This window comes from Pseudomonas sp. HLT2-19-2, from assembly GCF_054898005.1.
Genome location: NZ_CM142712.1, coordinates 5,143,979 through 5,199,644, shown reverse-complemented (window position 1 = coordinate 5,199,644; position 55,666 = coordinate 5,143,979). Strand labels below are relative to the sequence as shown.

Genomic DNA, 55,666 nt, shown 5'->3' with positions numbered 1-55,666 from the left:
GTCCACCGCAACGTGGCCAACGTGGTGCTGCACACCGACCTCAACTGCCTGTCGGTGATTCAGTACGCGGTCGACGTACTCAAGGTCAAACACATCCTCGTTACCGGCCACTATGGCTGCGGCGGCGTGCGCGCCTCGATGCAGAACCGTCAACTGGGCCTGATCGACGGCTGGTTGCGCTCGATTCGCGATCTCTATTATGAAAAACGCGAAGAACTCGCCAAGTTGCCCACCGAAGAAGAGCAGGTCGATCGTCTCTGCGAACTCAACGTGATCCAGCAAGTGGCCAACGTCGGGCACACCAGCATCGTGCAAAACGCTTGGCACCGCGGACAGAACCTGTCGATTCACGGCTGCATCTATGGCATCAAGGACGGTCGCTGGAAAAGCCTGAACGCGACCATCAGTGGCTTCGAGCAACTGCCGCCGCAATACCGTTTGCGTCCGGTCGAGGCGTTGTAACGCCCTTCAACAGAGCGTTCGCCGACGCCAGTGTTGCAAAAACAACTGGCCGTCGGCGTTCGGCGGTTCATCGTAGCCGGTGATCCAGCCTCGGCAGTCGAACGAGCCACACCGGCAAGCGAACTGACGCAGGAGTTTGTCTTCAGTGGCGGCATAGTTCATCGTCAGCTGTTCGCCTTTTTTGATGTCCTTCAGCGCCCATAACCACAGCTCGCTCATGTCGAGAAATACGTTTGGGTCGCAGGAGTGACGAAGCAACCCGCAGAAGCGCGGGTCGTAGACATGGATGCCACTGGCCAGTTGACGGGTATGCCGGCATCGATAAGGCAGCAGGTGCCCCGACGCCCGACAAATTCGGCTGATGCGTGGAAAGTCTCGAAGTGCTGCGACGGCTGCCGCCGATCCGTTGGCGTTGTCGATAATCTCGAAGTCGGCCCTGGAGGGAAATCCAAGGCGAACGGGTAACTCCGCAAATGGATAAATCCCATCGGGTGGTTGTGCAAGAGTCCGGAGCGGGGAGTGGGTTTTCATAACGATCCTTGTCGGCTAGGTGCTGGGACCTCCGTCAGCTGACGACCTTGTCAGCCCTGCAACGCATGGTACGTCTCAAGCCTCTCGCAAATGAAACAGCGGGTCTACTGTCATAACTGACAGTAGACCGGCCGTTCATCGTTTTACAGATGCGGTGCAGGGATCGCAGTCGCGGGTACCGGGGCTTTCAGCTGTTTGAGCTGAGATTTGATCGGTGCCGTCGCGCACTTGGCCACGGCTCGTTCAGGCGCCAGGTTGCGGATGGAGGTGTAGAACAGCTCGCAGGTTTTTTCTGACTGGGCCACTTGCCAGGTTTGGGTGCAACTTTTCAATTCAACGTCGGGATTGCTGTCCGGCTGGCGGCCCATGGCGGCCTGCCAGCACGCGGCACTCAAGTCCTGGCCCATAACTTTCAGGCCCGCCGCGTCGGCCTGGGCCTGGGCATCTTTACCGGTGTAGCTGTCCGGGTTGGCGGCGTACCAGATGTAACTCGGGTGGTTGGAACCCAGCACTGGCACTTTCACCCCGTCGCTCGGACTGATGCTGACAAGGCCCAGTACGTTCACGGTCGGCCCGTATTGCTGCTTGATCCAGTTACGCACTGGCGCGCCGAAGGCGACCATCGGCAATGCCGCACCGCTGGCGTTCTGGCTGAGTTGCTTGACCATCGTGGTCTGGTAGTCCTTGAAGTAGTCGTAGACACCTTCCAGATCTTTGCCGGCGCTGGAGGGGGCGGCAATCGGCGCGATGTCGATGATGGTCTGGTAGCCCGGAGTCTGGTCGGCAGGGATTCCGTTGTCAGTCAGCAGTGTGGCCCAGCGATCGGTGGTGGCCGATTTCAGGTAATCCTGAGCCTGGGTCAACGAGTAATCCGGTGGGAAGTGCAGCAACTCGACGCTTTTGCGGTTTTCCAGGGCCATACCCAGTGGCAGGAACAGATACCAGCTATAAGCCCACTTGCCGTCGGCATTCAACTTGCTGGCGCCGGTGTAGGCCAGATCGCCGGCATCGAGCAACGCCGCCAACGGTTTTTCATAGCCATTGGGTACGCCGATGATTTCGGCGTAGAGCTGATCGTTATCGGTTTTGACCAGCACTTTCGCCGCGCTGTAACCATCGCGCTGCACGCTTTGGGTCAGGTAATGCTCGACGGTCTGCTCCAGCGTCCAGTTGCGAAAGCAGATCACATTGCAATTGTTGGGGTAGGCGAACAGACGGGTGACGCGTTCGGTGTTGCCCAGCTTCAAGTCGACATCGGCATGGGCGGCGGCACTCAGGGTGAGGGCCGCGAAGGTGAGTCCTGCGAATTTGAACATGCTCAGATCCTTATCAGCGTGTGGGCCCTTAGCTTCGGGGTGCATACATACTGAAACAGACTGGACCGAACAAGAAGTAGGGGCTGATAGATATATCAGCCCTTTTTTGCTGTTACAGCGGTGCGAGTTTTGCTTTTATTGAACGGGCCGGGCTTTGAGCTGATCCGCCGCAGCCTTCGCCAGATCCTACAAATCCCCGGGTTCAAGGTGCCGGTGACCCGCTTTAAGCGCAGGTTGTCGAGGGTGTAGCGAGTGTTGTTGTAGTCGCGCACTGAGGTGTAGGGCTGACGCTGCGCATCCAGTACGTCGACGATGTTTCGCGTGCCTTCCTGCTCCAGATCATTTTTACCGCCCCTCTCATTCATTGACGTAAGAGCTTGCAAAGCAGAAACGTCTGGCTGTACTCGAGGACCCTTCCTACATAAATCCCTTTTCCCCGTTGATAACGTGCCCGCCAGTTTCGCGAGCACAGACCATGGACGGTTTGGACGTCGCGCTTTTATATCCTCTCTGCTTAAGGATAAGCGTATGTTCGGGTCGACCAATACGGCGCATTTCGCGCTGCACATCCCCGCTGTTCGTCACGATTTCAAAGTCCTTGCCTTTGACGGTGTAGAGGCCATCAGCGCCTTGTACGCGATCCACGTTGAATTGGTCAGCGAGCATCCGGATTTCGATCTGGAGAGCCTGCTCAGCCAACCCGCATTTCTCCAGTTCGGTCTTAACGGCGAAGGCCTTCATGGCCGTATCGAAGAGGTGTTCGTGGGTGAGGCCGGCAAACGCCTGACTCGCTATCACCTGACCCTGGTGCCGGCGCTGCATTATTTGCAGTTCAGCTACGACCAACGGATTTTCCAGCACCTGACGGTGCCGCAAATCATCGCTCAGGTGTTCAAGGGTCACGGCATTCAGGCCGATGCGTTTACCTTCCATGTCAGCACCAGCCCCGAGCGCGAATACTGCACGCAATATGGGGAAAGCGACTTCGAACTAGTCCAGAGGCTGTGCGCCGAGGACGGCATCGCGTGGCATCATCAGCATTCGCCAGACGGTCATCTGCTGGTGTTCACCGACGACCAGACCTGGTTCCCCAAACTGGGCGAAACGCCTTATCAGCAAAACTCCGGCATGGTGGGGGAGCACCCGGTGGTCAGCCAGTTTTCCATGCGTTTGCGCACCCGCACCAGCACGGTCACGGGCCGGGGCTATGACCTGAAACGGCCGAGTCTGCTGCTGGAGAGTCGCTTCACCGCCGAGTTCAGCCCAGAGCTTGAAGACTATCGTTACCCCGCATTAATCGAGAACGAAAAACGCGGTAAACAACTCGCTCGTCAGGCCTTGGAGCGGCACCGTGCCGATTACCAGTTGGTCGAGGGCGAAAGCGATCAGCCCACGCTGCGCTGCGGTCACTTCTTCGACCTGACCGAACACCCGCGCAAAACCTGCAACGATTTGTGGCTATTGCTCGGCGTGACGCACGCTGGAAAACAGCCTCAGTCACTGGAAGAGGCCATCACCAGCGACGTCAAACCCGAAGACGGCTTTACCCAAGGCTATCGCAACCGCTTCAGCGCCATTCCCTGGGACGTGTTCTACCGTCCGCCAATGCGTTCACGCAAAACCGTGCTGGTCAGCCAGACCGCCCGCGTCACCGGGCCGGTCGGCGAAGAGATTTATTGCGATGAATATGGCCGTGTCCGTGTCGAGCTGCCGTGGGATCGGACCGAACTCAACAGTGAAAAAAGCAGTTGCTGGCTGCGGGTGTCATCCAACTGGGCGGGTGAAAGCTTTGGGGCGGTGACCATTCCGCGCATCGGCATGGAAGTGGTGGTGACCTACCTGGAAGGCGACCCCGACCAACCATTGATCACCGGGTGTGTGGCCAACAAGGTCACGTCCGTGCCGTACGCCTTGCCCGAGCACAAAACCAAAACCGTATTGCGCAGCCACAGCTCCCCGCACACCGGCGGTTACAACGAACTGTCGATTGAAGACCGCGCCGGGCAGGAGCAAATTTACCTGCGGGCGCAGCGCGATATCGAGCAACTGATCCTCAACGACAGCGATACCAAGATCGGTAACGACCGCCGCGAACAGATCACTCGGGACAGCCACAGCCTGATCGGTAACGACCGTTTCGAACAGGTGGACAACCACAGCGCCAGCCTGATCAAGGGCGACGAGTTGCACACCACCCAAGGTGTGCGCAACACGTTGATCGGCGGCAACGAGCTGATCTCTATCAGCGGAAACAGCAGCACCACGGCAGAGGGCACGCTGGTGATTCAGGCTGGCCCTCACGCCCATGTCACCGCTGCCAACGTGGTGATTGATGCGGGCATGAGCCTGACACTCACGGCCGGCGGTCACCACATCGTGATCAACTCGGGCGGGGTTTTCAGCAGCGTGGCCATTGTCGAGGGTGGCGCGCCAGTGGCCGGCGTGCTTGTGCAAGCGGCGCTTTCATTGGTTCCTGTGACTGCGCAGGCCCTGATTGCGCCATCCCTGGCTGCGCAAAAACTGGCATTGACTCAGGCAGCACAACAGGCCTCAGCGATCTGTGCCGTGTGTCAAAAACTGGCGGAGACATCGGCATGAGTCAGGCTTACCTGCTGTTGGATCGCGCCCAGATTGAACGTCTGCCTGAGTGTCTGTTTGAGCTGGGGAGCACAACGTTTCAATCGCTTTACCTCAACACCGCTTATGGGCCATTGGAGGAAGTCGGGCCGGTCTTGGTGCCTGTTGCTACCAATAGCCCGCTGGCCCAGACCTTTTTTCGGGACTGGAGCGCGATGTGTGGCATCTGGCTGGAGTCAGAGGCGCAAGAAGCTGTGGTGCTTGAGCATTTACGTAGCCTGATTCACGTTCGTGTCGAAGGGGATATCACGGTCTTGTTCCGTTACCACGACCCGCGTATCGCGGCATTGTGGCTAGCGCAGTTGCCCGCCTGCGAGCGTGATCGCCTGATGGGGCCGGTGCGACTGATCCGGCTCCCGGAACTGGATATCCACCAAGAACATCCGGATCAACCCGCTGCACCGTATGCGCATGAGCCTTGGTTGTTCCTGTCTGCGGAGCAACTGGAGTACTTGGGCACCGCCCAACGGCAGCGCTTCGCCCAACGGTTGATCGAACACTGCCAGCAGTACTTTTCCGAATACCTGCAAGGACTGGACGCCTTTGCACTGCAACAGTGGGCATCTCACTGCCAGCACACTGCCGAACGTCACGGTTACAGCGCCATCGATGAAGTCCTGCTCTGGGCTCGCTTCCACGCTGCGCTGGGCGCTGACTTTCCCGATGCACCTGATCACGCCGCTTACCGAAGGATGTTGGCCGAGCCCGGTGTCTCGCCCGAGCAACGGCTGGATAACCTGAATGCCGAACTGACGCGTCAGCAGCTCACCGACAAGGAGTCCGGCGTATGAGCGCAGAAAAACTGGCGATGATCGACCGAGCCGCTCAGGCCGAACGCGCCGCCAAGGCTCAGCCTCATGTCGACATCAACAGCCCGATAGCGCCGTGCCCAGCCAGCCAATCCGAGCTGTTCGTGGTCCCCGTGCGCTATGCCTTGGCTGAAGAAAAAGCCGACAGTCCTTGCTGCATTCCCGGCGTCACCACGCAAAGCCGCCCCATGGCGGCGCGTCGCTTGCGCACGGGGTTTGTTTATCTGTGGCAGGACAAAGGCCCCCTTAAACGGTATGCCGTCTCGCCGAATGGTCTGCTCAAAGAGCAAGCGCTCGACGCCGATGCGACCCCGGTGCTCGACGGCACACTGACGGGCCTGGCCCTGGAAAAAATCCACGACGCGTGGATGCTCTACAGCGAGTTCCCATTGAACCCCGAGCACTGCCAATCGCTGAGCGACAGCGCCAAACGCCGTGCGCACATGCGCCATGTGGCCTTGCGCGCCGTGGCCAATGAACTGCAAGCCGAGCATTGCCCGCCGCTGGAAAAAGCCGTTGAGGTCATGGCTGAACTCATCCCGCGCACCTTCGCCCAATCCCTGAAAGCTGACCCGCAACGGGACGCTGAGGATACCGACGCGCTGGGCGAAACCGTGATGAAAGACCCGACCCCGGCCAACATCAAGGCCTACACCGACGCCATGCACCGCGTGCGTGAGCGCGAGAAAGCCATCGCCCAACATCCCGGCGCCAGCGACCAGCCGCCAGGCGAGTGGAGCGCCGAACCATGGGACGGTCAGGGCACTCAGGATTGGCTGGACAGCGCCAAGGTACAGGCCAAGGAGTTATTTCCCGTGTTCGCCTGCCTGGACGACGACCTGGGCGTGCTGCGTGATATCAACCATGAACAGGAATGGGTCGAGGCTGATCACGAAAAATGGTTGGGCGAGAATAATCTGCGGCTGAGCATCGGCGGGTTTGTGCGCAGCCTGATCAGCGAAGACGGGGCCGAACTGGCCGGGTCCATCAGCTACCGCTACAAGGCTCGCGAAATCACCCTCACACCCGAACAGGGCCAAGTCATGCTCGACACCCAGCATCGGCTGGATGAAGAACTCAAGGCTGAAACCCGGGCCCGTCAATACGGTGGCCAGCCCACTCAGGCCGAAGCCAGCGCCCGCGATGCGCGAACCGCAGCCATCGTCGCCCCGGTGCGAGCCTTTATTCCGGCGGACTTGTACACCGAAGTGGAATTCGTCGTCCGCGAATACCGCGCCGAAAAACACGCCAACCTCAATAACCATTTCTTCAGTGCCAAGGTCGGCGAATACATCGACCTCGAGGCGATGAACACCTGGTTCGCGCAGACCGCAGCGGCGCACTACCACCAGATCGAGCAGCGTCACACCGCCTTGTTTGCCGACCGGGGCGTGTACCTCAACCGCTCCCTCAGCGGCACCTGGTTTGTTGATTACGACGATCTGGCGACGCGCCACTGGCTGACCGAATTGGCCACCGGCTGCCTGACCGCCCAATGCCTGCGCGCCGAGGGCGCCGAACAATACGCCGACTACGTGCGAGCCGCCGACGGCGGTGCCTTGAAACAACTGTTCAACGCCTGGGCGCCCTCGATCGATGCGGCCGTTAACAACACCTCTCGACTGGGCGAGTTGATGGCGGCACTGGCCTCCGACAACATCAGCGCCACTCATCAGGTATTGGCGCCTTTGAGCGCAGCGGTTCTGGAAGACATCGCGGCCATGGCCCGAGACGTCAGCAGCCAATGGAGTGTGTTGGTCAACCGACTGGCGGCTTCGCTGTTGTTGCTCAAGGGGGGCAACAACTTTAGCGGCTCATGGATGGGCGTCTTTGTCGCCGCGCGCCTGGGCAGCGACACGCGTTTGCAGTCCGTCACCGAGGCCGGCCGGCAGGTGTGGAAGTTGTTGGGGCAACAGGCCGAAGCACTAGGCGACTGGGCGAAGGCGACCGGGAAAGCCATTGGTGCGGGGCGTGTGGAGCGGATTGTTAAATCCAGCCTGGTGATCAACAGCGGTGGGGTGGTGCCGTTGGCGGCGTTGTTGTTGAACGTGCTGAATGCGCACAGCTATTTGAGTCAGGCGGCGGTGTTGGAGGGGATGGACAGTCGGCGGGTGAATGACGCGGTTTCGGCTACGTTGTATGCGGCGGCGGCTTTGGTGGCGGTGGTTGATAATCAGGTGCGGAAGGGGTTGGGGAAGGATCGGTTCTTTATTCGCTCATCTGCGGCTCCGACGCTGACGCTGTTTGGTGGGGTGATAGGTGGATTGTCATTTGTCGCAGCAGGAGCAGAATTCAAGTCCCTGCAAATACAACTCGAGATCGCCCAAAACCGAGTCGACCCGTGGCTGAGGATGCGTCAGGTCGTGGTCGGTGGACAAATAGCGGCCTTCGGCGCCCAAGCGCTGTTAGGGTTTGGCTACACTGCCCGCGCCTTGGCAGGTTCAATAACCGCCGAAGCCGCCATCTCGCGTTACACGCTGTACATGGGGCCGTTGAACTGGCTCATTCTCGTGCTGGGTGTTCTGCACCTGATCACCACGGTCTTGAAGCAAACCCCGCTGCAAAACTTCCTGAGCTTCTGCTGCTGGTCAAAAGCGCGTGCTATTGATCTGGAACCTATCGCGCCCAAAGCCCAACAGGACGAACTCGACCGGCTGTACTTCATCCTTTATGCACCTCGGGTCAGCATGCAAAGCAGCTCGGTGGTGGGCAGTGGCAATGGCCCATCCGGGCTGACTTCGGTCAGTTCCATTAATGCTTTGACCATCGATTTGCCGGGGGCGGAGCCGGGTAGTGCCTATCTGGAACTGAGCATGGTCGGTGACCCGTTGGATACCCAGGCCTCCCGCGACCTGATAAAAAACAGCCCGTTCAACCACTACAAAGCACCGCGTCCCTGGCGAGACATGACGCCTCATTGGTTGTCCAGCAGCGTCTGTCAGTGGATACCGCAGGAGGAAGGCCAAGGCCTACGCATTAGAGGTCCTTTCAACACGCTAAAGAGCGTATTGGGCACGACACCCAGCACTGTTTCCCTGCGTTTGCGGTATCGCACGCCATTGACCGCGATGCTCGGCGCCCGAACCTTTATCGGCGGCGAACGAGGGTTTGCCTTTACCCTCAATCACGACACCGACGTGATAGCGCTATGGGCGGACCCGACGCCCCAACTGGATCATGTACCGAGTTACCCGCTCGGCGAGGACCACCTAGGCGCCATTTACTTGCAACCCAAGGACAAACGATGAGCACGCCACCGGCTGGCACCACGAAAAAACGGATGCTTTCGCGCAATGACTATTTGGCGCCGTTGCCCATCCCTACGGGTAGAAAACCCTCAGATGTGCTCAACACCATTTGGCGCAAGAACGAGGTATTTCTTGATATAGGCAACTACAGCATCGGTTCGGCGGTGATGGTGCTGTGGCCGGGAGTGATGTTGTTTTTATCTCTGGCTTACGGATTGAGAAATATTTCACCTGAACTTAGCGCTTTTACTCTTATTGGGGGTGGGGTTATTACTGGCATCCCAGCGCTGTTTATAATCCAAGGCCTCTTCCGCGAAGTGCCCCTACCCGTGCGCTTCAATCGCCAGCGCCGAGAAGTCTGCGTCCCCCGCGACGATGGCAACTACTGGATCGTCCCTTGGGAAACCGTGACAGCCGCCGCCACCCAGCACTCGTCGGTCAGCCAAGCCGGTAAAGCCACGATGGGTTTACTGATCATCGGTTTCGAAAACCCAGACCCACTGGCCAAGGAAGACAACAAGCATTTCTCCCTAGGCTTCAACTGTGGTGGCGGCACCACGGCCATGGCGCTGTGGGAGTGCATGCGCAGCTACATGGAGATTGGTTCGGAGGCTGTTGAGGATCAGACGGCACGTTTCGACAGGTCTAAAGGGATATGGGCGACCTATCTGGACGATCTTATAAAAGCCGCAAAAATGAGAGGCTGGCCTTTAACCATCTTGTGGGAAGGTTTCTGCGGGATCTTCATTTTCAACACGCTGCTGATCGACGTCCTTGAACGGTGGAAACTGAATCCGCCGCCAGACCTGCCCTATCCCGACATCATCGAATGGTCAAGACCATTACCCCCCGAGCAGTGGGCCAAACGCTCTCCAGAATTGGAAGAAGCCATAGCCAAACGCGAGGCTGAACTGGCCGCGCAGGCGGAACAAGCGTTGCTTATGGAACAGTCTTAGAAACTGTAATGCCCCAACTTCCCTCACTACCAATCCCCGGACACGGTGATCTACCTGTTTACGACGTGTGCCTCCCGGCGAACCTGCGTCCCGACGCCGATCGTTTGATCCGCTATCTGCACGAATTGCCACATCGGCGAGTGAAGTACTGCCCCTGGTGTGGCAACACCAACTTGAACCTGCAAAATCATTTGGCCCGACAACGGCTCCCGCGTTACTACTGCGGTTCCTGTCGCAAGTGCTGCAACAGTTTGAGCGATTCGCCCTTTGCACACATGCGCCGGATGGACCTGTGGTCGACGTTTGCCGTGTACCTGCTGGCCGGTTGGTCCAGCGTCCAGATCGCGCCTCGCTTGGGGGTGAACCACAAGGTCTACTTCAGCTGGGGGCAGGCGGTTCGGGAGGTGATGGCGGAGGAGTGTCCTGAGTTGCACCAGTGGTGGACGACACGCCATTACCGGGAAAACCTGCAACCACCCGAGCACATTGCAGCGCAGCAGCAAGCGGTCATCACTTGGATCGAGACGATGCTGAACGCACAGCACGCAACGTGCCCAAGGTGTGGGGGAACGCGGACCTATCGAATTAAAGGTATTCGCCCGAAGTTCAAGTGCGATCCCTGCGTGACCTGCTTTTCCATTCTGTCCGGGACGCCGCTGGTCGGGATGATTCGACCTGAACTCTGGGTCGATTTCGTGAAAGGGGTGATGGATGGCCAAAGTATCCCGGACCTTAAACGGCGCTCAGGGCTGGGCATGGGCGGCAGTACACGCTGGCGTGAGCAATTTTTGTTGTTGATTGAAACGTTGGGGCACCCTGAACTGTTGCAATGGATCACCTGGATGCGCAGTCGTCGTAATAACGAAGCGGTCAGCTTTGTGCGTCAGGGTGGTCACCTGGACAAGGCAACGCGCTCTATTTATCCGCAAGGAACGCGTAAAGGCAGGTTTGTTTCCCAAAAGTAGGCGCCGCGAAGGCTGCGATCTTTTGATTTTTTGCATGTCTGCAATACGTGTAGGACTGCTCCCATTGTGGCGAGGGCGCTTGCTCCCGCTGGGTGGCGAAGCTGCGCCAGATCCTGCCGCCTCATTCCTACAGGCACACCGCAGTGTCCGGTTTTACGACGACTGCGCCGCCGAACGGGGCGATGCGGCGTTCCGACAAGCCCCCTTGCCAACAGTGCTTGGTCCTACACCTCGGTTGCAGCCATCAAAGTCGACGCTTATAGTTCGCTCCGTCTGCTGGCTTCGGTCAGCGACAGGGTTTCGCAGCCCTTACGATATGAGTAGCTCTCCTTTTAGATACGAGGACGATTTACTTATGACAATGAACAACCCGCCCCACCGCTTCACCCCCATGTCCCAATTCGCCACCGACTACCCCGTCCTGCTCATCGACAGCGACGCCCCGCTACGCGAACTCCACAACTGCGTCAGCGAACGCCTCAATGCTGTCCTCAAATACTTGCATCTGATGGCCTGCACCAGCCTGCCGGACTACGCCGAGAACGATATCAACACCGTCACCAACATCGCTCGGATTATGGTCCAGGATGTAAGCGATGTATTTTGGGTGATTGAGCAGCGCGGTTTTGAAACGCCCAAAAATCAGTAGCTAATTTTCAGCCATAAAAAAACCCGCATTTCTGCGGGTTTCTTGATGCGTTACGGCATCACCGGCGCCGTGTACGTCAACGTCGTCCCCAACGCCCATAGCAGAAACAGCACCAGCGGCGTGTGCACCAGCAGTTGCACGAACGAAAACCCGATCAAGTCCCGCGCCTTCAACCCGAGCACTCCCAGCAGCGGCAGCATGTAGAACGGGTTGATCAGGTTCGGCAGGGCTTCGGCGGCGTTGTAGATCTGCACGGCCCAGCCCAGATGGTAGTTCAGGTCGGTGGCCACTTGCATGACGTACGGCGCTTCGATGATCCACTTGCCCCCGCCGGATGGGATGAAGAAACCGAGGATCGCCGAGTACACGCCCATCAGCAGCGCGTAGGTGTCGTGGGACGCGATTTGTACGAAAAACGTCGAGATGTGGTGAGCCAGCGTCTGAGCGTCAGTGCCTTTGACGGTGGTCATCAGCGCGGCGATTGAGCCGTACAATGGGAACTGAATCAGTACGCCAGTGGTGGTCGGTACCGCGCGGGACACTGCGTCAAGGAAGCTGCGCGGGCGCCAGTGCAGCAGGGCGCCGAGCATGATGAACAGGAAGTTGTAGGTGTTCAGCCCGGAAATCGCGCTGATCGCAGGTTTAGTCGAGAACTCATGGAACAGCCACCCGGCCGCCAGCAGCACTAGCAAAATCGTCAGCAGCGGGCTGTACTCCAGCCATTCGCCGGGGCGGGTGCGCGGTTGCAATGGCGGCAAACTAAAACTCGGATCGATCCCGCAGGCCTTGGCATCACGGGCCGAGTTCGGGCCGGGTGCAGTGGCGTAGGCAATGATCAGCGAGATCACGATCAGTGCCAGCAACATCACGCCGGACTGCCAGAGAAAGATCGTTTGCGTGAAAGGAATAACGCCGGTGATCGACAGAATCGACGGCGGCAGGCTGGCCGGGTTGGCCTGCAATTGCGCGGCGGACGAGGACAGGCCCAAGGCCCACACCGCTCCGAGGCCCAGATAGGCGGCGGCACCGGCGGCACGGTAATCCATTTTCAGATCGGTACGGCGGGCGAGGGCGCGCACCAGCAAACCGCCAAACACCAGCGACAACCCCCAGTTCAGCAGCGACGCGACCATGGAGATCAACGCAACCCAGGCCACGGCCGAGCGGCCATTTTTCGGGAGCCGCGCCAGCCGGTCGATCAGTTTCACCGCCGGTGGCGAACTGGCGACCACGTAACCACCGATCACCACGAAGGCCATCTGCATGGTGAACGGGATCAGGCTCCAGAAACCGTCACCGAAGGCCATGGCGGCGTCGGTGGGCTTGGCACCCATAAACAGGGTGGCCACGGCGACGATAATCACCGCCAGTGCGGCAAACACCCAGGAATCGGGGAACCAGCGTTCGGCAAAGCTTGAACAGCGCAGGGCAAATCGGGCAGAGCGGGTATCTTCGATATCAGCGGCCACGGGTATACCTCGAATTTTTATGTTTGTTGTGGTCTTCAGGGCCGCAAAGGCCCGTCCAGAAAGGTGCCAACAGTAAATCAATCGGTCCTTTTTTGTGACCAGGTTTTGCGAGGCTGAGACTTTGGTCTAACGGGTTGTCCGTTTGCGCGTTTGCGTAGACCATGGGCGCCTTGGTTTTTTGCCTATGCCAGAGTTCTTTTCATGACTGCCAATACCGATTCGCGCCCGGCGTCGTTCAACCGTTCGGACTACAAGACCCTGGGCCTTGCGGCGTTAGGTGGCGCGCTGGAAATCTACGACTTCATCATTTTCGTATTTTTCGCCCTGACCCTCAGCCAGCTGTTCTTCCCGCCGGAAATGCCGGAGTGGCTGCGCCTGCTGCAAAGCTTCGGGATCTTCGCCACCGGTTATTTGGCGCGGCCGTTGGGCGGGATTCTGATGGCGCATTTCGCCGACAGACTGGGCCGCAAGAAGGTCTTCAGCCTGAGCATCCTGATGATGGCGCTGCCGTGCCTGTTGATCGGCATCATGCCGACCTACGCCCAGATCGGCTATTTCGCACCGCTGCTGCTGTTGGCCCTGCGAATCCTTCAGGGTGCGGCGGTGGGTGGTGAAGTGCCGAGCGCCTGGGTGTTCGTCGCCGAGCATGCACCGGCCGGGCATCGCGGTTATGCCCTCGGTTTCCTGCAGGCCGGGTTGACCTTTGGTTACCTGATCGGCGCCCTGACGGCGACGTTTCTGGCACAGGCCTTCACCCCGGCAGAAATCCTTGATTACGCTTGGCGTTACCCGTTCCTGCTGGGCGGCGTGTTCGGCGTAATCGGCGTCTGGCTGCGCCGCTGGCTCAGCGAAACCCCGGTGTTTATGGCCATGCAGGCGCAACGTGATGCAGCCGTCGAGCTGCCGCTGCGCACGGTCTTGCGTGAGCATCGTCTGGCTATGCTGCCGGCGATGCTCCTCACCTGCGTACTGACCTCGGCGGTGGTGGTGTTCGTGGTGATCACCCCGACCATGATGCAGAAAACCTTCGGCATGACCGCCAGCCACACTTTTGCCTTGAGTGCCTTGGGCATTGTTTTTCTGAATGTCGGCTGCGTCCTCGCTGGACTGCTGGTCGACCGCATTGGGGCCTGGCGTACGGTGATGCTCTATAGCTTGCTGCTGCCACTGGGCATCGGCGTGCTCTATACCTGCCTGATCATCGGTGGCAACTGGATCGGCCTGGCGTACGCGGTGGCCGGTCTCAGTTGTGGGGTGGTCGGCGCGGTGCCGTCGGTGATGGTCAGCCTGTTCCCGGCGCGGATTCGTGTCTCGGGCATTTCCTTCACTTACAACATCGCCTACGCCGCCTGGGCGAGTATCACACCGTTGTTGCTGATCGGTCTGATGCCGTGGAGCCCGTGGGTCTGCGTGATCTTTTGCGCGGTGATGGGGGCTGTGGGTGTGAGCAGTGCCGCGTATTTCGGGACGCGGATGCCAAAAGTTGGAAGCTGTTCGCCTGCTGGCGCGATGTAATCGAAGGTAGGACCGTTCATGTAGCAACTATTTTTGTAGGGCAACTCTGAAACACGCTTCAGAAAATAACCCCTAGGCCGATGGCTAGGAGCGTACCGCTTTCTATCCCTATCCATCGGTGTATCCCCATGTTCAACAAACGCTTGAAGCAGGAGCTGTCGGCTCTTCGCGAAGAACTCTCCAGCCTCCAGCAAGTGAAGGAAAGTCTGGAAAGCGAGATGTTGGTCCTGACCCTCGATACCGATGGGCGGATTCAATCGGTCAACCACAATTTCCTCGGTGAGTTGCTCTACAAAAGCAACGACCTGATCGGCCGGCACATCGAAGACATCGTCCCGGCCCATGTGAAATCGGACGAATTCCACCACCGTTTCAAAGCCGCCCTGACCCGTGGCGAGCACTTTGCCGGCACGGTGCGATTGTTGCGCGGCAATGGCCAGGAAGCCTGGCTGCGCTCGATCGTGCAGCCGGTTCGGTCGGCGGACGGTCGGATCAAACTCTTCTCGATTTACTCCAGTGACCTGACCCGCACCATCGAGGCGTCCCGTGATCATGAGAACCTGATCGGTGCGCTCGTGCGCTCCACGGCGGTGATCGAGTTCGACCTCAATGGCAACGTACTGGCAGCCAACGACCGGTTTCTCAGCGGCATGGGCTACAGCCTGGCGCAGATCAAGGGCAAACATCACCGCACCTTCTGCCAACCGGAGGATTACAACAGCGCCGCGTACCAGGACTTCTGGCGCCGCTTGAATGCAGGCGAGTTCGTCGCCGACCGTTTCAAGCGCGTTGACAGCCACGGTCGCGCGGTCTGGCTGGAGGCTTCCTACAACCCGGTGGTCGATGCCAACAATAAGCTCTACAAAGTGGTGAAGTTCGCCACGGTGATTACCGATCAAGTCAATCAGGAGCAAGCCGTCGCCGAAGCGGCGAACATTGCTTACAGCACCTCGCAGCAAACCGACAGCAGCGCGCAGCGCGGTAACGCCGTAGTGACTCAGGCGGTGAACGTGATGCGTGACCTTGCTAGGCACATGCAGACCGCCGGCGAAGGCATCGAAGCGCTGAACGAGCAATCGCTGGTGATTGGCACCATTGTCAAAACCATCAGCGGGATTGCCGAACAGACCAACCTGCTGGCGCTCAACGCCGCCATCGAAGCCGCTCGGGCCGGCGAGCAGGGTCGTGGTTTCGCGGTGGTGGCAGATGAGGTCCGGCAATTGGCTTCGCGCACCAGCCAGGCAACCGATGAAATTGTCAGCGTGGTGCGTCTGAACCAGGACATGGCGCGCAACGCCGTGGCGCTGATGACTGAAGGCAAACTCCAGGCGGAGCAGGGGCTTGCGCTGGCGGCAGAAGCGGGCACGGTGATTGTCGAGATTCAGGACGGTGCACAGAAAGTGGTGAACGCGGTCGGGCAGTTTGCCAATCAGCTGGCGACTTGATACCTGCCATCCCGGTGGAAATCGCTACAATCAGCGTTTTCCCCAGGAGCAGCCATCATGAGCGTTTCTCACCGCCGTCCGGTTCCCTTGGCCAAGGCTCTGCAGCCGTAAGCAGCCGGCCTTTCACACCCAAACGTCATTCTGCGCAGTGAGCTCGCCACCTTCGTTGCCAGTGTTCAGCACACCCTTGGGTTCGATCAGCAGGAGTTTTACTTCCTGCTCGGCGAACGGTTTGTGCTCGACACCTTTTGACACCACATACATTTCGCCAGCGTTCACCAACACGTGGCCATCGCGAAAGTCGATGCGTAATTGCCCTTCGAGCACGATGAAGGTTTCGTCGGTATCAAGGTGATCGTGCCAGATGAAATCTCCCAGCAGTTTCACCACCTTGAACTGGTAGTCGTTCATTTCGGCGATGACCCGAGGCGTCCAGTAGGGGCCGATCCTGGAGATTTTTTCAGCGAAACTCAGGCTTTCGTAAGCTTTCATGAAGCTGCTCTCGTGGTTGATCGTAAAGCCACGATAACCCGCGCTTCGAGCATGCTTCTTGAACGATTGTGCGTGGCTCAGCGTCGGTGCATTTTCATCCAGCGGGCCGGCGACAGGCCGTAGGTTTTGCTGAACTGCCGGGTCATGTGGCTTTGATCGGTGAAGCCGGCGATCAGCGCGGCGCTGACCAGTGACTGGCCCTGGATCAGCAGCGAGCGGACCAGGTCGAGGCGGCGCATAGTCAGGTATCGATAAGGGCTGGTGCCGAACAACAGGCGAAAATCCCGCGACAGGCTCCAGCGATCGCGCCCGCTGTGTTGCGCCAGTTCTTCCAACGTCACGGTGCGATCCAGGGCGCAGTGAATGAATTCCCGCGCACGTTCGGCGGCCACGTAGTCGAAGCTCTGGCGGGTGGCAGGCACGCCGGAAACGCTGTTCAAGGCTTGGGCCAGATCGAACAGCGCATCCTGCTCTTCCATAGGCTCGAGGGGACAATCGATGCTTCGCAGCAGCACGGCGGTGGCGGCGAATAAACGTGGATCGGTCGACAGTCCGGTCTTGATAAACGGCAACGGCTGGCCGCCGAGTATCTGCTGGATCTGCGCCGGTTCGATGTACATCATTCGGTATTGGAACCCGGTCTCGGTGCCGGCTTCGCCATCGTGAACTTCGTCCGGGTGCAGCACCATGGTCCCGCCCGGCAGACTGTGGCGCCAGCCACCGCGGTACTGAAAACTCTGCACACCGGCCAGTGTGTGGCCGATCGCATAGGTGTCGTGGCGGTGAAGGTCGTAGCCGTGGCCTGCAAAAAACGCCTCGAAACGCTGAAGCCCGCCGACGTCGGGCGCGCGGTGGAACCAGTCGATGGTAGGCGTGTTCTTGGCCATGGTGTTAGTGCCTTGAGCTCGATGCGCAATACGTTACTCCACTGACCAGCCGCCTGTCTGCTGCCGATCGAATCTCCCGGCGGGTAGAAAATCCCGGACTAATGTTGCAAGGTGTTGCATATTTCTTAAGCCACGAAGGCGCCCCACATCATGGAATTATCCCACCTGAGCTACGCCGGTCCGTTGTTGTCGTTGGCGCTGTTATGGACGGTCGCGGTGGTGACGCCGGGGCCGAACTTCTTCAGCACCGCACAACTGGCCGCCAGTTGCTCCAGACGCCATGGCGTTGTCGCCGCACTGGGCGTGGCCACGGGGACCGTGCTTTGGGGGTTGGCGGGTGGTTTGGGTATCAAGTCGCTGTTCAGCGCCGCGCCGACGCTCTATCTGAGTTTCAAGATTGCCGGCGGTTGTTACCTGATCTATCTGGGTTTGAAGCAGTTCAAGCAAAAAACGCCGAGTGTGCCGGGCGATAGCAGCTCGTTGAATGGGGCAGGTCGCACGCTGCTATCAGCTTATAGCCGGGGCTTTGTAGGCAACATGACCAATCCGAAGGCCGCGCTGTTCGTCGCAACAATTTTCGCCACTGCCATGCCGGCTTCACCGCCACCGATGTTGCTGGCGCTAGCCGTGTTGACCATGGCGACCTTGTCATTCAGTTGGTATTGCAGCGTGGCACTGCTGTTTGCCAGCCGTCGGTTCGCGGGTGCTTATGATCGTTCGCGTAAGTGGCTGGATCGCTTCGCTGGAAGTTGCTACCTACTGTTCGGCGCGCATCTGGTGGCCAATCGTTGAGATGTTTTTAATGAGCAAACTGCGGGTAGGAAGTCGTGGTGCCGGCTGACATCAGCATCGAGTCCAGCGAGCGCATTCGTGCCCTGGCCGTCAAGGCGTTTCAGGCGTTGGGCTGTTCGGGGCTGGCTCGGGTCGACGTGTTCCTGACCAACAGCGGCGAAGTACTGATCAATGAGATCAACTCGTTGCCCGGCTTCACCCGCATCAGCATGTACCCCAAGCTATGGCAGGCCACCGGTATGACATACACGTATTCAAAGGCACCATCAGTCAATTGCAGCCCGGCGCGGTGATGCCGAAGTCTCACTGAAACTGTCAGGCAGCAATGAACGGGTGGCCATGGTGACGATGGAAAGCGTGAAGAACCTCGGCCTGGCGGTCGGCAAGGAAGTGATCGCGCTGGTGAAGGCGCCGTGAACTCCGAAGTCGTCATCCAGCTCGACGGCGGCACCGAGGTCTATTCGATCGTGACACGCCAGGCTGTGGCAGAACTGGGCCTGGCGCCCGGCCTGAGTGCGACGGCGGTGATCAAGGCGTCGCATAATTTTGGGTGTGCCGGCCTGATTTCAAGAGTCGGCTGGCACCTGGTCAAGCCTGCGTTACCGGCTTGATCAGGCTCTGCGCGGGTATCCCGAATAAATCGTGAAGTTTCCAGATCATCGGAAGCGTCAATGCACGTTCGCCATTGAGCACTTCATACACTCGGTTTGTGCGACCTATAGCGGGTGCGAGGTCTGCAGCAGACAGACTGGCCTGCTCCATACGAAACTTAATCGCATCGATCGGATTGGATAAGTCCACGGGAAACCGCTTCGATTCATAGGCTTCGATCAGCGTGATCATAATGTCAAAGTAATCACCCTCAGGGGTGCCAGGCTCTGGTTCGTTGCCGAACAACGCTGACACGTTTTTGAGGGCTGCACGGTAGTCCTCGTCGGTGTGAATGGGGCGAATGTTCATGGGTTACTCCATCTCGACGGTATCAGCGTCGATCGCGTCGTACTGTTTGTGAGTGCCGACAATATCCACACTCTATCCAAGAAGCAGTCACTTGCGGGTAGGAAAAGGCTGCGTGAAGTGGCCGATCAGGCTTTATCAGGTGTAAAAAAGGGCCCACCTCCCGGTAAGCCCTTGCTCTTTCCTGCGTACGACTCAATCCCCCAGCGCTGCTCCCTCACGTCGCGGGTCGGCCCCTCCCGCCAACGACGTTCTCCCCTGCGCATCCTTCACCCGAACAATCGCCTGGATCCCGCTGGTCATGTCGATCTCGTTGACGCTGTGCCCTTTGTCCTTCAGCGCCTGAATCAGCGCCGGGCTGAACTGCCCCTGTTCCAGTTCTGTCGGACCGTTGCGGCTGCCAAAGTTGGGCAGGCTGATGGCGGTTTGCGGATCAAGGTTCCAGTCGAGCATGCCGATGGTGGATTTGGCGACGTATTCGATGATCTGCGAGCCGCCGGGGGATCCGACGCTGGCGAGGAATTCGCCGCTCTGGCGGTCGAAGATCAGGGTTGGGGCCATGGACGAGCGCGGGCGTTTACCAGGTTCGACGCGGTTGGCGACCTTCTGGCCGTTCTCTTCGGGGATGAATGAGAAGTCGGTCATCTGGTTGTTGAGCAGGAAGCCCTGGACCATCAGGTGTGAGCCGAAAGCCGATTCCACGGTGGTGGTCATGGACACGGCGCCGCCTTCGTCATCGACCGCCACCACTTGCGAGGTGGAGATGCGCAGCGGTGAGCGGTCCGGCGCGTAGGCAACCTGAATGCCCGGAGGGGTGCCGGGTTTGGCTGTGCCCATGCTGCGATCCCCGATCAGCGCGGCGCGGCTGGCCAGGTAAGTCGGGTCCACCAGACCTTTGACGGGGACGGGCACGAAGTCGGCGTCGGCCACGTACAGCGCGCGGTCGGCGTAGGCCAAGCGCTCGGCCTCAGAGATCAGGTGCACGGCTTCAGGCGCCGGTTCGATGCCCGCAGCTTTGTTTGTCTTGACCGGCTTTAGTGGCGCTAGGGCAAAACGCGGGTCACGGGTTTCCAGGGCCTGCAAGGTGCCGAGGATCTGCGCCACGGCGATCCCGCCCGAAGACGGTGGCGGCATGCCGCAGACCTGCCAGCGTTTGTAGTCGGTGCACAGCGGTGCGCGCTCCTTGGCGCTGTAGCCGTTGAGGTCCTTCAGCGACAGGCTGCCGGGGTTGGCGTGGCCCTGAACCTTGGCGACGATCTCTTGTGCGATGGGGCCTTTGTACAACGCATCCGGTCCTTCCTTGGCGATGCGTTTGAACACAGCGGCCAGTGCCGGGTTTTTCAGCGCGGTGCCGACGGCTTTCGGACTGCCATCGGCATTCAGGAAGTAGGCCGCCATGTCCGGCGAGCTTCGCACGGACGAGTCCGAGGCGATCAGCTGGTGAAGGCGTGGCGAGATGGCGAAGCCTTGCTCCCCGAGTTTGATGGCCGGTTCGAACAGCTGCGCCCACGGCAGGCGACCGTGTTTCTGATGGGCCAACTCAAGTGCCCGCAACACACCCGGTGTCCCCACCGAACGACCGCCAATCTGCGCCTGGGTGAAGGGCATCGGTTTGCCATCGGCTTGCAGGAAAAGTTTCTCGGTGGCGCCGGCCGGGGCGGTTTCGCGACCGTCAAAAGTGCGCACGGCCTTGCCATCCCACAGCACGATCAACGCGCCACCGCCAATGCCCGAGGATTGCGGCTCGACCAGCGTCAGCACGGCCTGCATCGCAATCGCGGCATCGATTGCCGAACCGCCCTGGCGCAACATCTCCCGTCCGGCCTCGGCGGCCAGCGGATTGGCCGCGGCCGCCATGTGTTTTGCGGCGTGTTGGGTCTGCAGGTCGGCGCGATAACCCGAAGCGATTTCCGGCGCAACAGGCAACGTCGAAGAGGTCGGGGCACTACAGGCTGCGAGGGTTAAAGCCGTGGCAATCAGCGAAAAGCCTGACAGGCGATAGAGGCTCAAGTGGAAGGCTGAGAACACGTGGGGGCACTCCGTCCGTGGGAAAGATCAGGGGACTTTATCGGCCGACAGGGAGTGACGCAAACCAAGGCCTACCGCAAAGACACTTTTGTCCTTCATGAAGTAGTGGATTCTCTGTAGGGTCGAGGGCAACAGACCGGCCAGAAGATCAACAAGAGGCAAACATGCAGACCGAGTTCCCCCGCCCAGCCAAGTTACCGTACCCAGTTTTACGGCGGACGGGCACCGAGCTGGTCGACCGCACGTTGCATCAGATCATTCAAAAGCATGTTTCCCATGCCGAAGTGGCTATGTGTTTCGACTTGCACACCGGCGCCGGGGAGTACGGTCATCCGATGTTGCTGACCATTACCGAGGCTGCCTATCCAGCGCTTGCGGATGCGCAGGCCATTTACGGCCCGTGGCTCTACACGCTGCTGACCGGCGTCGACACGCTGAGCGAAACCGGCGTTGCGGCCACCGCCACCGGTTACACCTCGCAGGCGTTGATCAATGCGCTGCCGCACGTGCGGTTGATGCCGTTTGATTGTGTGCGGGACGTATCTGGGAGCGGACGTTCATCGTCATCTGCGCGACGATCACTGGCTGCACCTCTTGGGTGGCTCGGCGCGGTTATTCGGCGCACTTTTCTCGAGGCATAAAAAAACGGCCTACCTTTCGGTAAGCCGTTTTTAGTACTTGGTGGCTACACAGGGACTTGAACCCCGGACCCCAGCATTATGAATGCTATGCTCTAACCAACTGAGCTATGTAGCCAAGTGGCGCGCATTATTGGCTCGTAATGATGATGTGTCAAGCGTAAATCTAAAATATTTCTCTACGCTTTCAACCGCTTATCCACCTGATCCGAAAAACCGCGTAGGGGAGGGCGTCAACTGAGCTGAAATCTCCCGGTATTGGCACTCAAGGCCTTGCTGCCTTGGCTCAAGGTGTCCGCCGCCAAGTTCACCGCCCGCGCGCCTTCGAGCAAGCGTACCGCCGCCTGATCGACTTGCTGGATGTTGCCGCTGACTTCGTCGGCGGTGGTCGCTTGCTCGTCGACCGCTGTGGCGATCTGCGCCAGCGTGTCGGTAACGCTTTGCACGGCATCGGCAATTTCCCCCAACCGTTCGCCCAGGCCAGTGACGGCTTGGGCGTCAGACTGAGCCTGGCCGCAGGCGGCTTCCATCAAACTTACCGCTTCGTTCACCGTGTTGCGCAAGCTGTCGACTGTGCCGGCAATCTGCGCGGTGGAGGACTGGGTGCGTTGCGACAGGCTGCGCACTTCATCGGCCACCACCGCAAAACCGCGACCTTGCTCACCCGCTCGAGCGGCCTCGATGGCGGCGTTAAGTGCCAACAGGTTCGTCTGCTCGGCAACCCCGCGAATGGTGTCCACCACCAATTGAATCTGCTGCCCCTGCTCACTGACCCGGCCCAGTGCTGCAGCGGTGTCGTTCAAACGCTGATTGAGTTGCTGAATGCTTGCCGTCGTGCGCTGGCTGTCACGGCTGCTGTCGGCGGCGATGCGCTGGGTGTGCTGAGCGCTGCCGGAGGCCTGCTCGCAACTCTGGGCAACCCCTTGCGAGGTGGCGGCCAATTGTGTGGCGGCCGCGGCGATCTGGCTGATCTGCAACTGCTGAGCTTCGACTTCCCCCAGGGCACCGCTGGAGTGATGGTTGAGGGTGCGCACCGCGTTGCTCAGCTGCAAGGTTTCATGATCGACCCCCAGCAGACTATTGCGCAGTTGCACTACCGCAACATTGAGGGCGGTGCTGATGGCGGCCAGTTCGTCGCGGCCCTGCACCGGTACTTGAAGGCTTAGATTGCCGTCACGCAAGGCTTCGGCCAGCAGGGTGATGCCGCTGGCGCTGCGACGGATCGAGGCCTGCAAGCAGATGAACAGGTACAACGCGGCCAGCAGCAGGCAGCCAAAAATTGTCGCTACGAGGATGAACTGGCGAATGGCCGAACCGTGGTAGTAATCCAGACGCTGATCCAGCGACACCAGCGACTGCTGACGCAACGAAGCGAAATCGGAGAGCAGGGCGTCGAGATTGCGTTCGAACTCTTCCGGCTTGAGCTTGATGCTGCCGCCGAACACGCCGTCATCGAGGGCTTTCAACGCTGCGTCCAGGTGCTTGAGGCTGTCATGGTATTGCCCGGCCCAGGCTTGCAACGCGCTGGGCAGCCGCGCTTCCAGCAGGCTTGCGGTTTTGACCAGCTGCTCCCGGGCATCGCCGATGCGGCTGCGCAAGTCCCGCAATTGCAGACGGCTTTGCAGAGTGAACTGTCCAGACACCACTGATGCCTGACCGACGCTGGCGAGGCGGCCGATTCGTTCGATCAGGTCCGGCGCGTGCTGTGTAGAGATCTGGGTCAGCAGATAAGTTTCCAGCCACGGTGCGAGGGTCAGGCGATTATCCATGGCGATCTGCTCGCGCAAGGCTTGCAGGGCACTCAAGGCATTGGTGAACCGATCGTAACCGTCCGGCCACCAACCGACGCTGCTCAGGCTTTTCGAGTCCAGGCCGCTGAGGGCGGTTTGCAGGGTTTGATAACGGGCCAGTGTTTCGCCCTCGGCGCCTTCGGTTTGCAGCGCGTTGCCGAGGTCCGAGGTGGCTTGGGCGAGGGCTGGCTGAACCGCATCGAACGCGGCCATCGCCGCGATAGTCGCTGGCGTCGGCTGGCGATTGGTTTCCGTGGCGCGCCAGCGAGCTGCGCGGTCACGCTGAGCGGCGAGCAGGTTATCGAGAGCATCCAGGGCAAGCAGTTGCCGAACCCCGGCACGTTCGCCGGAGATCAGGTTCAGTTTGTCGCGATAGTCCTGACCGATCATCCACAGACTGCCCGTCAGCGGCAGGATAAACAGCAGGAACAACAGCTGAAATTTGCGTGCGAAACCAAAACGCCCCAGCAACCCTATCCCCGGTGATAAAAAAGCCTGCATGCCCCAAAACTCCTCTGGACACCACGCACCATCGGCGTGCGTCGAGACCGTTGCGGCCGCGACGTGTGCCCTTTTAAAAGGCCTCGAAAGTTCACCCTCGCCAGCTCTGTAGGCCGACTCTGTGGCGAAACTTCCCATTCTCGGTCCCCTTTGTAAGGGGCCGCGTTGAAGCGGATTACAGAGGCAAGATTCAGACCATGGCGTTGCGCTATCACCTATTCAACGATGAAAGTCGAGGTCGTTAGCAGGCTAAGGGGATGGCGCTGATGCACTGAAAAATGGCACATTGACGCACCTGCCCGTGTGCACCCATCTGTTGTACGGAAACTCTTATGGCTATCAGCAATGCCCAGACCGGCACAGCGCCGGCATCCGCGACTTCACAAAGCAGCCCATTGGTCATGCGCATCATCGGCGCCGTGGCGCTGGCGCATTTGATCAACGACCTGATCCAGTCGGTGCTGCCGTCGATCTATCCGATGCTCAAGGCCAACTATGGCCTGACCTTCACCCAGGTTGGCTTGATCACTTTGACGTTCCAGCTGACGGCTTCGCTGTTGCAGCCATGGGTCGGTTACCACACTGATCGGCATCCCAAGCCCTGGCTGCTACCAGCCGGGACAGTCTGCACGTTGATTGGCATTCTGATGATGTCCGTGGTGGGCAGCTTCCCGATGATTCTGTTGGCGGCCGGGTTGATCGGTATCGGCTCCTCGACCTTTCACCCGGAAGCTTCTCGCGTGGCGCGGCTGGCCTCGGGTGGGCGATTCGGTTTGGCACAATCGACCTTTCAGGTGGGTGGTAATGCGGGCTCGGCCTTTGGGCCGTTGCTCGCTGCAGCGATCATTATTCCTTACGGTCAGGGCCAGGTGGCTTGGTTTGGATTGTTCGCGGTGTTTGCGCTGTTCGTGCTCTATCGGATTAGCCGCTGGTACGCCAACCACTTGAGCCTGTTCAAACTCAAGCAAGGCCAGGCGGCGACGCATGGTTTGTCGAAGAACCGTGTGATCAGTGCACTGGTGGTACTCGGGCTGCTGGTGTTCTCCAAGTATTTCTACATGGCCAGTTTTACCAGTTACTTCACTTTCTACCTGATCGAGAAATTCGACCTGTCGGTGGCCAGTTCGCAGCTGCACCTGTTCCTGTTTCTCGGAGCGGTAGCGGCGGGAACTTTCTTCGGCGGGCCGATCGGCGACAAGATCGGGCGCAAGGCGGTGATCTGGTTCTCGATCCTCGGCGTTGCACCGTTCACCCTGATCCTGCCTCATGTTGACCTGTTCTGGACCAGCATTCTGAGCGTCGTGATCGGCTTCATCCTGGCTTCGGCCTTTTCAGCCATCGTGGTGTATGCGCAGGAACTGGTGCCGGGCAATGTCGGAATGATTGCCGGGGTGTTTTTCGGATTGATGTTCGGCTTTGGCGGGATTGGTGCGGCGTTGCTCGGGTATTTGGCGGACATACACGGCATCGAATACGTGTACTTCCTGTGCTCGTTCCTGCCGTTGTTTGGTGTGCTGGCGATCTTCCTGCCAAGAACCAAAAAAGTATAAAAATCACAGGCACAAAAAAGCCGCGTATGAACGCGGCTTTTTCGTGGGTGGGTGTTTTACACGTTGAAACGGAAGTGCATCACGTCGCCGTCTTTAACGATGTAGTCCTTGCCTTCCAGGCGCCATTTACCAGCTTCTTTGGTGCCCGCTTCGCCCTTGTACTGGATGAAGTCGTCGTAGGCGATGACTTCGGCGCGGATGAAGCCTTTTTCGAAGTCGGTGTGGATCACTCCAGCGGCTTGTGGTGCGGTGGCACCGACGCGGACGGTCCAGGCGCGGACTTCTTCGACACCGGCGGTGAAGTAGGTCTGCAGGTGCAGCATTTCGTAGCCGGCGCGGATCACGCGGTTCAGGCCAGGTTCTTCTAGTCCTAAGGCTTCGAGGAACATGTCTTTCTCTTCGCCGTCATCCAGTTCGGCGATTTCGGCTTCGATCTTGTTGCAGACCGGAACCACCATGGCGCCTTCTTCTTCGGCAATGGCTTTGACGATATCCAGCAGCGGGTTGTTCTCGAAACCGTCTTCAGCGACGTTGGCGATGTACATGACCGGCTTGGTGGTCAACAGGTGGAAGCCAAGAATCACCGCTTTCTCGTCGGCATTCATGGTTTTCATCAGGGTGCGCGCAGGCTTGCCGAGGGTGAAGTGAGCGATCAATTGCTCCAGCAGGCCTTTCTGGATTACTGCGTCCTTGTCACCGCCCTTGGCGTTGCGAGCGACTTTCTGCAGTTGCTTCTCGCAGCTGTCGAGGTCGGCGAAGATCAGTTCCAGGTCGATGATTTCGATGTCGCGTTTCGGGTCGACGCTGTTGGAAACGTGAATCACGTTCTCGTCTTCGAAGCAGCGGACCACGTGCGCGATGGCATCGGTTTCGCGGATATTGGCGAGGAACTTGTTGCCTAGGCCCTCACCTTTCGAGGCGCCAGCCACCAGGCCTGCGATGTCGACGAATTCCATGGTGGTCGGCAGGATGCGCTTGGGATTGACGATGGCCGCCAGGGCTTCCAGACGGCTGTCCGGCATCGGCACGATACCGGTATTCGGTTCGATGGTGCAGAAGGGGAAGTTCTCGGCCGCGATCCCGGATTTGGTCAGGGCGTTGAACAGGGTGGACTTGCCGACGTTAGGCAGGCCGACGATGCCGCAATTGAATCCCATGATGTTTCCCCTCGTGTAAGAGTCAGGCCTTCTGGCTGTGCAGGTTTTTCATCGCGCGGTTCCATTCACCGGCGAGGATATCCGGCAGCACGCCGAGGGCAAAGTCGATGCTGGCATCGAGTTTTTCCTGTTCGGCGCGTGGCGCACGACCCAGGACGAAATTTGAAACCATACTGGCAACGCCCGGGTGGCCAATGCCAAGCCGCAAGCGGTGAAAGGTATTCTGATTGCCCAGTTGCGCAATAATGTCGCGCAACCCGTTGTGACCGCCATGGCCGCCGCCCTGTTTGAGCTTGGCAACGCCGGGTGGCAGGTCGAGTTCGTCGTGCGCCACGAGGATTTCTTCAGGCGTGATGCGGAAGAAACCAGCGAGTGCCGCTACGGCCTGGCCGCTGCGGTTCATGTACGTGGTGGGAATTAATAAACGAACATCCTGACCCTGATGCGAATAGCGCCCGGTCAGGCCGAAATATTTACGATCCGCCACAAGGTTTACGCCTTGCGCGTTCGCGATGCGCTCAACAAAAAAGGCCCCTGCGTTATGCCGGGTCTGTTCGTATTCAGCGCCTGGATTTCCCAGGCCAACGATCAGTTTGATGGCAGTCACGATAGGGGCCCTTCCTTGGAGTGGTGGATAACATCGCCGCATTCAGCGAGTGCGGCGAAAGTGGACGACAAGTGCTCATTTACCATTATGTAAACTCCGCGTTCTCGCCCGCTTTCTCGCTACGCTCTAGTCCGCGATGTTTCCGCTCACTCCGGCGAACAGAGTGAAATTACTCTGCTGCGCCTTCTTCAGTAGCTTCTGGAGCAACACGTGGAGCGTGAACGTTGGCAACAGCCTTGTCATCACCGTGTGCCAGAGCAACAAACTCAACGCCTTTAGGGGCTTTGAGGTCAGACAGGTGAATGATCGAGCCGATTTCGGCGTTAGCCAAGTCAACTTCGATGAATTCAGGCAGGTCTTTCGGCAGGCAGGTCACTTCGATGTCCGAAACAACGTGCGAAATTTCGCCGCCTTTCTTGATCGGAGCTTCTTCACCAACAAAGTGTACAGGCACGATAGCGGTCAGTTTCTGGCCAGCTATAACGCGTACGAAGTCAGCGTGCATCACGTGGCCTTTGGCCGGGTGACGCTGCAGAGCTTTGATGATTACGTTTTGCTTGGTGCCGCCAACGTTCAGCTCGATGATGTGGCTGTAAGCCGCTTCGTTTTCGAGCAGTTTGGCAACTTCTTTAGCCTGCATGCTGATGGATTCAGGGGCTTTTTCGCCACCGTAAACTACAGCAGGTACCAGGCTTGCGAGACGACGCAGGCGGCGGCTCGCACCTTTCCCCAGGTCGGAACGCACTTCAGCATTCAGAGTAAAATCGTTCATGTTGTATCTCCAAAATAACCACATTCGCCCCAGCGTTTGCGACCAGCGCTAAAGGCGATATGGGCAAAAAAGCCCCGCCCCGACAGGAATGCCGGGGCGGGGCGCTTTTCGTCAACGAAATGTTCGAGAAGGGCAGGGCCCTTAACGGAACATCGCGCTGATCGATTCTTCATTGCTGATGCGGCGGACCGCTTCGGCAACTACCGGCGCGATATCCAGTTGACGGATACGCGAGCAGGCTTGAGCAGCAGCGGACAACGGGATGGTGTTAGTCACCACGAGTTCGTCCAGCATGGAATTTTCGATGTTTTCGATCGCCCGACCGGACAGCACAGGGTGTGTGCAGTAGGCGAAAACCTTGGCAGCGCCATGCTCTTTCAGGGCCTTGGCCGCGTGGCACAGAGTGCCGGCGGTATCGACCATGTCATCGACCAGAATACAGGTACGCCCTTCGACATCACCGATGATATGCATCACTTCAGAGTGATTGGCTTTCTCACGGCGTTTGTCGATGATCCCGAGATCCACGCCCAGGGATTTGGCAACAGCACGTGCACGCACGACGCCGCCAATGTCCGGGGACACGATCATCAGGTTTTCGAAGCGCTGATCTTCAATGTCATCCACCAATACCGGGGAGCCGTAGATGTTATCTACCGGAATATCGAAGAAGCCCTGGATTTGGTCAGCATGCAGATCAACCGTGAGAACACGGTCGATGCCGACTACGGTAAGCATGTCAGCCACGACTTTCGCGCTGATAGCCACACGTGCGGAACGCGGACGGCGATCCTGACGGGCATAACCAAAGTAAGGAATTACAGCAGTGATACGAGTAGCCGAGGAGCGGCGGAAGGCATCAGCCATCACTACCAGTTCCATCAGGTTATCGTTGGTCGGAGCGCAAGTCGGCTGAATAATGAAGACATCTTTACCGCGGACGTTTTCATTGATCTCGGCAGTAATTTCGCCGTCGGAGAACTTACCGACAGAGATGTCACCGAGAGGGATATGCAGCTGACGTACAACACGCCGAGCCAGATCGGGGTTAGCGTTCCCCGTAAAGACCATCATCTTGGACACGCGCAGTACCTGAAGGCTGAGGGTAACCTGGATGAGTATTGGAAAATGGCAGGGGCGGCTGGATTCGAACCAACGCATGGCAGGATCAAAACCTGCTGCCTTACCGCTTGGCGACGCCCCTGTATCTGTTGCAACGATTACCCAGTAATCGGTTCCTTTAGAGCAGACTTTGCAGCTTGCGATGCAACATCGAAACGTTGCTTCCCTTTGCTACAAACCCTGTAAGGGTCTCTGTAAGAAGGGCCGAGACTTTATCAGCTTCAGCTTTGCTTGGGAAGCCCCCAAACACACAACTTCCAGTTCCGGTGAGTTTTGCTTCGGTAAATTTACCTAACAAATTCAATGCGTTACGTACATCTGGATAACGCCTTGCTACCACCGGTAAGCAGTCATTTCGACTGTTTCCCTTGGGAACGGGGCGCACTTTAATGGGAGAAGAGTTACGTGTCAACAACGGATCTGAAAAAATTTCTGCTGTACTTACAGAGACTTGCGGCACAAGCACGAGATACCACGGCTCGGCGGGGTAAACAGGGGTCAATTTCTCCCCCACGCCCTCGGCGAAAGCCGCGTGCCCACGCACGAAAACCGGGACGTCCGCGCCAAGCGTCAAGCCTAAAGTGGCCAGCCGATCCTCATCCCAACCCAGTTGCCAGAGATGATTGAGGCCGAGCAAAGTGGTGGCGGCATTTGAGCTGCCACCACCGATGCCACCACCCATGGGCAGAATCTTTTTGATCCAGATATCAATCCCGAGCGAACAACCGGATTGCTCCTGAAGTTTTTTTGCGGCCTTGACGATTAAATTACTGTCGTGAGGAACGCCATCGAATTCTGTGTGCAACCGAATCACACCGTCATCACGAACGGCGAAGGTGATTTCATCGCCGTAATCGAGAAACTGAAAAATAGTCTGCAGCTCGTGGTAACCGTCTTCGCGGCGACCGAGGATGTGCAGCATCAGATTGAGTTTGGCCGGGGAGGGCAGCGTCAAGCGTGGAGCCGTCATGTTCACTGCCCCAGTTTGCGAGGTTGCCATTCCTTGATCACCAGCGTGACGTCAAGGTCGGTGCCGTGCAGTTTGATCCGCTCGGGCAGCCAAAAGCCGTTTTGCTCGGCATAGCTGAGGTATTCGACTTGCCAGCCATCCTGCTCCAGATTGGCCAGACGGCTGTCGGCATCGAGCGTCAGACGGCTTTTGCTGTTCGGAGCCGGGAGCCCGCGAACCCACCAGGCCAGATTGGACACCGGCAACTTCCAGCCCAGCTGTTCTTCGACCAGCACTTCAGGCGTCGGCGCTTCATAGCGGCCCTGGTTGGCGACTTCCAGCGAGACTTTGCCGGGGCGACCGGTCAAGCGTGCTGCACCGCGACCCAGGGGGCCGGAGAGGCGAATGTCGTAGTAATCCTGTCGTTGCAACCAGAACAACGTGCCGCTGCCCGAGTCTTTCGGGGCACGAATGCCGATTTTGCCGTTGATCTGCCAGCCGTCGAGGCTGGTCAATTGCTGTTTGTACTGGCGCCATTGGGCCGGGTTGCCTTGACCCTGGACCGATTCGCGGGCGCCGAAGCCGGCGCAACCGGTAAGCAGGGCGATGAAACTGAAAACGATGATGTGGCGCAAAAACATAGTCTTAAAGAGTCTCTGATCCGGTCAGGCGCTTGATGGTGCTGCGCAGGATAGGGCTGTCGGGCTGTTCCTTGAGGAACTTGCTCCAGATTTGCTTGGCTTCGCGTTGCTTACCGTTGGCCCACAGGACCTCACCCAGATGAGCGGCGACTTCCTGATCTGGAAAGCGTTCCAGGGCCTGGCGCAAGTAACGTTCGGCCTCATCGAGATTGCCCAGGCGGAAATTCACCCAGCCGAGGCTGTCGAGCACCGCCGGATCTTCCGGATTGATCTGGTGTGCCTGTTCGATCAAGGTCTTGGCTTCGGCGTAGCGCGTCGTACGATCGGACAGGGTGTAACCGAGGGCGTTCAAGGCCATCGCGTTATCCGGATCGCGTTTGATGATCAGCCGCAGGTCTTTTTCCATCTGCGCCAGGTCGTTGCGTTTTTCCGCTTGCATGGCGCGGGTGTACAGCAGATTCAGATCGTCCGGGTACTTCTGCAAGGCTTGCTGTAATACATTCCAGGCCTTGTCAGGCTGTTTATTGGCGGACAAGGTTTCGGTTTCGATCAAATACAACTGAATGGCGTAATCGGGCTGCTCGTCGCGCTCTGCCGCCAGACGGTTTTGGGCCTCGGCGGTCTTGCCGTTGTTCATCAGGATATCGGACTGACGCAATTGCGCCGGCAGGTAATCGTTGCCCGCGCCGACTTGGGCGTACTCGATCAGTGCGCCTTGGGGGTCATTACGTTCTTCAGCGATACGACCGAGGTTCAGGTGCGCCGAATCGACGTGGCTTTCACGGGCGATCAGGTCTTCCAGATAGCCCTTGGCCTCATCCCACGCCTTGGCTTCCAGGCACACCAGCGCCAGGGAGTAACGCAGTTCGTCGTCTTCCGGGTATTGCTGAACCAGGCTTGAAAACTCGACTTTGGCATCGTCCATGCGGTCCTGTTCAACCAGCATGCGCGCGTAAGTCAGGCGCAGGCGTTTGTCGTCCGGGTACTTCTTGATGCTTTTTTGCAGCAGCGGCAAGGCTTCATCGCCACGATTGAGCGTTTGCAGCAGGCGCGCGCGCAGCAGGATCGGTGCGATTTCGCCGTCATCCGGTGGATTGTCTTCCAGCAGGCCCAGCGCACCCTTGGCGTCACCGTCCTGTTGCAGTAGCAAGGCTTTGCCGAAAATCAGCTGGCTGTTGTTCGGATGGCGCTGCAATAAGCGGTCAAAACTTTTCATCAGGCCGTTGCGCGTGTCCTGGTCGGTATCGGCCGCAGACAAAGCGAGGAAGTCGAAATGCGTGTCGCCCTTGCCTTGCAGAACTTTCTCCATATAGACCATGGAGTCGTCATAACGCCCGGCGCGAGCCAGTTGCACGGCAGCAGCTCGTTGCGCCTCAAGGTCGTCCGGGGCGTTTTTCGCCCAGATCAGCGCGGTATCCAGTGCGGCCTGATCGGCGCCCAGGTATTCGGCGATGCGGAATGCCCGTTCGGAGATGCCCGGATCCTGGGTGTTAATAGCCTGGGTGACGTAGTTGTCCAGGGCAATGTCGAAACGATTGCGCTGGCCAGCCAGTTCGGCGCTCAGCAGGCTGAAGACGGTTTCTTCACTGAATGAGCTGTAAACCTTGGGCTTTTCAGGGGCCGGAGTGCTGTCTTCGACCGGCGGAATACCGTCCGACGAAACGGGTGCCAAAGCCTGGCAGCCGCTGAGGAAGACAAAAGCGAGGAGCAACGCGGAAGATCTATTCATATAGGAAGAGGACGACTAACCTGCGGTCGGATCATCATGACACAAGCCTTCGGCCAAACATAACCGAGTCTCAGTGATGCCTTTATAGGGGCAGGTCATGGGGACAATAGTCAGCGGTAGTTGTTCTGGCTCTGTCGAAGTAGGACAATTGCCGGCTTCACGTCACCATCAGCGACCATGAATGGCCTTCCTTGCACTCGGTATTAACCACAAGACTGCTTCAGTAGACGTCCGCGAGCGCGTGGCCTTTACCCCTGAGCAGCTGGTGGAGGCCTTGCAGCAGCTCTGCCGACTCACCGACAGCCGCGAAGCTGCGATCCTTTCCACCTGCAATCGCAGTGAACTGTATATAGAACAGGATCACCTTTCGGCTGACGTCGTGCTGCGCTGGCTGGCCGATTATCATCATTTGAGCCTCGAAGAGCTGCGCGCGAGCGCTTATGTGCACGAAGATGATGCGGCAGTTCGTCACATGATGCGGGTGGCCTCCGGGCTCGATTCGCTGGTGTTGGGCGAACCGCAGATTCTCGGTCAGATGAAATCGGCTTACGCCGTGGCCCGCGAAGCCGGCACCATCGGTCCGTTGCTCGGGCGGTTGTTCCAGGCGACGTTCAACGCGGCCAAACAGGTGCGCACCGACACCGCCATCGGTGAGAACCCGGTCTCCGTGGCGTTTGCCGCGGTCAGCCTGGCGAAACAGATTTTCAGTGATCTGCAACGCAGTCAGGCCTTGCTGATCGGCGCCGGTGAGACCATTACCCTGGTCGCCCGCCATCTGCACGAATTGGGTGTGAAGCGCATCGTGGTCGCCAACCGCACCCTGGAGCGCGCGAGCATTCTGGCCGAGCAGTTCGGCGCCCATGCGGTGTTGCTCTCGGAGATCCCGGCCGAACTGGTGCGCAGCGACATCGTTATCAGCTCCACCGCCAGCCAGTTGCCGATCCTTGGCAAGGGCGCGGTGGAAAGCGCCTTGAAACTGCGCAAGCACAAGCCGATCTTCATGGTAGACATCGCCGTCCCCCGGGATATCGAACCGGAAGTTGGCGAACTGGACGACGTTTACCTGTATAGCGTCGACGATCTCCACGAAGTGGTCGCCGAGAACCTCAAGAGCCGGCAAGGTGCAGCCCAAGCGGCAGAAGAGATGGTCTCGATCGGTGCCGAAGATTTCATGGTCCGCCTGCGTGAACTGGCGGCGGTGGATGTGCTCAAGGCCTATCGCCAACAAAGCGAGCGCATGCGCGACGAAGAATTGCAGAAGGCCCAGCGCATGCTGGCCAACGGCAGCAGCGCCGAAGACGTGCTGGTGCAACTGGCGCGGGGCCTGACTAATAAACTCTTGCACGCACCAAGCGTGCAGTTGAAAAAGCTCTCTGCCGAAGGTCGCCTTGATGCGCTGGCCATGGCCCAGGAACTCTTTGCCCTGAATGAGGGCTCATCGGATAGCTTTTCGGATAAGAAACCGCAATGAAAGCGTCACTGCTCAATAAGCTGGACATCCTCCAGGACCGTTTCGAGGAATTGACTGCCTTGCTTGGCGACGGCGAAGTCATTTCCGATCAGAACAAATTCCGCACCTATTCCAAGGAATACGCGGAAGTCGAGCCGATTGTCGATGCCTATAAACAGTTGCTCAAAGTGCAAAGTGACCTTGAAGGCGCCCAGGCGCTGCTCAAGGACAGCGACCCGGACATGCGCGAAATGGCCGTGGAAGAAGTCCGCGAAGCCAAAGAGCAACTGATCGACATCGAAGCCAGCCTGCAACGCATGCTGCTGCCCAAGGATCCGAATGACGGGCGTAACGTGTTCCTCGAAATCCGCGCCGGCACCGGCGGTGATGAGGCGGCGATTTTCTCCGGCGACCTGTTCCGCATGTATTCGCGGTACGCCGAGCGGCGCGGCTGGCGGGTGGAGATCCTCTCGGAGAACATCGGCGAGCACGGCGGCTATAAAGAAGTCATCGCTCGAGTCGAAGGCGACAGTGTCTACGGCAAGTTGAAATTTGAATCCGGTGCCCATCGCGTGCAACGGGTTCCGGCCACTGAGTCCCAGGGTCGTATTCACACCTCGGCCTGCACTGTGGCGGTGTTGCCCGAGCCCGACGAGCAGGAAGCGATCGAGATCAACCCTTCGGATTTGCGGATCGATACCTATAAATCCTCCGGTGCCGGCGGTCAGCACGTCAACAAGACCGACTCGGCGATCCGCATCACGCACTTGCCGTCCGGTATTGTCGTCGAGTGTCAGGAAGAACGTTCCCAGCACAAGAACCGCGCGCGGGCGATGTCCTGGCTGTCGGCCAAGCTCAACGACCAGCAGACCAGCGCCGCCGCCAATGCCATCGCCAGCGAGCGTAAGTTGCTGGTGGGTTCGGGCGATCGCTCCGAGCGGATCCGCACTTACAACTTCGCCCAGGGCCGGGTCACCGACCACCGGGTCAACCTGACGCTGTATTCCCTCGACGAAATCCTCGCGGGTGGTGTCGACGCGGTGATCGAGCCGTTGCTGGCCGAATACCAGGCGGACCAATTGGCAGCGATAGGTGAGTAAATGACGATCATTGCCAGTTTGTTACGCGCCGCCGACTTACCGGATTCGCCCTCCGCGCGCCTGGATGCCGAATTGTTGCTGGCCGCTGCGCTGGGCAAGTCCCGCAGTTTTCTGCACACCTGGCCCGAGCGCATCGTTCCGAGCGAAGCGGCGCTGAAATTTGCCGAGTACCTGCAACGCCGCCGTGGCGGTGAGCCGGTGGCCTACATCCTTGGCCAGCAAGGTTTCTGGAAGCTTGATCTGGAAGTTGCGCCACACACGCTAATCCCGCGCCCGGACACCGAGCTGTTGGTGGAAGCGGCGCTTGAACTCTTGCCAGCCACACCTGCCAAGGTCCTCGACCTCGGCACCGGCAGCGGCGCCATTGCCCTGGCCCTGGCCAGCGAGCGTCCAGCCTGGAAGGTTACCGCTGTGGATCGCGTGCTCGAAGCCGTGGCCCTGGCCGAGCGCAATCGCCAGCGCTTGCACCTGAACAACGCCACCGTGCTGAGCAGTCATTGGTTCAGTGCCCTGGCAGGTCAGCGTTTTCAACTGATCATCAGCAACCCGCCTTACATCGCGTCCGCCGACCCGCATCTGGTGGAAGGTGATGTGCGCTTCGAACCAGCCAGCGCATTGGTGGCCGGCGTCGACGGGCTCGACGATCTGCGTCTGATCGTCGCCCAGGCGCCGGATTACCTTGAAGCGGGCGGTTGGTTGATGCTCGAACACGGTTACGATCAAGCCCATGCAGTACGCGATTTGCTACTGACCCGCGGCTTTGAAGAAGTCCACAGCCGCACCGATCTGGGCGGTCACGAACGTATCAGCCTGGGGCGCCTGCCGTGCTGAATGATCAGGAATTGTTGCGCTACAGTCGGCAGATTCTATTGCAGCACGTCGACATCGACGGCCAGTTGCGACTGAAAGAAAGCCGCGTGTTGATCGTCGGTCTCGGCGGTCTCGGCTCACCGGTTGCGCTGTACCTGGCAGCTGCTGGCGTCGGCGAGTTGCATTTGGCGGACTTCGACACCGTCGACCTGACCAATCTGCAACGCCAGATTGTTCACGACACCGACAGCGTCGGCCTGAGCAAGGTCGATTCGGCCATTCGCCGACTGAGCGCAATCAATCCCGAGATTCAGTTGATCGCCCATCGTACCGCGCTGGACGAAGATTCCCTGGCTGCCGCCGTGGCCGCGGTGGATCTGGTGCTGGACTGTTCCGACAATTTCTCCACCCGCGAAGCGGTCAACGCTGCGTGTGTCGCCGGCTGCAAACCTCTGGTCAGTGGCGCGGCGATTCGGCTGGAAGGGCAGCTGTCGGTGTTCGACCCGCGCCGTCCGGAGAGTCCGTGCTACCACTGTTTGTATGGTCACGGCAGCGAAGCCGAACTGACGTGCAGCGAAGCCGGCGTCGTGGGCCCTTTGGTTGGGCTGGTTGGCAGCCTCCAGGCGCTGGAGGCCATGAAATTGCTGGTGGGTTTCGGCGAGCCCCTGGTGGGGCGCCTGTTGTTGATCGATGCCTTGGGCTCGCGCTTTCGCGAATTACGGGTCAAGCGTGATCCGGGCTGCAGCGTCTGTGGTTCGAAGCATGCGTGAAGCGCCGATTGGCGTGTTCGACTCCGGCGTTGGTGGGCTTTCGGTGCTGGCCGAGATCCAGCGTTTGCTGCCCAACGAGTCACTGCTGTACGTCGCCGATTGCGGGAATATTCCCTACGGCGAGAAAACCCCGGAATTCATCCGTCATCGTTGCAGCGTGATGGCCGGTTTTTTTCAGCAGCAGGGCGCCAAGGCGTTGGTGCTGGCCTGTAATACGGCGACTGTCGCTGGCGTTGCAGACTTGCGGCGCGATTATCCCGAGTGGCCCATCGTCGGCATGGAGCCGGCGGTCAAACCGGCCGCTGCCGCCACCCGCAGCGGAGTGGTCGGCGTACTCGCCACCACCGGCACCTTGCAAAGTGCCAAGTTTGCCGCGTTGCTCGACCGTTTCGCCACTGATGTGCGCGTCCTCACTCAGCCGTGCCCCGGCCTGGTGGAGCTGATTGAAAACGGCGATTTGCACAGTCCTGCCCTGCGCCAGTTACTTGCCAGGTATGTCGAACCGCTGCTCGGCGCCGGCTGCGACACAATAATTCTCGGCTGCACGCATTACCCCTTCCTAAAGCCGTTGCTTAAGCAGATGATCCCTGAAGATATCAGCCTGATCGACACCGGCTCCGCTGTAGCGCGGCAACTTCAGCGTCTGTTGGCCGAGCGTGAATTGCTCGCCGAAGGGCCTGCTCGTGCCGCACAGTTCTGGACGAGCTCCGATCCGGAACATTTCAGAAATATCTTGCCGATACTGTGGAATACCGCTGGCGTTGTGCAAAGCTTCAAAGGGTAAGTTATAGCCTGGGGCAAACGATCATTGGGGTGAACTTCTGATTAATTGTTGACGCTCCATAGCGTTAAGCAACTAAAAAACCATACGAAATCGTTCGGAAAAGGATGTTTCTAATGAAGCGACTATTCTGCTTGGCCGCGATTGCGGCCGCACTGATGGGGCACAGTTTTACCGCACAGGCGGCAGGTGTGGAGTTCGCGGTCGGTCAGACCAGCGAGTCGACCATGACCTATCGACTGGGCATGCAATTCGATTGGGACAAGAGCTGGCTGCAGAGTGATGTTGGTCGTTTGACCGGTTACTGGAGCGGTGCCTACACCTATTGGGAAGGTGACAAGACCTCCAGCAACCACAGCCTGTCGTTCTCGCCGGTGTTGGTTTACGAATTTTCCGGGCAGACCGTCAAACCCTATGTGGAGTTGGGGGTTGGCGTGGCGGTGTTCGCCAATACCGAAGTCGAAAACAACCAGCTCGGCAGCGCCTTTCAGTTTGAAGACCGGTTCGGGTTTGGTCTGCGCTTTGCGGGCGGGCATGAAGTCGGGATTCGTGCGACGCACTATTCCAATGCCGGGCTCAGCAGCCCGAACAATGGTGTAGAAAGCTACGCGCTGCATTACACGATGCCGCTCTAAGCACACTGCACAATCAATGGGGGTGGGTTTGAGTTCAGCGATACGCCGTGGTAATCCCCTGGCGTTCGTCGATGCATTCAGGCGCTCCCATCTCGAACTCCCTGCAGATCAGCGGGCGTTTCTCGTAGATGGTGCACATCATAGTGTTGCGATCCAGCGCAGCACACCAACCGTCATCCAGACGCAACATGACTTCCCCACCCCAGTCATCAGTATCGATAAAACGTTCGGGCACGCCTGTGTCGGTGATCAGCATGACTTCGAGCTGGCAGCAGCAAGCTGCGCAGGTCGAGCAAGTGACCACCGGTTCAGCGATTTGCGTGTGGGGAATGGTTTTCATGACACGCAGTGTAAGGCAGTGGGCCGGGGCTGTGTGAAAGGCCTGACGGACGCTCAGCTGTGAGTGTCGGACGCCAGCCGCTGAGCCATGAAATGCAGTGTGGGAAACAGCAGCGCCCACAGTAATCCGATGCCGATCAGTGTCGGCCATTGTCCGTAGGGAAATTGCACCCCGGCCAATTGTCCTCCCGCGTAATACGACAACGGCCCACCGACGGCGCCCAGTAGGCTGCCGAGCCACCAGGGATTGGCGGTCCATTGCAGGCAATGGCGCAAAGTGGTTGCCAGCAACGCCCACATCAGCATCAGCCACATCGGAATCAGCGGCGCGACATCGTTGAAGTCGAACACCCCCAGCCAGTGCAACGAACTGTCGACCGTCGTTCCCAGCAGCACCACGCTGAGGATCAGTAGGCCTTCATCGGCCCAGCGACTTATCCACAACAGATGAATCACCAGCACCGCCAACGCCACCAGCAACCACAGACCACTGCCTCCGATCACGCAGGCAAACCAGCCGACCTGAAACAGCGCTGCATTTGCCAATCGTTCAAGCATCGAATCGGCCGAGCAGCGGCGCCGGCATCGCGGCGGGTTTGGCAAGCAGCAATTGCGCCGTGCCGATGGTGCGTTCCAGGAAACCACCTTCGCAGTAGCACAGATAAAATTCCCACAGCCGCAGGAAATAGTCGTCGTAGCCCATTTCGCTCAAGCGACCGTGGGCGCGGCGAAAATTCTCATGCCACAGGCGCAAGGTTCGGGCGTAGTGCAGGCCGAAATCCTCCATGTGCAGCAGGTTCATGTCGGTGTCACGGCTGACAATCTCCAGCATTTTCTGCACGCAGGGCAGGGCGCCGCCGGGGAAGATGTAACGCTGAATGAAATCGACATTGCTCTTGGCTTGTTCGTAGCGCTGCTCGCGGATGGTGATCGCTTGCAATAGCATCAAGCCGTTGCTCTTGAGCAGCTGCGCGCATTGCTTGAAGTAGGTCGGCAGGAAGCGATGACCAACCGCTTCGATCATCTCGATCGACACCAGTTTGTCGTACTGCCCGGTCAGGTCGCGATAATCGGACAGCAGCAGTGTGACCTGGTCTTGCAAACCCAGGGCTTCGATCCGTTGCGCGGTAAAGGCGTACTGCTCTTTCGACAGCGTGGTGGTGGTGACTTTGCAGCCGTAATTCTGGGCGGCGTAAAGCGCCATGCTGCCCCAGCCGGTGCCGATTTCCAGCAGGTGATCGCTGGGTTGCAGCGCGAGTTTGCGGCAGATACGTTCGAGCTTGTTCAGTTGCGCCTGTTCCAGGGTGTCTTCAGGGGTGAGGAACTGCGCGGCGGAATACATCATGGTCGGGTCGAGAAACTGCTCGAACAAGTCATTGCCGAGGTCGTAATGTGCAGCGATGTTTTTCTGCGAGCCCTTGCGCGTGTTGCGATTGAGCCAGTGCAGGCTCTGCACGAACGGTCGGCTCAGTTTTGCCATGCCTCCTTCCAGCGCATCCAGTACGACAAGGTTGCTGACGAAGACACGCACCACGGCCGTCAAATCCGGCGAACTCCAGTAGCCGTGGATAAACGCTTCACCCGCGCCAATCGAGCCGTTACTCGCCACCAGTCCCCAGGCCGCGGCGTCGAGGATATGGATTTCGCCCACGGGATGGTTGCCGGCGGTACCGAAGACGTGCCGTTCGCCGTCTTCGAAGACCACCAGTTGCCCGTGTTTGAGCTGCGCCATCTGCCGCAACACACTTCGGCGCAGCAACGATCCGGTCAGGCTGTTGGTCCTTAACAGGCTGGTTTTGGCCGAGACACTAGAGGATTTCATGGCGGCGATCCTTGGGGGGAACAATGGCGGTCTGAATTCTGCCATCGGCAGCTTGATGAGCAAATATCGGTGCGCGTTTCAGTAGCAAGCGCACGGCCTGCCAATAAATCGCCAGACAGGTTTTCGCGGTCATCCACGGAAAGCGCCGCAAGTAACGGTGCAGGCTGCCGCGGTTTAGGGCTTCGCGGTGCAGGTTGAGCGTGGCGTCGAACAGTTTCAGTTCGCCTTGCCAGTCCGCCATGTGCACGCCGAGTTTTTGCGCTGCGGGGCTGAAGCTCATGCGGTATTCAATATCGTGCGGCAGAAACGGCGACACATGAAACGCCTTGGCCACGGCGAAATGCTGGTGGAAGTCCTGCACCGACGTCGGTGCCTTGGCGGGCAACACGTAGTGGTAACGCTCGCGCCACGGCGTATTGGTGACTTCGCAGAGAATCGCCGCCAGTTGGCCGTCGACCTCATGGCAATAGAAAAAACTCACCGGGTTGAACGACAGGCCCCAACTGCGGGCCTGGGTCAGCAGGCAGATCGAGCCGTGTGGCACATGGCCGATCGCCTCGGCGACTTGCTGGCGTACCGCGTCGATCAAGCGCATGCCACTGCCAGTGAAGGCTTTCAAGTAATCGGTTTCGCGAAACGAGAACGGCGCGAAACGGCTGGTGCCCGACAGCGGCGACAAGCCAAGCACCGCGTCCTGTTCGTCGAGGTCCAGGTACAGCAGACCGATCCGGTAACGGAATTCATGGCGCCGCGGGGCAAACCGCCGATGGGCGATCCAGCCGCTATAAAGGGCGCTGTTCACAACCCTTCTCCCAGCGAGCGAGCAACCCGCAGCGCACTGACCACACCGTCTTCATGGAAACCATTGGCCCAATAAGCGCCGCAAAACCAAGTGTGCTGCGCGCCGTCCAGTTCATCCCAGCGTGCCTGCGCGGCGACGGCAGCCAAGCTGTATTGCGGATGGGCGTAGATGAATTTGGCGAGCACTTTGTTCGGGCTGATGCCTGCACTCTGATTGAGGCTGACGCAAAACGTGGTGTCGCTCTGGATGCCTTGCAGAATGTTCATGTCGTAAGTGACGGCGGCCAGCGTGTGACCGGGACCATCGAGGCGATAATTCCAACTGGCCCAGGCAAGCTTTCGCACCGGCAGCAAGCGCGTGTCGGTGTGCAACACCACTTCGTTGTCGGCGTAGGGCAGGGCGCCAAGGATCGACTGTTCGGCGGCGCTCGGTTTGGCCAACAGTTTCAGTGCCTGATCGCTGTGACAGGCGAACACCACTTTGTCGAAACGCTCGCTGCCGGCGGCGCTGTGGATAACCACGCCATCTTCATCGCGATCGACCCGGGTCACCGGGCAATTGAGGCGGATCTTGTCTTTGAAGGTCTCGGTCAATGGCGCGATGTAAGCGCTTGAACCGCCCTCGATCACGCACCATTGCGGGCGATTGCTGACCGACAGCAGTCCATGATTTTTGAAAAAACGGACGAAGAATTGCAACGGGAAACCGAGCATGTCTGCCATTGACATCGACCAGATCGCTGCGCCCATCGGCACGATGTAATGCAGGATGAACCGCTCACCGTAACCGCCGGCCTTCAGGTAATCGTCGAGCGTGGTGTCAGCGGCGATTCGTCCTTCGGCCAGGTCACGCGGGGCTTTTTTATTGAACCGCAGGATGTCGCGCAACATGCCCCAGAACCCTGGCGACAACAGGTTGCGACGTTGGGCGAACAGGCTGTTGAGATTATTGCCGTTGTATTCCAGCCCCGAGACCGAATCGGTCACCGAAAAACTCATTTCAGTCGGTTTGAAACCCACGCCGATCTGGCCGAGCAGGCGAATGAAATTCGGGTAGGTCCAGTCGTTGAACACAATAAAACCGGTGTCCACCGCATAGCGCTGGTCATCGACAGTCACGTCCACCGTGTGGGTGTGACCGCCGACCCAGTCGCTGGCCTCGAACAGAGTGATCTCGTGCCTGCGATTGAGGAGGTAGGCGCTGGTCAGCCCCGAGATCCCGCTGCCGATGATGGCGATGTTCAAGGGATATCCTTGATCGGCGGACTGCTGCGCAGCATGCGCTTGCCGATGGCCAGTTTCACGACGTTGGGCATTTTTGACAGCGGCCAGAGCGCGGCCATGAACAGTCCGGGGAACGCAATCTCCAGTGGGCGGTTTTTGAGTTTGGCGAAAATGTGCCGCGCAGCTTTATCCACAGGCCAGCTTAGCGGCATCGGGAAATCGTTTTTTGCCGTCAACGGTGTCTCGACAAACCCCGGGCTGACCACGGTGACTTCAATGCCTTCCGGTGCCAGATCAATGCGTAGCGATTCGAACAAGTAGCGCAGCCCGGCCTTTGACGCGCCATAGGCTTCGGCGCGGGGTAGCGGCAAGTACGTCACCGAACTGGCGACGCCCACCAAGTGCGGCGCGGTGCCCTTGCGCAGTAGCGGTAAGGCGGCCTCGATGCAGTACGCGCTGGCGAGCAAATTGGTGCGCACCACATGCTCGACAACCGACGAATCGAATTGCTGAACGTCGACGTATTCGCAGGTGCCTGCGTTGAGAATCACCGTGTCCAGGGATCCCCAGTCTTCGGCAATTTGCTCGCCGATTTCGCGGACTGTCTGGCTGTTGGTCAAGTCACCGGGCACCACCAGCACTTGCCCCGGATAACGCAGGGACAAGACTTTCAGCACCGCCGCCGAGCGTGAACTGACGGCGACGTGGGCGCCGGTTTTCAGTATTTCTTCGGCCAGCGAGGCGCCAATGCCGCTGCTGGCACCGGTTAACCAGTATCGCCGTGGAGGTGTAAAACTCATCCCATTCTCCTTTTTAGCCAGGCAATCGCCCGACCCAATACGGGTACATGTTCGTAAAGCAGCGCCCCGGCATCGAAGTAATCCCGGTGGCGATAAACCTTGCCGCGCCAGAGCAGGTGCGAGCAGCCATCGACCCGAATCAACTGACCGCCGGCCAGGCGCGGATGGCGATAACTCATGACCCAGCGCAAATAGCCCTCGCCTTCACTGATCTGGTCGAAACCATGGAAGTCGAAGTGCAGATCGCTGACGTTGGCGTAGAGCTCTGTGAAGTAGCTGCGCATTTGCACCAGTCCCTGAACTTCGTGCAGAGGATCGGTGAAGTGCACGTCGTGGGTGTAGAGCTGATTGAGGCGTTGCAGGCTGTCCTTGTCCAAGGCTGCAAACTGTTGGGCAAAACGCCGCAGGAAATCACTCATCGTGTCCTCCTGCCTGTTGTCTTGATGGCAAGTTCTTGAACGCGGCCAGCGCCCGTTGGCGCGAGGTGTTTAGGTTGACGATCGGCGACGGATAATCCACCGCGCCGAACAACCCGCCGACGTTCGCCGGGTTGTGCACTTCCTTCTTGTTCAGCCCGGCCAGTTCCGGCAGCCAGTGCTTGATGAATACGCCTTCGCTGTCGAATTTTTCCGACTGGCTCAACGGATTGAAAATCCGGAAGTAGGGCGCCGAGTCGGTGCCAGTAGACGAGCTCCACTGCCAGCCACCGTTGTTCGCCGCGAGGTCGCCGTCGATCAGGTGCCGCATGAAAAAGCGCTCGCCTTCACGCCAGTCGATCAGCAGGTTTTTGGTCAGGAACATCGCCACGACCATGCGCAGCCGGTTGTGCATCCAACCGGTTTCGAGCAACTGGCGCATGGCCGCGTCGATGATCGGCAGGCCGGTGCGGGCTTCTTGCCACGCCAGCAGTTCTTCCGGGGCGTCGCGCCAGGCCAGGGCTTCGGTTTCCGGGCGGAAAGCACGGTGACGCGAGACCCGTGGATACCCCACCAGAATGTGTTTGTAGAACTCGCGCCACAGCAGTTCGTTGATCCAGGTCACCGCGCCGACCTTGCCGCTTTCGAACTCCCCTTGATTGCTTTGCAGGGCGGCGTGCAGGCATTGGCGAGGGGAAATCACCCCGGCGGCAAGATAAGCCGAGAGCTGACTGGTACCCGGTTTGGCCGGGAAGTCCCGCTCGTTTTTGTAATAGTCAATCTGGGCGTCGGCGAAGGTGTCGAGACGGCGCCGGGCTTCGGCTTCACCGGCAGGCCACAGTGTGCGCAGGCTGAGGGTCGGCGTTTTGAAACCCTCAACGCTTGTTGGGATTTTGTCGCTGCCGATAGCAAGTGGCATCTGAACCGCGGGTGCGACGACCAGCCTTGGTAACGACGCGCGCAGACGGTCGTAGCAGGCTTTGCGGAACTGGCTGAAGACTTGAAAGTAAGTGCCGGTCTTGGTTAGCACGCTGCCCGGTTTGAACAGCAGTTGATCGAGGTAGCTATAGAAGTCGATGCCATGGGCTTTGAGCGATTCGCCCACGGCGTCATCACGACGGCTTTCATGAATGCCGTATTCCTCGTTGACGTGCACCGCGTCGATCTTCAATTGCTGACACAGTTCAAGCAGCACCTTCGGCGCTTCATCCCAGCGTGATGACGTGCGGATCAGCAAAGGAATATTCAGTTCGCCCAGCGTACGGCGCAACTCGCCAAGATTGCGCAACCAGAAATCCACTTTGCACGGCGCATCGTCGTGCTCCAGCCATTGGTCCGGGCTCAGCAGGTACACCGCGACCGTCGGACCGCGAGCAGCGGCCGCCGAAAGGGCGGTGTTGTCATGTAGGCGCAAGTCGCTGCGCAACCAGATCAATTGCATGGTGGTGTCCGTACGTTTCATTAAATTAGTCCACGCTGAACCAGGTCCTGATGGACGGTTAACGGGTCTTCGGCCAAGAACAAATCAGCGATCTCAGTAGTTTTTACGGACAACTCGGCGTGGTGGATGCATACCGTTGGTCCGGCAATTATTTTTGGGCAACTGACACCATTCAAAAGTTTCGGCAGCTGCGAAAGATTCATGGCTTTGCTGGAATACAGCAATACGCCGCGAGCTTGCAGGTGATCGACCGCTAGCGCGAGTTCGCCAGCGGGGAGTGGCCAGTCGAACACCTCCACCGGGCAATCGGCGCTGCTGATCAGCCAAGCGGTCAGCCACAGGTGAGGTTCCAGTGGCAGGTCTGAGTGATTGATCAACAACAGTGGCGCGGTACGTAACTGACGGTTGTTATGGTAGATGCGCGCGCCAAATTTGCTGCGTAACCAGGAGTAAAAAAACACCCGCTCCATCTGCGCGCCGAACTGGCCTTGCCAGCGCTGCTCCAGTTCAGCCAGCAACGGCATCAGCAGTTGTCGGCACAAGGTACGCGGTGGATACAGCGCCATGGCCTGATTGACGGTGTCATCGAGGGTGCGTTCGTTCAGTTGAGTGACTGCTTGCAGCAGCATATTGCACATCACTTGCCAATCGTTTTCGACGGATTCGGTGAAGGCCTGCGGGGTGTCGAGCAGTTGCTTGACCTGGCTGACGGCCACGCCACGGTTGAGCCAGGTAAGGATCGTCAGAATGCGTTGAACGTGATCGGCCGAGAACAGCCGATGACCTTTGGGCGTGCGTTGCGGCACGATCAGGCCATAACGCCGTTCCCAGGCGCGCAGGGTGACGGCGTTGACGCCGGTCTGCCGCGCGACCTCACGGATCGGTAGCCAGCCTTCGTCGAGGGCTTTTTTGAAGTCGGCGCCGAGGTCTTCGCTGGCGCTGGTGTCGAGTGGGCTTTTCATTAGATTGTCATTAGATCGCGTTTCGTAGACTGAGATTTTCCGGATGCGGTTGCAGGTAAACCTGTTGCGCAATGTACGGATCCGGGTGTTGACGGAAGTAGTGTTTGAGTAGCGTCAACGGCACCACCAGCGGCACGATGCCATGGCGGTACTGGCCGATGACGTGCTGCACCTCCTGTTTGTCTTCAGGGCTGATCGTCTGTTTGAGATAGCCGCTGATGTGTTGCAAGACATTGGTGTGGGTGCGGCGCGTGGCGCATTTTTTCAAGGCCGCCATCAGCTCGCTGAAATAGTGTGGACCGAGTTCGTTCGGGTCGGTCTGGCCCATGTTGCCCAGCAGGTTACCCAAGGTTTTGTATTGCACCGGGTTGTGGGCCATCAGCAGGTATTTGTAGCGCGAGTGAAAGTCCGTAAGGCCACGGCGGGTCAGGCCTTCATTCACCAACTGCTGCCAGGCGCTGTAGGCGAACACGCGGGTGAGGAAGTTTTCTCGCAGCACCGGGTCGTTGAGCCGGCCGTCTTCTTCCGCCGGTAAATCCGGATGCAGCGCGCAGAACGCCTGGGCGTAGATGCCACGGCCACCACCGTCAACCGGCGCGCCGTTGGCGTGGTAGACCTTGACCCGATCCAGGCCGCATGACGGGGATTTCTGCATGAAGATGTACCCGCAGATATCGGTTAGCTCCGCGGCCATTTTCTGACCGTACTCGGCCAACGGTACGGTGACGTTGAGCTCAGGAGTGACGGTGCCGACAGCCTGGGGATGTTCAGGATTGCCAACCAGCCGGATCGGCTCCCGAGGAATGCCGAGGCCGATGGCGACTTCGGGGCATACCGGGACGAAATCGAAATAGTCAGTAAGGGTGCGACTACACAGCCGCGACACCTTGTGCCCGCCGTTGTAACGCACTTCTGCGCCCATCAGGCAGGCGCTGATGGCGATTTTCGGTTTCACGGGGACGTGGGGCATCGGAGCACCTCGAGTCTAAACCTGTACAGAGTGTTGATTCTGTACAACATGGTTTCATCATAGATTCAAAGGTGTACAAGTCAAATTATTTGTATAGATTTTACCGTCGCCCTCGTAGGAGCTGCGGTTTACTGCAGATGCGCATGCAAGCGGCGGGCGGCTTCCTGGCCGCTGAGCCACGCGCCTTCGACGCGGCCGGACAAGCACCAGTCGCCACACACATACAAGCCCAGATCGGCATCGGCCAGGGCTCCCCATTCATGGCTGCTGGCAGGTCGGGCGTAGAGCCAGCGGTGAGCAAGGCTGAAGGTCGGGGCAGGCATGGCGCTGTGCAGCAGCTCGGCAAATGCACCGTGCAATTGCTCGATCACTGCCTCTTTGGGCAGGTCGATATGTTGCCTGCTCCAAGCGCTGGTGGCGTGCAGGACCCAGGTGTCCAGCGTGTTGTCACGTCCTGGTTTGCTGCGGTTGCGAGCCAGCCAGTCGAGCGGGCTGTCCTGCACGAAGCAGCCTTCCATGGGCGTATCCAACGGTGTCTCGAACGCCAGCGCGACAGCCCAGGTAGGGTCCATTTTTACCCCGGCGGCGGCACCGGCGAGTTTCGGTGCCGAGGCCAGCAGTGCAGTCGCCTGTGGCGCCGGCGTGGCGATCACTACATGACTGAACGGGCCGTGGGTGAAACCTTCGGCGTCCTGCAAATGCCAGTGCTCTTCGCCACGATAGACTTCGGTGATCCGGCAGGCGAAATGCACTTCCAGATCGCCGAGCAGGCCGCGGGTGATCGCGCTCATACGTGGCGTACCGACCCAGCGAGTCTGTTCGTCCGGCGACAGGTTGAGCTGGCCCCCGTGGTAGGTGTAGAGCTGCGGAGTCCACTCAGCGACCCATCCGTTAGTTTGCCAGCGCTGGACCTCGGTGACGAAGCGACGGTCGCGGGCAGTGAAATACTGGGCGCCCATGTCCAGGGCACCCGCATCGCTGCGATTGCTCGACATGCGTCCACCGCTGCCACGGCTTTTATCGAAAAGTTGAACGATGTGCCCGACTTCTGTCAGGGCCTGGGCGGCTGAGAGCCCGGCGATGCCGGTGCCGATGATTGCGATAGGTACAGTCATAGGGGCCTCGTTTACCTTTCTGTACAGACTACGCCGTGGATGAAACCTGTACAATATTGTTTTTTGGTATAACTTTTAGCGTTCTCGTTCTGACAGCTTGGCCTATTGTTAAACACAGAACCTGCCCGATACTAAAGATCCCTGTTTATAAAAATAGACTAGTGATCAGGGTAAAACGCCACGCGAGGAAGAAGTCATGCACATATTGCTGACCGGCGGTACTGGTTTGATAGGACGTCAGCTCTGCCGACACTGGTTGAGTCAGGGGCATCGTCTGACGGTCTGGAGTCGAAGTCCTGAAAAAGTCGCGAAAATAGGCGGTACCCAAGTGCGTGGTGTTGCCCGGCTTGAAGACCTCGGCCCGGAACCGATCGATGCGATTGTAAATCTGGCGGGCGCACCGATTGCCGATCGGCCTTGGACAACCAAACGCAAAGCGCTGTTGTGGAGTAGCCGAATCGCCCTGACCGAAACCTTGCTGGCCTGGCTCGAAACCCGCGAGCAAAAACCGCAGGTATTGATCTCCGGATCTGCCGTTGGTTGGTACGGCGATGGGGGCGAGCGGGAATTGACCGAGAAATCTCCACCGGTCATCGATGATTTCGCCAGCCAGTTGTGCATCGCGTGGGAGGAAACCGCCCAGCGTGCCGAAGCCTTGGGCATCCGCGTGATCCTCATCCGCACCGGGCTGGTGTTGTCAGCCGAGGGCGGCTTTTTGTCGCGGCTGTTGCTGCCGTTCAAACTGGGGCTGGGCGGGCCTATCGGCAATGGCCGGCAGTGGATGCCGTGGATCCATATCAACGATCAAATCGCCTTGATTGATTTTCTTCTGCATCAGAAAGACGCCAGCGGTCCTTATAATGCCTGCGCGCCCAAGCCTGTGCGCAATCGCGAGTTCGCCAAGACGTTGGGGAGCGTGCTGAACCGCCCGACGTTCATGCCCATGCCGGCCCTGGCTTTAAAGGTGTGTCTGGGCGAATTGTCATTGCTGTTGCTGGGCGGCCAGAAGGCCTTACCGGCTCGCTTGCTGGAAGCGGGTTTCACTTTCCAGTTCACTGATTTGCGCGCGGCTCTGGATGACCTTTCCAACCGCCTTTGAAATAGGACGTTGCATGACCGATCACGCATTGCTTCTGGTCAACTTGGGCTCACCGGCCTCCACCTCGGTGGCGGATGTGCGCAGTTACCTCAATCAATTTCTGATGGACCCGTATGTGATCGACCTGCCATGGCCGGTGCGACGTTTGTTGGTGTCGCTGATCCTGTTCAAGCGCCCGGAGCAGTCAGCCCACGCCTACGCCTCGATCTGGTGGGAGGAGGGCTCGCCGTTGGTGGTGCTCAGCCGTCGCCTGCAACAGGTCATGACTGCCCAGTGGACCCACGGTCCGGTGGAGTTGGCGATGCGTTACGGTGAACCGTCGATTGAGTCGAAATTGGTGCAGTTGGCCGCCCAAGGCCACAAAAAAATCACGCTCGCGCCGCTTTATCCACAGTTCGCTGACAGCACCGTGACGACGGTGATCGAAGAAGCCAAACGAGTAGTGCGCGAGAAGAAGCTCGACGTGCAGTTCTCGATTCTCCAGCCGTTCTACGATCAGCCGGAATACCTTGATGCGTTGGTGGCCAGCGCCAAGCCGCATCTGGAGCAGGATCACGATCATCTGTTGCTAAGCTTTCACGGCTTGCCGGAGCGGCACCTGACCAAGATCGACCCTACCGGGCACCATTGCTTTAAAAGCGATAATTGCTGTCTGAACGCTTCGCCAGAAGTATTGGCGACCTGCTACCGCGCCCAATGCCTGCGCACGGCGTCCGAGTTTGCAAAACGTTTGGGCCTGCCGGACGGCAAGTGGTCGGTGTCATTCCAGTCGCGATTGGGTCGAGCCAAATGGATCGAACCCTACACCGAAGCGCGCCTCGATGAGTTGGCTGGAATGGGCGTGAAGAAAGTGCTGGTGATGTGCCCGGCGTTTGTCGCCGATTGTATTGAGACGTTGGAAGAAATCGGTGATCGCGGCAAAGAACAATTCCGCGAGGCGGGAGGGGAGGAGTTGGTGCTGGTGCCGTGTCTCAACGATGACCCGCAGTGGGCAAAGGCGTTGAGTACCTTGTGCGAGCGAGCGCCTCTGGCGCTTTAAAAGCTTCGCGGGCAAGTCGGGTCGCCGCATCGCTCGTTCCTACAGGGGTTTGTGTCGATCAATGGAACGATGCAACTCCTGTAGGAACGAGCGATGCGGCGACCCGGCTTGCCCGCGAAGGCATTCTTGAATGCCTGCTTAGATCAGTGGATCATTCGCCTTCTTGTGCTTCCAGCTGTCATTACCCGGCAGCAACAAGTTCAGCGCAATCGCCGTCACCGCGCACAGTGCGATGCCTTTGAGGCCGAAGTCGTCAGGCCCTGTGCCGGTGCCGACCAGTACGCCGCCAATCCCGAACACCAGGGTCACCGAGACAATCACCAGATTGCGCGCCTCGCCCAGGTCGATCTTGTGGCGAATCAGCGTGTTCATGCCCACCGCCGCAATCGAACCGAACAACAGGCACAGAATCCCGCCCATCACCGGCACTGGAATGCTTTGCAGCAGCGCGCCGAACTTGCCGACGAACGCCAGGCTGATGGCGAAAATCGCCGCCCAGGTCATGATCTTCGGGTTGTAGTTCTTGGTCAGCATCACCGCGCCCGTCACTTCGGCGTAGGTGGTGTTGGGTGGACCGCCAAACAGTCCCGCCGCGGTGGTGGCAATGCCATCGCCGAGCAGGGTGCGATGCAGGCCGGGTTTCTTCAGGTAATCGCGACCGGTCACGCTACCGACTGCAATCACACCGCCGATGTGCTCGATAGCCGGCGCCAGGGCGACCGGAACGATGAACAGAATCGCTTGCCAGTTGAATTCCGGCGCGGTGAAGTGCGGGATGGCGAACCACGGAGCGGCGGCAATCTTTGCGGTGTCGACGACGCCAAAATAGAACGCCATCGCAAAACCCACCAGCACGCCCGAGATGATCGGCACCAGGCGGAAAATGCCTTTACCGAACACCGCGACGATCAGGGTGGTCAGCAGCGCTGGCATCGAGATCAACATTGCCGTTTGGTAATGAATCAGCTCAGTGCCGTCGCCCGCCTTGCCCATCGCCATGTTAGCGGCGATCGGCGCCATGGCCAGGCCGATGGAGATGATCACCGGGCCAATCACCACCGGTGGCAGCAGACGGTCGATGAAACCGGTGCCTTTGATCTTCACCGCAAGGCCGAGGAAGGTGTAGACGAAACCCGCCGCCATCACGCCGCCCATGGTCGCCGCGAGGCCGAACTGGCCCTTGGCGAGGATGATCGGGGTGATGAAGGCAAAACTCGATGCCAGGAATACCGGCACCTGACGCCCGGTGACAATCTGGAACAGAATCGTCCCCAGGCCGGCGGTGAACAGCGCCACGTTCGGGTCGAGACCGGTAATCAGCGGCATCAACACCAAGGCGCCGAAGGCCACGAACAGCATCTGCGCACCCGACAGCACCGTGCGCCAGAGCGGATCGTTGAACTCATCCTGCATGCTCAAGCGTCCTTCTGCTTGGTGCCGAAGATCTTGTCACCGGCATCGCCCAGGCCTGGGATGATGTATCCGTGCTCGTTGAGTTTCTCGTCAATGGAGGCGGTGTAGATCATCACGTCCGGGTGAGCTTTCCCTACAGCAGCGATGCCTTCAGGCGCGGCAACCAGCACCATCGCGCGAATGTCCCGGCAACCGGCCTTTTTCAGCAGGTCAATTGTCGCGACCATGGAGCTGCCAGTGGCGAGCATCGGGTCGATGATCATCGCCAGGCGTTCGTTGATTTCCGGAACGAGTTTTTCCAGGTAGGTGTGGGCCTGCAAGGTTTGCTCGTTGCGGGCCACACCGACGGCGCTGACTTTGGCGCCCGGGATCAGGCTCAGCACGCCTTCGAGCATGCCGATGCCGGCGCGCAGGATCGGTACTACAGTAATTTTCTTGCCGGCGATTTTCTCGACCGACACAGTGCCGCACCAGCCTTCGATATCGTAGGATTCCAGCGGCAGGTCTTTGGTGGCTTCATAGGTCAGCAGGGCGCCGACTTCCTGAGCGAGCTCACGGAAATTCTTTGTGCTGATGTCGGCGCGGCGCATGAGGCCAAGTTTATGACGGATCAGCGGATGGCGGATCTCGAGGATGGGCATGGGAAAGGCTCCGGCGGCGGGCAAAAAAACCGGCCTAGATTAATCTATCCGAGGGTGTTGTCCTATAGACATACAGAACGTTAGTCCATAAACGCTTGATCTGGCCGTGAGGGATGCGTACCTTTGCCCGCTTTTCCTCAGTCCGTCACCCCCCTGGAGAGCGCCATGCCTGCTGATCTCGAGCATATCCGTCAAATCATGCGAGAGGCTGACTGCCTGTACACCGAAGCTGAAGTCGAGGCGGCCATCGCCCGTGTCGGTGCACAAATCAACGATCAGATGGCGGAAAGCAATCCGGTGGTGTTCTGTGTGATGAACGGCGGGCTGATTTTCTCCGGCAAGCTGCTGACCCATCTGAACTTCCCGCTGGAAGCGTCCTACCTGCACGCCACCCGTTATCGCAACGAAACCAGCGGCGGCGACCTGTTCTGGAAAGCCAAGCCGGAAGTCTCGTTCCTCGACCGTGATGTGCTGATCATCGACGACATCCTCGATGAAGGTCACACCCTGGGCGCGATCATCGACTACTGCAAACACGCGGGCGCCCGCAAAGTGCACACCGCCGTGCTGATCGACAAGGACCACGACCGCAAGGCCCGCCCGGACCTGAAAGCCGATTTCGTCGGCCTGCCATGCATCGACCGTTACATCTTCGGTTATGGCATGGACTACAAAGGCTACTGGCGTAACGCCAACGGGATTTTTGCCGTTAAAGGCATGTAAGCCCAAGCTACGTATCTCCTGTGGGAGATTCTATGTTGCAAGGGAACCCTGCGGTCTTAAATTCGGCTGGTATTCGCTCTGGTTTTTCATGAGAGCGAATGCCACTCGGCAAAGTTTGCGGGCGAGGATGACCTGACCCTGCGTGACGCCGAACCCGATCAGCAACAGCTGTTGCAGGTCACCGAGTAGTCGGTGGTGGTCGGCAGTCAACGCCAGTCCAACCAGCAGCCGATTCCGGTTACGTCACCGTGGCTGATCCTTCTCAAGGGCAAATCCTTGAACAAAGGCGCGACCATCACCCAGGTGCTGGTCAACTTCGATGGCGAAAGCAAAAGCCTGAAAAAGCCGATTTACGACGACAAGAGCAAAACCCTGACGCTCTTTTACCCGATGGCGCAGTACCGGGTGGTGATCGACTTGTTGCGCAATGACACGGTGTATTGCCAGTTCCTCAGCTATGCCAACGGCCATATCTGGGCCGATCTGCACACCGGCAGCGTTCGTCCGCGTTGAGCCCTGTGCCCGGGGAGGGGTAAACTGCCCGCCCCGTGAAATGTCTGCGAGCTGGAGTCGGCAATGCGTAAAGATAAGAAGCAAGTGATTGGTGACGAGATCGGCGATGAGCAGATCAAGCTGTTCCTCGATTTCGAACCGGTCGACGCCACGTCGCCGTCGCTGCACAAACTGATCAAGGCCTACCGCGGCCTGCGCATCGATGACTTCGAGCGTTTTCTGACGTTCTTTGGCAAAGCCGGTCTGGATCTGGACGGCAAGGATGAGCACGGCAATGACTTCGTTGCCTTGATCAAAGATCAGCGCAATGCGGCTGAATACATCGAACTGATCAACAAGGCTCGCGGTTAAGATCAAAAGATCGCAGCCTCGCTACGCTCGACAGCTCCTACAAATGGTAGCGAGGCTGCGATCTTTTAAAGGCAAAAAAAAACGCCCCGCTCTCAATGAAAACGGGGCGTTTTTTATGTGGCCGAATCAAGCGTAGCTTTCGGTCTCGTTGCTGGCTTCAACCAGTTCCAGCGCGACGTTGTTCTGCACGTTGAGCTTGCGATACAGCGCAGCATCGGTTTCCAGAACTTTTTCGCGAGCCGGGAAGATTTCCGCGAGCTTGGCAGCCCACTCACCAGACGCTTTGTTCGGGAAGCACTTTTCGATCAGTTCCAGCATGATCGAAACGGTCACCGATGCGCCTGGCGAAGCGCCGAGCAGGGCAGCAAGCGTACCGTCCTTGGCCGCGACCAGTTCGGTACCGAATTGCAGAACGCCGCCCTTTTTCGGGTCTTTCTTGATGATCTGCACCCGTTGGCCGGCCACTTCCAGGCGCCAGTCTTCGGCTTTCGCTTCAGGGTAGAAGCGACGCAGCGAGTCCAGACGCTGTTCCATCGACTGCATCACTTCGCTGACCAGGTACTTGGTCAGGTCCATGTTGTTTTTCGCCACGGCCAGCATCGGGCCGATGTTGCCGGCGCGAACCGACATCGGCAGGTCCATGAACGAGCCGTGCTTGAGGAACTTGGTGGTGAAGCCGGCATAAGGCCCGAACAACAGGGACTTATTGCCGTCGACCACGCGGGTGTCCAGGTGCGGCACGGACATCGGTGGCGAACCCACCGCAGCCTGGCTGTAAACCTTGGCCTGGTGGTGCTTGACCACTTCCGGGTTGTCGCAACGCAGCCACTGGCCACTGATCGGGAAGCCGCCGAAGCCTTTGCTTTCTTCGATACCCGAAGCTTGCAGCAGCGGCAGTGCCGCGCCACCGGCGCCGAGGAACACGAATTTTGCGTCGACGTCACGCGAGTTGCCGCTGTTGACGTCCTTGATGCTGACGGTCCAGCCGCTGCCGTTACGCTTGAGGCCGGTCACGCGCTTGCAGTACTTGACCTGGGCATCGGGTGCGCTGGTCAGGTGCTTGAGCAGTTGATTGGTCAGGGCACCGAAGTTGACGTCGGTGCCGTTCATGACGCGGGTGGCGGCGACGACTTCGTCGGTCGGCCGGCCAGGCATCATCAGCGGCATCCACTCGGCCATGGTGGCCTTGTCTTCGGTGTATTCCATGTCCGAGAAGGCGTGGTGCTTGCTCAGCGTCTTGAAGCGTTCCTTGAGGAAGGAAACGCCATCGTCGCCCTGCACGAAGCTCAGGTGCGGCACCGGGCTGATGAACGTCTTGCACGAGCCGAACGTGCTTTTCTTGGTCAGATAAGACCAGAACTGCTTCGACACCTCGAATTGGGTGTTGATGTGCACGGCTTTCTTGATGTCGACGGTGCTGTCGGCAGCCTGCGGCGTGTAGTTGAGCTCACACAGCCCAGCGTGACCGGTACCGGCGTTGTTCCACGGGTTCGAACTCTCCGCGGCACCGGAATCCATCAGCTCGACGACTTCCAGCTTGATCGCGGGGTCGAGCTCTTTGAGCAGTACAGCGAGGGTGGCACTCATGATGCCGGCCCCAACCAGTACTACGTCGACTGCTTCGTTATGCGCCATTTAACGCGTCTCCAAAATCTGCAGCACCAAATTGTCGGTATGGCTGCCAGGAGTGAAGGGGCGTGTCAGTGATGCCCCAGGTACCCATGGCAGTATCGCCATGTCCGAATCTTCGCAATTTATCGCAACTTCGACGGACGCTACCGGCCGAGTCTAAAAGAGCTACATGAACTCACTTCAACGCGCGGCTGGCAATTCGACT

At 59.0% G+C, this 55,666-nt stretch carries 50 protein-coding genes, 2 tRNA genes and 7 pseudogenes (1 of these 59 only partly in view); 26 read left to right on the top strand and 33 right to left on the bottom strand.

Annotation, left to right across the window (positions count from 1 at the left end):
- Positions 1–462, top strand: partial view of a carbonate dehydratase gene (gene can / locus ACYZTU_RS24380; RefSeq protein WP_461966153.1) — the 3' portion only. Its footprint begins 183 nt before the window's first position; the window shows 462 of its 645 coding nt (coding positions 184–645); its start codon lies off the left edge, out of view; the stop codon is at positions 460–462.
- 6 nt (positions 463–468) lie between these two features.
- Here the strand turns inward: can and ACYZTU_RS24375 are convergent, their stop codons facing one another.
- The 3 genes and pseudogenes from ACYZTU_RS24375 to ACYZTU_RS24365 form a co-directional block, all read right to left on the bottom strand.
- The gene (locus ACYZTU_RS24375; protein WP_461966152.1) at positions 469–993 is read right to left on the bottom strand and encodes an SET domain-containing protein-lysine N-methyltransferase; all 525 of its coding nucleotides are present in this window, start codon (positions 991–993) and stop codon (positions 469–471) included.
- Positions 994–1,136: 143 nt separating this feature from the next.
- A complete protein-coding gene (locus ACYZTU_RS24370; protein WP_461966150.1) occupies positions 1,137–2,309 on the bottom strand; it encodes a hypothetical protein in 1,173 nt (390 codons plus the stop codon).
- A 135-nt stretch (positions 2,310–2,444) separates the two neighbouring features.
- Positions 2,445–2,641: pseudogene (locus tag ACYZTU_RS24365) on the bottom strand (channel protein TolC); the annotation flags it as partial.
- A gap of 196 nt (positions 2,642–2,837) precedes the next feature.
- Here ACYZTU_RS24365 and ACYZTU_RS24360 point away from each other — a divergent pair.
- From ACYZTU_RS24360 to ACYZTU_RS24335, 6 genes are all read left to right on the top strand, one after another.
- Positions 2,838–4,907: a type VI secretion system Vgr family protein gene (locus ACYZTU_RS24360; protein ID WP_461966148.1), complete on the top strand. Its 2,070-nt coding sequence runs from the start codon at positions 2,838–2,840 to the stop codon at positions 4,905–4,907.
- A complete protein-coding gene (locus ACYZTU_RS24355) occupies positions 4,904–5,737 on the top strand; it encodes a DUF4123 domain-containing protein (RefSeq protein ID WP_461966146.1) in 834 nt (277 codons plus the stop codon). The genes ACYZTU_RS24360 and ACYZTU_RS24355 overlap by 4 nt, the downstream gene beginning before the upstream one ends.
- Positions 5,734–9,003 (top strand): toxin VasX, encoded by a 3,270-nt coding sequence (locus ACYZTU_RS24350; RefSeq protein WP_461966145.1) that lies wholly within the window; start codon positions 5,734–5,736, stop codon positions 9,001–9,003. Before ACYZTU_RS24355 ends, ACYZTU_RS24350 begins: the two co-directional genes overlap by 4 nt.
- Complete coding sequence (locus tag ACYZTU_RS24345) at positions 9,000–9,959, top strand: hypothetical protein (protein WP_461966144.1); 960 nt, start codon at positions 9,000–9,002, stop codon at positions 9,957–9,959. The genes ACYZTU_RS24350 and ACYZTU_RS24345 overlap by 4 nt, the downstream gene beginning before the upstream one ends.
- Before the next feature lie 251 nt (positions 9,960–10,210).
- On the top strand, positions 10,211–10,924 hold the full coding sequence (locus tag ACYZTU_RS24340; RefSeq protein WP_461966142.1) for a transposase: 714 nt from the start codon (positions 10,211–10,213) through the stop codon (positions 10,922–10,924).
- A 355-nt stretch (positions 10,925–11,279) separates the two neighbouring features.
- Complete coding sequence (locus ACYZTU_RS24335; RefSeq protein ID WP_461966140.1) at positions 11,280–11,573, top strand: fructose-bisphosphate aldolase; 294 nt, start codon at positions 11,280–11,282, stop codon at positions 11,571–11,573.
- Between the two features lie 50 nt (positions 11,574–11,623).
- Here ACYZTU_RS24335 and ACYZTU_RS24330 read toward each other — a convergent pair whose 3' ends face one another.
- Entirely contained in the window at positions 11,624–13,042 is a 1,419-nt protein-coding gene (locus ACYZTU_RS24330) for a short-chain fatty acid transporter (protein WP_461966138.1), read from the bottom strand.
- Positions 13,043–13,243: 201 nt separating this feature from the next.
- Here ACYZTU_RS24330 and ACYZTU_RS24325 point away from each other — a divergent pair, with 201 nt between their 5' ends.
- The 3 genes and pseudogenes from ACYZTU_RS24325 (at position 13,244) to ACYZTU_RS24315 (ending at position 16,002) form a co-directional block, all read left to right on the top strand.
- Complete coding sequence (locus tag ACYZTU_RS24325) at positions 13,244–14,557, top strand: MFS transporter (protein WP_461966136.1); 1,314 nt, start codon at positions 13,244–13,246, stop codon at positions 14,555–14,557.
- An 80-nt stretch (positions 14,558–14,637) separates the two neighbouring features.
- Positions 14,638–15,414: pseudogene (locus ACYZTU_RS24320) on the top strand (PAS domain-containing protein); the annotation flags it as partial.
- Entirely contained in the window at positions 15,394–16,002 is a 609-nt protein-coding gene (locus tag ACYZTU_RS24315) for a methyl-accepting chemotaxis protein (RefSeq protein ID WP_461971152.1), read from the top strand. The pseudogene ACYZTU_RS24320 and the gene ACYZTU_RS24315, both read left to right, overlap by 21 nt.
- 123 nt (positions 16,003–16,125) lie before the next feature.
- Here the strand turns inward: ACYZTU_RS24315 and ACYZTU_RS24310 are convergent, their stop codons facing one another.
- Together ACYZTU_RS24310 and ACYZTU_RS24305 are read right to left on the bottom strand one after the other, a co-directional pair.
- Entirely contained in the window at positions 16,126–16,494 is a 369-nt protein-coding gene (locus ACYZTU_RS24310) for a cupin domain-containing protein (RefSeq protein ID WP_461966134.1), read from the bottom strand.
- A gap of 77 nt (positions 16,495–16,571) precedes the next feature.
- Positions 16,572–17,381, bottom strand: a complete 810-nt coding sequence (locus tag ACYZTU_RS24305; RefSeq protein WP_461966132.1) for an AraC family transcriptional regulator — start codon at positions 17,379–17,381, stop codon at positions 16,572–16,574.
- Between the two features lie 150 nt (positions 17,382–17,531).
- Here ACYZTU_RS24305 and ACYZTU_RS24300 point away from each other — a divergent pair, with 150 nt between their 5' ends.
- From ACYZTU_RS24300 to ACYZTU_RS24290, 3 genes and pseudogenes are all read left to right on the top strand, one after another.
- A complete protein-coding gene (locus ACYZTU_RS24300; protein WP_461966130.1) occupies positions 17,532–18,173 on the top strand; it encodes a LysE family translocator in 642 nt (213 codons plus the stop codon).
- Between the two features lie 29 nt (positions 18,174–18,202).
- Positions 18,203–18,424: pseudogene (locus ACYZTU_RS24295) on the top strand (D-alanine--D-alanine ligase A); the annotation flags it as partial.
- Positions 18,397–18,737: pseudogene (locus tag ACYZTU_RS24290) on the top strand (TOBE domain-containing protein). The pseudogenes ACYZTU_RS24295 and ACYZTU_RS24290, both read left to right, overlap by 28 nt.
- A 24-nt stretch (positions 18,738–18,761) precedes the next feature.
- Here the strand turns inward: ACYZTU_RS24290 and ACYZTU_RS24285 are convergent.
- Positions 18,762–19,133: a helix-turn-helix domain-containing protein gene (locus ACYZTU_RS24285; RefSeq protein ID WP_461966128.1), complete on the bottom strand. Its 372-nt coding sequence runs from the start codon at positions 19,131–19,133 to the stop codon at positions 18,762–18,764.
- A 192-nt stretch (positions 19,134–19,325) separates the two neighbouring features.
- Entirely contained in the window at positions 19,326–21,158 is a 1,833-nt protein-coding gene (gene ggt, locus ACYZTU_RS24280; RefSeq protein ID WP_461966126.1) for a gamma-glutamyltransferase, read from the bottom strand.
- A gap of 207 nt (positions 21,159–21,365) precedes the next feature.
- Here ggt and ACYZTU_RS24275 point away from each other — a divergent pair.
- A pseudogene (locus tag ACYZTU_RS24275) lies at positions 21,366–21,758 on the top strand (DUF2817 domain-containing protein); the annotation flags it as partial.
- Positions 21,759–21,837: 79 nt separating this feature from the next.
- Here the strand turns inward: ACYZTU_RS24275 and ACYZTU_RS24270 are convergent.
- Together ACYZTU_RS24270 and ACYZTU_RS24265 are read right to left on the bottom strand one after the other, a co-directional pair.
- A tRNA-Met gene (locus tag ACYZTU_RS24270) sits at positions 21,838–21,914 on the bottom strand.
- Between the two features lie 115 nt (positions 21,915–22,029).
- Positions 22,030–24,087 carry a methyl-accepting chemotaxis protein gene (locus ACYZTU_RS24265; RefSeq protein ID WP_461966124.1) on the bottom strand — a complete coding sequence of 686 codons (2,058 nt, stop codon included), beginning with the start codon at positions 24,085–24,087 and terminating at the stop codon, positions 22,030–22,032.
- A 332-nt stretch (positions 24,088–24,419) separates the two neighbouring features.
- On the opposite strand from ACYZTU_RS24265, the gene ACYZTU_RS24260 reads away from it, so the two are divergent.
- The gene (locus ACYZTU_RS24260; protein WP_461966122.1) at positions 24,420–25,637 is read left to right on the top strand and encodes an MFS transporter; all 1,218 of its coding nucleotides are present in this window, start codon (positions 24,420–24,422) and stop codon (positions 25,635–25,637) included.
- Positions 25,638–25,693: 56 nt separating this feature from the next.
- Here ACYZTU_RS24260 and ychF read toward each other — a convergent pair whose 3' ends face one another.
- The 8 genes from ychF to ACYZTU_RS24220 all read right to left on the bottom strand — a co-directional run bounded on the left by ychF (position 25,694) and on the right by ACYZTU_RS24220 (position 32,614).
- On the bottom strand, positions 25,694–26,794 hold the full coding sequence (ychF, locus tag ACYZTU_RS24255; RefSeq protein ID WP_461966120.1) for a redox-regulated ATPase YchF: 1,101 nt from the start codon (positions 26,792–26,794) through the stop codon (positions 25,694–25,696).
- Between the two features lie 22 nt (positions 26,795–26,816).
- Positions 26,817–27,401: an aminoacyl-tRNA hydrolase gene (gene pth, locus ACYZTU_RS24250; protein ID WP_309676573.1), complete on the bottom strand. Its 585-nt coding sequence runs from the start codon at positions 27,399–27,401 to the stop codon at positions 26,817–26,819.
- A 169-nt stretch (positions 27,402–27,570) separates the two neighbouring features.
- Positions 27,571–28,173: a 50S ribosomal protein L25/general stress protein Ctc gene (locus ACYZTU_RS24245; protein WP_461971150.1), complete on the bottom strand. Its 603-nt coding sequence runs from the start codon at positions 28,171–28,173 to the stop codon at positions 27,571–27,573.
- 141 nt (positions 28,174–28,314) lie between these two features.
- Entirely contained in the window at positions 28,315–29,256 is a 942-nt protein-coding gene (locus ACYZTU_RS24240; RefSeq protein ID WP_003208392.1) for a ribose-phosphate pyrophosphokinase, read from the bottom strand.
- A gap of 46 nt (positions 29,257–29,302) precedes the next feature.
- Positions 29,303–29,377, bottom strand: a tRNA-Gln gene (locus ACYZTU_RS24235).
- Between the two features lie 36 nt (positions 29,378–29,413).
- On the bottom strand, positions 29,414–30,265 hold the full coding sequence (ispE, locus tag ACYZTU_RS24230; protein WP_461971148.1) for a 4-(cytidine 5'-diphospho)-2-C-methyl-D-erythritol kinase: 852 nt from the start codon (positions 30,263–30,265) through the stop codon (positions 29,414–29,416).
- Positions 30,266–30,267: 2 nt separating this feature from the next.
- Complete coding sequence (lolB, locus tag ACYZTU_RS24225) at positions 30,268–30,885, bottom strand: lipoprotein insertase outer membrane protein LolB (protein WP_461966118.1); 618 nt, start codon at positions 30,883–30,885, stop codon at positions 30,268–30,270.
- A 4-nt stretch (positions 30,886–30,889) separates the two neighbouring features.
- On the bottom strand, positions 30,890–32,614 hold the full coding sequence (locus ACYZTU_RS24220) for a tetratricopeptide repeat protein (RefSeq protein ID WP_461966116.1): 1,725 nt from the start codon (positions 32,612–32,614) through the stop codon (positions 30,890–30,892).
- Positions 32,615–32,795: 181 nt separating this feature from the next.
- Between ACYZTU_RS24220 and hemA the strand changes: the two genes are divergently transcribed.
- From hemA to ACYZTU_RS24190, 6 genes are all read left to right on the top strand, one after another.
- Positions 32,796–34,085: a glutamyl-tRNA reductase gene (gene hemA / locus ACYZTU_RS24215; protein WP_461966114.1), complete on the top strand. Its 1,290-nt coding sequence runs from the start codon at positions 32,796–32,798 to the stop codon at positions 34,083–34,085.
- A complete protein-coding gene (prfA, locus tag ACYZTU_RS24210) occupies positions 34,082–35,164 on the top strand; it encodes a peptide chain release factor 1 (protein ID WP_461966113.1) in 1,083 nt (360 codons plus the stop codon). Before hemA ends, prfA begins: the two co-directional genes overlap by 4 nt.
- Positions 35,165–35,995, top strand: coding sequence for a peptide chain release factor N(5)-glutamine methyltransferase (prmC, locus tag ACYZTU_RS24205; RefSeq protein WP_461966111.1), 831 nt, complete (start codon positions 35,165–35,167; stop codon positions 35,993–35,995).
- Positions 35,989–36,744 carry a molybdopterin-synthase adenylyltransferase MoeB gene (locus ACYZTU_RS24200; protein ID WP_461966109.1) on the top strand — a complete coding sequence of 252 codons (756 nt, stop codon included), beginning with the start codon at positions 35,989–35,991 and terminating at the stop codon, positions 36,742–36,744. Before prmC ends, ACYZTU_RS24200 begins: the two co-directional genes overlap by 7 nt.
- A complete protein-coding gene (gene murI / locus ACYZTU_RS24195) occupies positions 36,737–37,528 on the top strand; it encodes a glutamate racemase (protein ID WP_461966107.1) in 792 nt (263 codons plus the stop codon). Before ACYZTU_RS24200 ends, murI begins: the two co-directional genes overlap by 8 nt.
- Before the next feature lie 113 nt (positions 37,529–37,641).
- Positions 37,642–38,160: an acyloxyacyl hydrolase gene (locus tag ACYZTU_RS24190; RefSeq protein ID WP_461966105.1), complete on the top strand. Its 519-nt coding sequence runs from the start codon at positions 37,642–37,644 to the stop codon at positions 38,158–38,160.
- Positions 38,161–38,194: 34 nt separating this feature from the next.
- On the opposite strand, the gene ACYZTU_RS24185 is transcribed toward ACYZTU_RS24190, so the two are convergent.
- From ACYZTU_RS24185 to ACYZTU_RS24135, 11 genes are all read right to left on the bottom strand, one after another.
- Positions 38,195–38,500, bottom strand: coding sequence for a YkgJ family cysteine cluster protein (locus ACYZTU_RS24185; protein ID WP_282378837.1), 306 nt, complete (start codon positions 38,498–38,500; stop codon positions 38,195–38,197).
- Between the two features lie 53 nt (positions 38,501–38,553).
- Positions 38,554–39,057 carry a DUF2878 domain-containing protein gene (locus tag ACYZTU_RS24180; protein WP_461966103.1) on the bottom strand — a complete coding sequence of 168 codons (504 nt, stop codon included), beginning with the start codon at positions 39,055–39,057 and terminating at the stop codon, positions 38,554–38,556.
- Positions 39,050–40,321: a class I SAM-dependent methyltransferase gene (locus tag ACYZTU_RS24175; protein ID WP_461966101.1), complete on the bottom strand. Its 1,272-nt coding sequence runs from the start codon at positions 40,319–40,321 to the stop codon at positions 39,050–39,052. The genes ACYZTU_RS24180 and ACYZTU_RS24175 overlap by 8 nt, the downstream gene beginning before the upstream one ends.
- Positions 40,308–41,123 (bottom strand): DUF1365 domain-containing protein, encoded by an 816-nt coding sequence (locus ACYZTU_RS24170; RefSeq protein WP_461966099.1) that lies wholly within the window; start codon positions 41,121–41,123, stop codon positions 40,308–40,310. The genes ACYZTU_RS24175 and ACYZTU_RS24170 overlap by 14 nt, the downstream gene beginning before the upstream one ends.
- Positions 41,120–42,367: an NAD(P)/FAD-dependent oxidoreductase gene (locus ACYZTU_RS24165; RefSeq protein ID WP_461966098.1), complete on the bottom strand. Its 1,248-nt coding sequence runs from the start codon at positions 42,365–42,367 to the stop codon at positions 41,120–41,122. Before ACYZTU_RS24165 ends, ACYZTU_RS24170 begins: the two co-directional genes overlap by 4 nt.
- Entirely contained in the window at positions 42,364–43,146 is a 783-nt protein-coding gene (locus tag ACYZTU_RS24160; protein ID WP_461966096.1) for an SDR family NAD(P)-dependent oxidoreductase, read from the bottom strand. The genes ACYZTU_RS24165 and ACYZTU_RS24160 overlap by 4 nt, the downstream gene beginning before the upstream one ends.
- Entirely contained in the window at positions 43,143–43,565 is a 423-nt protein-coding gene (locus tag ACYZTU_RS24155) for a nuclear transport factor 2 family protein (RefSeq protein WP_461966094.1), read from the bottom strand. Before ACYZTU_RS24155 ends, ACYZTU_RS24160 begins: the two co-directional genes overlap by 4 nt.
- Complete coding sequence (phrB, locus tag ACYZTU_RS24150; RefSeq protein WP_461971146.1) at positions 43,558–45,003, bottom strand: deoxyribodipyrimidine photo-lyase; 1,446 nt, start codon at positions 45,001–45,003, stop codon at positions 43,558–43,560. Before phrB ends, ACYZTU_RS24155 begins: the two co-directional genes overlap by 8 nt.
- A gap of 20 nt (positions 45,004–45,023) precedes the next feature.
- Entirely contained in the window at positions 45,024–45,965 is a 942-nt protein-coding gene (locus tag ACYZTU_RS24145; RefSeq protein ID WP_461966093.1) for a MerR family transcriptional regulator, read from the bottom strand.
- 10 nt (positions 45,966–45,975) lie between these two features.
- Positions 45,976–46,935, bottom strand: coding sequence for a YbgA family protein (locus ACYZTU_RS24140; protein WP_461966091.1), 960 nt, complete (start codon positions 46,933–46,935; stop codon positions 45,976–45,978).
- A 128-nt stretch (positions 46,936–47,063) separates the two neighbouring features.
- Complete coding sequence (locus ACYZTU_RS24135; RefSeq protein WP_461966089.1) at positions 47,064–48,050, bottom strand: NAD(P)/FAD-dependent oxidoreductase; 987 nt, start codon at positions 48,048–48,050, stop codon at positions 47,064–47,066.
- 196 nt (positions 48,051–48,246) lie between these two features.
- Between ACYZTU_RS24135 and ACYZTU_RS24130 the strand changes: the two genes are divergently transcribed.
- Complete coding sequence (locus ACYZTU_RS24130) at positions 48,247–49,149, top strand: TIGR01777 family oxidoreductase (protein WP_461966087.1); 903 nt, start codon at positions 48,247–48,249, stop codon at positions 49,147–49,149.
- 13 nt (positions 49,150–49,162) lie between these two features.
- Entirely contained in the window at positions 49,163–50,188 is a 1,026-nt protein-coding gene (hemH, locus tag ACYZTU_RS24125) for a ferrochelatase (RefSeq protein ID WP_461966085.1), read from the top strand.
- Between the two features lie 138 nt (positions 50,189–50,326).
- Here the strand turns inward: hemH and ACYZTU_RS24120 are convergent, their stop codons facing one another.
- Together ACYZTU_RS24120 and upp are read right to left on the bottom strand one after the other, a co-directional pair.
- The gene (locus ACYZTU_RS24120) at positions 50,327–51,601 is read right to left on the bottom strand and encodes a uracil-xanthine permease family protein (RefSeq protein WP_461966083.1); all 1,275 of its coding nucleotides are present in this window, start codon (positions 51,599–51,601) and stop codon (positions 50,327–50,329) included.
- A gap of 2 nt (positions 51,602–51,603) precedes the next feature.
- A complete protein-coding gene (gene upp / locus ACYZTU_RS24115) occupies positions 51,604–52,242 on the bottom strand; it encodes a uracil phosphoribosyltransferase (protein ID WP_131059473.1) in 639 nt (212 codons plus the stop codon).
- A gap of 165 nt (positions 52,243–52,407) precedes the next feature.
- Here upp and ACYZTU_RS24110 point away from each other — a divergent pair, with 165 nt between their 5' ends.
- Positions 52,408–52,965, top strand: a complete 558-nt coding sequence (locus ACYZTU_RS24110; RefSeq protein WP_461966081.1) for a hypoxanthine-guanine phosphoribosyltransferase — start codon at positions 52,408–52,410, stop codon at positions 52,963–52,965.
- 30 nt (positions 52,966–52,995) lie between these two features.
- On the opposite strand, the pseudogene ACYZTU_RS24105 reads toward ACYZTU_RS24110, so the two are convergent.
- Positions 52,996–53,109, bottom strand: a pseudogene (locus tag ACYZTU_RS24105) (IS110 family transposase); the annotation flags it as partial.
- Between ACYZTU_RS24105 and ACYZTU_RS24100 the strand changes: the two are divergent.
- Positions 53,098–53,478: pseudogene (locus ACYZTU_RS24100) on the top strand (hypothetical protein). The pseudogenes ACYZTU_RS24105 and ACYZTU_RS24100 sit on opposite strands and share 12 nt — an antisense overlap.
- A 63-nt stretch (positions 53,479–53,541) precedes the next feature.
- On the top strand, positions 53,542–53,829 hold the full coding sequence (locus ACYZTU_RS24095) for a PA4642 family protein (protein WP_461966079.1): 288 nt from the start codon (positions 53,542–53,544) through the stop codon (positions 53,827–53,829).
- 126 nt (positions 53,830–53,955) lie between these two features.
- Here the strand turns inward: ACYZTU_RS24095 and mqo are convergent, their stop codons facing one another.
- Positions 53,956–55,464: a malate dehydrogenase (quinone) gene (gene mqo / locus ACYZTU_RS24090; RefSeq protein WP_461966077.1), complete on the bottom strand. Its 1,509-nt coding sequence runs from the start codon at positions 55,462–55,464 to the stop codon at positions 53,956–53,958.
- Positions 55,465–55,666 lie beyond the last annotated feature (202 nt).

What these genes read in the sequence shown, in the direction of transcription:
- ACYZTU_RS24375 (WP_461966152.1), bottom strand. Translation starts at nt 993, where the DNA reads ATGAAAACCCACTCCCCGCTCCGGACTCTTGCACAACCACCCGATGGG.
- ACYZTU_RS24370 (WP_461966150.1), bottom strand. Translation starts at nt 2,309, where the DNA reads ATGTTCAAATTCGCAGGACTCACCTTCGCGGCCCTCACCCTGAGTGCC.
- ACYZTU_RS24360 (WP_461966148.1), top strand. Translation starts at nt 2,838, where the DNA reads ATGTTCGGGTCGACCAATACGGCGCATTTCGCGCTGCACATCCCCGCT.
- ACYZTU_RS24355 (WP_461966146.1), top strand. Translation starts at nt 4,904, where the DNA reads ATGAGTCAGGCTTACCTGCTGTTGGATCGCGCCCAGATTGAACGTCTG.
- ACYZTU_RS24350 (WP_461966145.1), top strand. Translation starts at nt 5,734, where the DNA reads ATGAGCGCAGAAAAACTGGCGATGATCGACCGAGCCGCTCAGGCCGAA.
- ACYZTU_RS24345 (WP_461966144.1), top strand. Translation starts at nt 9,000, where the DNA reads ATGAGCACGCCACCGGCTGGCACCACGAAAAAACGGATGCTTTCGCGC.
- ACYZTU_RS24335 (WP_461966140.1), top strand. Translation starts at nt 11,280, where the DNA reads ATGACAATGAACAACCCGCCCCACCGCTTCACCCCCATGTCCCAATTC.
- ACYZTU_RS24325 (WP_461966136.1), top strand. Translation starts at nt 13,244, where the DNA reads ATGACTGCCAATACCGATTCGCGCCCGGCGTCGTTCAACCGTTCGGAC.
- ACYZTU_RS24310 (WP_461966134.1), bottom strand. Translation starts at nt 16,494, where the DNA reads ATGAAAGCTTACGAAAGCCTGAGTTTCGCTGAAAAAATCTCCAGGATC.
- ACYZTU_RS24305 (WP_461966132.1), bottom strand. Translation starts at nt 17,381, where the DNA reads ATGGCCAAGAACACGCCTACCATCGACTGGTTCCACCGCGCGCCCGAC.
- ACYZTU_RS24300 (WP_461966130.1), top strand. Translation starts at nt 17,532, where the DNA reads ATGGAATTATCCCACCTGAGCTACGCCGGTCCGTTGTTGTCGTTGGCG.
- ACYZTU_RS24285 (WP_461966128.1), bottom strand. Translation starts at nt 19,133, where the DNA reads ATGAACATTCGCCCCATTCACACCGACGAGGACTACCGTGCAGCCCTC.
- ACYZTU_RS24265 (WP_461966124.1), bottom strand. Translation starts at nt 24,087, where the DNA reads ATGCAGGCTTTTTTATCACCGGGGATAGGGTTGCTGGGGCGTTTTGGT.
- ACYZTU_RS24260 (WP_461966122.1), top strand. Translation starts at nt 24,420, where the DNA reads ATGGCTATCAGCAATGCCCAGACCGGCACAGCGCCGGCATCCGCGACT.
- ychF (WP_461966120.1), bottom strand. Translation starts at nt 26,794, where the DNA reads ATGGGATTCAATTGCGGCATCGTCGGCCTGCCTAACGTCGGCAAGTCC.
- ACYZTU_RS24245 (WP_461971150.1), bottom strand. Translation starts at nt 28,173, where the DNA reads ATGAACGATTTTACTCTGAATGCTGAAGTGCGTTCCGACCTGGGGAAA.
- ispE (WP_461971148.1), bottom strand. Translation starts at nt 30,265, where the DNA reads ATGACGGCTCCACGCTTGACGCTGCCCTCCCCGGCCAAACTCAATCTG.
- lolB (WP_461966118.1), bottom strand. Translation starts at nt 30,885, where the DNA reads ATGTTTTTGCGCCACATCATCGTTTTCAGTTTCATCGCCCTGCTTACC.
- ACYZTU_RS24220 (WP_461966116.1), bottom strand. Translation starts at nt 32,614, where the DNA reads ATGAATAGATCTTCCGCGTTGCTCCTCGCTTTTGTCTTCCTCAGCGGC.
- hemA (WP_461966114.1), top strand. Translation starts at nt 32,796, where the DNA reads ATGGCCTTCCTTGCACTCGGTATTAACCACAAGACTGCTTCAGTAGAC.
- prfA (WP_461966113.1), top strand. Translation starts at nt 34,082, where the DNA reads ATGAAAGCGTCACTGCTCAATAAGCTGGACATCCTCCAGGACCGTTTC.
- prmC (WP_461966111.1), top strand. Translation starts at nt 35,165, where the DNA reads ATGACGATCATTGCCAGTTTGTTACGCGCCGCCGACTTACCGGATTCG.
- murI (WP_461966107.1), top strand. Translation starts at nt 36,737, where the DNA reads ATGCGTGAAGCGCCGATTGGCGTGTTCGACTCCGGCGTTGGTGGGCTT.
- ACYZTU_RS24190 (WP_461966105.1), top strand. Translation starts at nt 37,642, where the DNA reads ATGAAGCGACTATTCTGCTTGGCCGCGATTGCGGCCGCACTGATGGGG.
- ACYZTU_RS24185 (WP_282378837.1), bottom strand. Translation starts at nt 38,500, where the DNA reads ATGAAAACCATTCCCCACACGCAAATCGCTGAACCGGTGGTCACTTGC.
- ACYZTU_RS24180 (WP_461966103.1), bottom strand. Translation starts at nt 39,057, where the DNA reads ATGCTTGAACGATTGGCAAATGCAGCGCTGTTTCAGGTCGGCTGGTTT.
- ACYZTU_RS24175 (WP_461966101.1), bottom strand. Translation starts at nt 40,321, where the DNA reads ATGAAATCCTCTAGTGTCTCGGCCAAAACCAGCCTGTTAAGGACCAAC.
- ACYZTU_RS24160 (WP_461966096.1), bottom strand. Translation starts at nt 43,146, where the DNA reads ATGAGTTTTACACCTCCACGGCGATACTGGTTAACCGGTGCCAGCAGC.
- ACYZTU_RS24155 (WP_461966094.1), bottom strand. Translation starts at nt 43,565, where the DNA reads ATGAGTGATTTCCTGCGGCGTTTTGCCCAACAGTTTGCAGCCTTGGAC.
- phrB (WP_461971146.1), bottom strand. Translation starts at nt 45,003, where the DNA reads ATGCAATTGATCTGGTTGCGCAGCGACTTGCGCCTACATGACAACACC.
- ACYZTU_RS24145 (WP_461966093.1), bottom strand. Translation starts at nt 45,965, where the DNA reads ATGAAAAGCCCACTCGACACCAGCGCCAGCGAAGACCTCGGCGCCGAC.
- ACYZTU_RS24140 (WP_461966091.1), bottom strand. Translation starts at nt 46,935, where the DNA reads ATGCCCCACGTCCCCGTGAAACCGAAAATCGCCATCAGCGCCTGCCTG.
- ACYZTU_RS24135 (WP_461966089.1), bottom strand. Translation starts at nt 48,050, where the DNA reads ATGACTGTACCTATCGCAATCATCGGCACCGGCATCGCCGGGCTCTCA.
- ACYZTU_RS24130 (WP_461966087.1), top strand. Translation starts at nt 48,247, where the DNA reads ATGCACATATTGCTGACCGGCGGTACTGGTTTGATAGGACGTCAGCTC.
- hemH (WP_461966085.1), top strand. Translation starts at nt 49,163, where the DNA reads ATGACCGATCACGCATTGCTTCTGGTCAACTTGGGCTCACCGGCCTCC.
- ACYZTU_RS24120 (WP_461966083.1), bottom strand. Translation starts at nt 51,601, where the DNA reads ATGCAGGATGAGTTCAACGATCCGCTCTGGCGCACGGTGCTGTCGGGT.
- upp (WP_131059473.1), bottom strand. Translation starts at nt 52,242, where the DNA reads ATGCCCATCCTCGAGATCCGCCATCCGCTGATCCGTCATAAACTTGGC.
- ACYZTU_RS24110 (WP_461966081.1), top strand. Translation starts at nt 52,408, where the DNA reads ATGCCTGCTGATCTCGAGCATATCCGTCAAATCATGCGAGAGGCTGAC.
- ACYZTU_RS24095 (WP_461966079.1), top strand. Translation starts at nt 53,542, where the DNA reads ATGCGTAAAGATAAGAAGCAAGTGATTGGTGACGAGATCGGCGATGAG.
- mqo (WP_461966077.1), bottom strand. Translation starts at nt 55,464, where the DNA reads ATGGCGCATAACGAAGCAGTCGACGTAGTACTGGTTGGGGCCGGCATC.